Origin of the sequence: Arthrobacter sp. ISL-30 (assembly GCF_018613855.1) — a bacterium.
Taxonomy (GTDB): domain Bacteria; phylum Actinomycetota; class Actinomycetes; order Actinomycetales; family Micrococcaceae; genus Arthrobacter.
Genome location: NZ_JAGGPK010000061.1, coordinates 1 through 55,686 on the forward strand (window position 1 = coordinate 1; position 55,686 = coordinate 55,686).

The following is a 55,686-nucleotide window of genomic DNA, read 5'->3' on the forward strand; positions in this document are numbered from 1 at the left end:
GCGCCTTGGGCCGACTTCACTTTTACGCCCTGGAAGAGCAAATGGAATGCTGGCTGCTCAACGCCGCACACATGAAGGCCGTCCCGGGGCGCGAGACCGACGTGAAAGACGCAGAGTGGATTCGCCCAACTGCTTGAGCACGGATTGGTTCGACCCTCGTTCATGCTGCCGCCTCCAGTCCGCCGCCTGCGCATGCTGACGCGTTACCGAGTGCTGCTGATGGGTGATCGGACCAGGGACACCGGCAGGTTGGAGACGATGCTCGAAGATGCCAGCATCAAGCTCTCCTCAGTCGCATCGTCGGTGACCACCGTCTCCGCACGAGCCATGCTCGCGGCATTGATAGCAGGCGAGGCCGACCCCGAGGTCCTGGCACAACTGGCCAAAGGAAAAATGCGGTCCAAGATCCCCGACCTGATCGAGGCATTGACAGGTCACTTCGACGCCGACCATGCCCGGCTGGCTGCCGCAATGCTGGGTCGCCTGGACCAGGTCGAGGTCTCCTTGGCGGCACTGGATAAGACCATCGAGACCGCCTCGCGGCCGTGGGCCCACCAGATCCAGCTACTGCAGACGATCCCCGGGGTAGGACTGAAAGTCGCGCAGGTCATCATCGCCGAAACAGGCGGTGACATGTCCCAGTTCCCCTCGGCGGCGCACCTGGCCGCCTGGGCCGGAGTCGCGCCGGCGATCCACGAATCCGCAGGACACCGCAGCCCGGCCGGTGCCAGACACGGAAACAAGTGGCTCACCTCAATGCTCGTCGAGGCGGCAGTGTCGGCGTCCCGTAGCAATAACACCTACCTGTCGGCGCAACAGTCCCGGATCGCCTCCCGGCGTGGTGCCAAACGAGCCCAGATCGCAGCCGCCCACTCAATCCTCGTCAGCGCCTACTACATGCTCCAGCGCAACGAGCCCTACCATGACCTCGGGCCCGAGTGGCTGCAGCAACGGCACGAGCAAACCCACACCCGCCGACTCGTAGCGCAACTCGAACGTCTAGGTCATACCGTCGTCATCGACCCAGCCGCCTGATTTCTAGACAGATAACTGACCGGAGAGACACTCCGGAGGGTCACCCATGGCCTGCTCGGGTTATTCACGGGTCTGTGGACACTGTCCACACCATTTTTTTGCCCGTTTTCCGGCACCATCACAGCTGCCGGCGGCCCTCAGGGTCGCGGAAGCTTTGTCTTGTGTGCCGTGGAGTTTCGGCGGGAACCGACGGACTGCAATGTCTGGACGGGGGCCAGGTCGACGGCCGCCACGAGCGGCCTGACCATCAAGCCAAAGCACGGGCATGGAGTCAATGAGGATGAAGGGAGTCACACCTCCTCATCTGAACATCTCAAGCACTGAAAGACGGGAACGCACATGACCAACTCCAAGCCAGCATGACCCGTGTACAAAAGCGCCGTCAGCCGACATTGTCAGGGCGAGCGGGTGAACCACGCATCACATGCCCAGATCTGCACGGCTACTGTCGTTCTGACGTGTCCATGATCGCTGGGCGGGCCCTCCGCGCAACCAGGGCGCTCCCGCGCCGGTCCCTTTGGTCAAAAACTTCGCTCGGCGCTCCCCCGTCGCTTCCCTCCTCGGCGAACTTTTTGACCCGGAACCGTCCCCCAAGTTGCACTCCGGCCCCTCAGCCCAGCGGCTGGTCCCCTATCCGAACGACGGCCAAAACCAACGACCGGAACGGCTGAGGGTGAACGGCGACAGGAGCGATGGCAACGCCGAGACGCCTCGCGCTGGTCAAAACTTGGAACTCTCGCCCGGTCACCAGATGCCCTAACCTCACCACTTCCCTAGGTGTCATGACACCCCTAGACTGGGTTGAAGGCCACCTATCCAGGAGTGCAGCATGTCAGCCGGCACCACACGCCACACCATCCGCATCGAAGACCAGCTCTGGAACAAAGCGCACGCCAAGGCAACCAGACACGGCACCACCGTCTCCGAACTCATACGGGAAGGACTGCGCAATTATGTGTCCGATACAGCCGCCGGCACACCTGTTTCCTCCAGGCACACCCTGGCCGATTCCCTGGTCTACCTGGTTCCCGACACCCTCGATGATCTGCACGGCCCGGCCTCGGGCATCGTGGAGCTTCCCATCCACCTGGATTGGGGTCCGAACAGCCGCTATCTCGTGGACGATGACGGCAGCTGCAGCGCCCTCTACCAGCTGACACTGCAGAACTCGGGATCCATCGAGGAAATCTGCGGAATCCTCAACGCCGACCGGCTGACAGAGCTCTGGCCTTCGCTGCGGCTTCCCGACCGATGCAGACAGGCATGGGAAGAAGCATTCCCCCAGCTACCCACCCACCGCGAAACCAAGGAACATCCTTCATGGACCACGCTCAACGGGTAGCGACCGAAATTGCCCTGTCAGTCTTGGCCGGCGACGGGTTCCTCCTTGCCGGGGGCCAGGCACTGGCCGAACACGGGGTCATCGACCGTCTATCGAAGGACGTCGACCTGTTCGCACTGCACCGCAAGCACACCCCCGAAACGTTTGCTGCCTCAGTGCAGAAAATGACCGAGGCCCTTGAATCAGCCGGATACACCGTCGCGATCACCCGTCAATACGAAGAGTTCGCCAGTCTCACCGTGGACAAGGACGGCGAAGCGGTTGTGATGGATCTGGGGCTGGACTGGTGGGAGAACCAGCCCGCGATCGTGGATTTTGGGCCCGTCCTGTCGCTCGAGGATTCCGTGGCGGCGAAGCTGATCGCGGTCTATTCACGCGGATACGCCCGCGATTACCTGGACGCCTATTCCATCCTCGCCAGCGGCCGATTCAGCCACCAGCAGCTGATTGGCCTGTGCCGACGCAGGGACCCGCACCTGGACCTTGGCATGTTCGCCGCATCAATGACCCGCTACAGGGAAATGCCAACCACCGAGTACACCAAATACGGCCTGCCCACCGCCGAGCTCTCCACACTGGCCGCAACCCTCGACAAATTCGCCCGCACGGTCCAACTCCACGCAACAACCGAAGGCATGGCAGCCCGTCCCGTCGATCTCGCCGGCCCCGGAAACCCCGACCCGGGAATCGGCCTGCGGTAAAACGGCATCACCAGCATGATCGCCTCACCGTGGAAAGCTGGAAGGCGTCTAAGCGACGGTGTCTGGCGCAGCCAAGAAAAGTGGCGCAGCTAAATGGCGAAGCTAAAATAAGGGCACGCATGCAGTGGGCGGTGCCGTCCGCCGGGCACTACGGCTGACTTGTTGGCGCCCAGCCCTTTCCTTCCGCCCAGGCAGAACAGAGCTTGAAGGCGACGTCCGCGGCCCCGATAGTGGCCCCGGTGGGCGACCCGTCGGAATCTGGGTCTTCTTTCCCGGTTTCGTGGCCTGCCGCGCTACCGACCATGAATGCCGTAATCGGTGCTGCCGCATGAATCACGGCGGCCATGCTGCGGTCCGTGAATAGGTCCCGACGGCTTTCCAGGCCGGGTCTCTTCGGTCACGCCAGTGGACGAGGGTGCGGAGCATGTGTACGAACATCCCCGTCCAGAGGGCGGCCGCGGCCAGACGGAGTGCGGTGATCGGGATACCGAGGGCGGGGTCAGCTTGCTGGGGGTGGGCACGCAGTGCTTCGGCGACGATGACAGCCGCCAGCGCCAGCCAAAGCCATCGGCTCCAGTCCAAACGGGCATGCAAGTCGTCGCTGCCGGCGTAGACCTGGAGGGTCATCTCGGTTCGAGATGCATTCATGATTTGCCCCGATCTGCTCCTTTCTCCACACCGGGGTGCACTCTGACCCGCGAACTGCACTCGGTCAGGCGAGGGCTGCGTCGATACGTGGGCCGAGCACCTGGGCGCCGTCGGCTACCTCATTGGGCTGCCCGGTGCCAGTGGCGATCAGGTCGCGCAGGCTGTGCCCGACATAGAAGCGCCAGCTCTTGTGGCAGATCTCGTAGCACTCAAATTCAGGGATCAGACCGACGTGGTTGAAGGCCAGCTCTGTTTTGCCGTCAGGGCCGGTGCTGATCTCGAAGTGGATCTCGGTGTCGATCCACTCCTCTTGGTCCCCGACGAACGAGAAGGTGTTGTCGAGAACGCGCCAATTCACGCGCTTCTTGGGTACCACCTCGGTCACCCGGACCCGGCAGCTGTGGACGTCGGGCACCTCGTATGCGAACTCGTCTCCTTCGACGACGGTGCCACCTTGGATGTTCTTCGACCACCAGCCTCGAACATTAGTCACCGCGTTGAAGACCTCTTCGGGCGACTGGTCGAACGCCAGGGTGATCGTCGTGCTCTGATCAGTCATTTGCTGCTCCTCTTTCATGTTGGAAGTGGCTCCGAGGACGCGTTGGCGTCCTACTCGAAGGGGTTGTTCATGTCGAAGGGCGACTGCGGCAGCACCTCGCCGGTCTCCAGGAGCGACTTGAGGTTGGCCAGGACTCCGGACCAGCCGTGGGAAATCCCGGCGAAGGTGCCCGGGTCCGGGACATTCTCGTGGGTGACGGTCAGCCGAACGATGTCTTCGTGGGGCTCGATCTGGAACGTGACTACTGACGGGTCGGTGGACTGGGGGTCGGTGTCGGTGAACTCGAAGGTGTACGACAGCCGTCGGGGCGGATCGGACTCCAGCACGCGGCCGTGGACCTTGTAATTGCCGGATCCGTCGAGTTCCCGGTGCTCCCATCGCGAGCCGGGCTGCCAGTCCGAGACGTTGGCGTGATGCCAGTACTGGGCGGTCAGGTCAGCGTCCGTGAGTGCCTCCCAGACTTGCTGAGCGGACGCGCGGATGTAGGTGACGTAGACGTACGTCGGGATGGTCTCGCTGGCGGTGGTCATGGCGTTCTCCTCTGCGGTGTTCTTGATGGCGGCGAGTGCGTCGAGTCGGGGCTGGTCGAAGCCGGCGATCCAGCGCTGCTGAATCTCGTGGATGGGTGTCGGGTTGAGGTAGTGCAGTCGCTGCCTGCCCCGGTGCACTACGGCGACGAGGTTGGCTTCCTGGAGCAGGTCCAGGTGCTGGGTGACGGACTGGCGGGCCATGTCGAGGTGCTCGCACAGTTCCCCCAGAGTCTGGCCGTTGCGCTCCCGGAGACGATCCAGCATCAGCCGGCGGGTGGGGTCGGCCAGCGCCTTAAAGACGGCATTGAGGCTCTCCCGTGTACTCACAAACCCATCATGCAGGTATTTACCTGCATTTGCAAGTGGCCGCCTGGTCCCCTCGATCGCGAGGAGCAACTGCGTCAGCGGGTCCTGTCACAACTTCTTCGGGTGACAGGACCGCCCCCCACTGGATGGGATGGCTACGCAGGCACCGTTCCCAGTTCCTTGGTTCTATGGGGGTCCGATCTCGTGTGGTCGACTGTGGCACAAGCTTGATCGCTTGGTTGGTGGACGACGGGTTCTCACTGCGTGTCGCTCAGGTGTTCGTCATATTGGCGGCCATTATTGGCATAGGAGATGACTGCGCATGTCGGGGTACACGCTGCTCGCGTTGTCGTGATCGACTGTACGGATCACCCGCGTGGAAACACCCTGCTTTTCCATGATCAGGCGGCTGACGCGGATCAGGCCCTCGGTATTGCTCACTTCCGGTGATCGTTTGAGAGTCCCGTTGAAGAACAGCGCCTTGAGGTCGCTGTAGTCCCCCGGTGCCTTGGCTTCATCCACGTGGCGCTCCCAGGGGTGTATCGGGCTGAGGCACCACGGAGCCCTCAGCGGAGATCCGTCCGGTCTCAAGGATGACGGTCCCGGGCAGGTACCTGCGGCGCCGGGCCGTGAGTCCCTGGAGAGTGAAGGACCAGTGGCCGGCATCCGGGTGCAGCAGGCGGCTGAACACGCTGTGCCCGTCGAACCGTTCCGGGCACCACCAATCAATCGAGCCGCTGGACGTGGCCGGAGCCCCACCCCGGCGGCCTCCGAGGAGGGCATGATCGGAGATCAGAGAGTCCCCTCCCCGAGTCGCTCGTGCTCCAGGCGCTGCGCTCATTCCTGAAGCGTGACCCCGTGCCAGAAGGCGATCCGGTTTTTCACCGCTTCCGCGCCTGGAATCGGCTCCGCGTAGTACCAGGCGGCATTCCGGTTCTCTCTGCCGTCCACCAGGAGCGTGTAGTAGCTCGCGACGCCCTTCCACCCGCAGAACGTGTGCTCGTCCGAAGGCTGGAGGAACTCGGACCGTATCGATTCCCGGGGGAAGTAGTGATTGCCCTCGACAACCACCGTGTCATCTGACTCGGCGACAATCGCCCCGTTCCAGATCGCCTTCACAGCCGAGACACTGCTTCCTGTGTCGAAAGCACCTCCGCGGCGAGATACCTGAAGTTGGTCAAGGCCGCGGCCATGCCGTCCCCGAGTTCAGGGTGTCGGGCGGCAGCGGTTGCATCGGCGACGACGGCGACCTCAAAGCCCTGTTCGAGCAGGTCCCGCAGGTGGCTTTCAACGCAAAGGTTCGCGGACATCCCGGCGAGCACCACCTTGCTGATACCCCGTTTGCGGAGCTGCAGCGCGACGTCGTTGTTCTGTGGGCCATAGACTTTGTGCGGGCTGCACACCACTGTCCGGGAGTCCTGCAGGTAGGGCTTGTACTCCGGCAGCCAGTCAGCTCCGGATCCTTCGAAATCCGTCATGTCCAGCGGATGCCGCCGTTCGAACATGCTGATCTCGTGCATCTTCTGCTCCAGCGTCCCGCCGAACTCCCAGCGTCGATCGTAGGGGTAGTAGTAATGGGGCGAGACGAAGATCCCGTAACCGGATTCCAAGGCCGTGGCCATCAACTGGCCGAGGTGCTCGACCGTGCCGTTCTCCTGCACATTTTCGCCTACCAACTCCCACGTGACGCCCTTGGGGCTGAGGAAGTCCACCTGTGGATCTGTGACCACGATGGCGGTGTCGGATGGGGTGAACTGCATGGTGACCTCCTGCTGTTCCCAATGGTTCTTCTTCTGCCTTACGGTACGAGGCCCCCAGCTGGCAGTCCGTGATGTAGGACACATAAGGCCGAAAGAACTTCGGCATCTAGGGATACAGCTGCCTTGTTGGGCCGGATACGGGTCAGAGGTAGCTGCAGATCCTCCCGGGATCGCAATCAGCGGGCTCGACCGTGGCGATGGCCTGGTAATGCTCCGCGACGGCAGTTCTGAGGGCCGTCAGTTCGGCGATCTGCTGGTCAAGGTGTGCCAGCTGCACCCCGAGCTCATCGCGCACATGCGAGCACGGTGAGTTGCCGGTGTCACGGATGCGCAGGATCTCCTGCGTCTGGGCGAGGCTGAACCCGGCGTTCTTGCTGCGCTGGATGAATTCGAGCCGGTTCACTGTTTCCGCGCTATATTCCCGGTACCCTGAGCGCGTACGCCGGACCGCCGGCAGGAGGCCGCGCTCTTCATAGAACCTCAACGCTTTCACTGTCATGCCGACCGCGGCGGCCGCTTCACCGATACGCATGGCCGTCTCCTTTATCCAGAACTTTGCCTTGCAGGTTGCAGGCCCCCGCTCTCTCCACCCCTGCTGAAAGCCCGGTTCTACGAGAGCCCGTGTCCTGCCACATGCATATCTTGACCCTCCCCTCCGGGGAAGGTCCACAGTGGTCTGCAACAAGCAAACGATGCCCTCCGAACCGCAGGCTTTCGAAGGCATGAACGGGAAGGTGCCCAATGCGCGTTACAGACGAATCGGACAACAACCCGGCGGACTTTGATTTGGCGGTGGTCGGCTCCGGAGGCGGGGCATTCGCCGCGGCCATCAGGGCCACGAGCCTGGGCAAACGCGTGCTCATGGTGGAACGCTCCGCTATTGGAGGCGCCTGCGTGAACACCGGTTGCGTGCCTTCCAAGGCGCTGCTTACGGCAGCAGACGCCAGGCACGTCGCCCTCAATACCGCACATTTCCCGGGTATCTCGACAGCAGCAGAAGGTGTGGACATGGCAGAGCTGATCGCGGGCAAACAGGCATTGGTGGAAGGGATACGGACGGATAAATACGTTGATCTGGCCGCACACTATGGATGGGACCTGCGTCAAGGCAACGCTGCGTTCGCCGGAACCCAGGAGGACCCGGTGCTGGACATTACCGCCGCGGACGGGTCCAAGAATTCCGTGCGCGCAGGGCACTATCTTGTTGCCACCGGATCTGCCCCATGGGTGCCGCCGATCCCGGGGCTGCCGGAGGTGGACTTCCTGACCTCAACCACTGCGATGGAACTGGAAGAAATTCCCGAATCACTGATAATCCTCGGCGGCGGGTACGTGGCGGTAGAGCAGGCGCAGCTGTTCGCCCGTTTGGGGTCAAACGTCACTGTGCTGGCACGTTCCCGCCTGCTGTCCCGGGAAGAGCCCGAAGCCTCCCGCGCACTGGCCGGGGTCTTCGCCGACGAGGGCATCACGGTGGTGCACCGCGCTGCCGTCAGCACCATCGGGACTGACGCTGCAACAGGGAAGGTGGTGCTCACGGCCACGACGCCGGGCGGCGGGGAGCAGAAATTCCGCGCCGTTCACATCCTGGTCGCCGCCGGGCGGCGGCCCGTCACGGAAGGATTGAACCTGGCCGCCGTCGGCGTCGAGACGGGCGACCTCGGACAAATCCTGGTCCAGGACACCCTCGCCAGCAGCAATCCGCGCATCTGGGCGGCCGGCGACGTTACCGGCCATCCAGAGTTCGTTTACGTCGCGGCAGCTCATGGATCCCAGATGGTGGAGAACGCGTTCAACAACGCCGCCCGGAAGGTCGACTACCGGCATCTGCCCCGTGTCGCCTTCACCAGCCCGGCCGTGGCCGCGACAGGCATGACGGACAAGGAAGCCAACCAAACAGGCATCCGGTGCGAGTGCAGGGTCCTGCCCCTGGAATACGTTCCGAGGGCACTGGTTAACCGCGACACCCGGGGCTTCATCAAGATCGTCGCCGACGCCGGCACACGGCGTATCGTCGGGATCACCGCCGTCGCCAAGGAGGCCGGAGACCTGGCCGCCGCCGCGGTATACATCCTCGAAGCAGGCATGACAGTAGAGCAGGTCGCGAACCTGTGGAGCCCCTACCTGACCATGGCCGAAGGGATCAGGATTGCCGCCCAGGCCTACACCACCGATGTTTCCCGGCTCTCCTGCTGCGCGGCCTGACAACAACCGGCGGAAGCTGCGAGGTGGGCACCGGCGGCTTTGTACCGGCAGCTTGTACCGTGCCCCGCTCTTCTCCAAGGCAAACGGTGCCACTGATTCGCCGGGGAGATGGCTGCCTTCGAGGTGGACGTGTCCGCGGACCTGGGCGATGGGTGACCTTGGTATATGGCGGTGATCATTGCGCGCCCCGTGCCATGGTCCTGAACGCTGCGGTGTTTTGGACTGTGATCCGGTGCCGGCCCGGCTCTGCCGGATGACGCCGCGAGAGGCAAGGTCTGCGGGGAAGCCGCCGGACCTGTGGGATCTGTGGGTCTGCAGTAGAAGAAGAGGACCTTGGCCATGCCGGCTACCTTCCTTCACACCGAACGGGCCCATGAGCCACACGCCGGTCTCGACCTCAACGGTCAGGGCGAGGCCCGTCGCCCGCCCCGATTTTGGCGCTGCCCCCTGCGCCAGACGAGGGGATCGCGGAGAGTCGCATCGTTTGCTTCCTTGACCTCCCCTTACGGGAGGGTCTTAGCGTGGCAAACGTCAGCCATAGGGCTGAAAAGAGTTGAAGGGAGGGCAGCGATGGCGCTGCAAGAAGGAGAGGTTTACCGCTGTCCTGACGCGGACTGCGGTTGCGAGGTGACGGTCACGAAGGGCGCAAATCCGGGCCCGGGGAGGGACAAAAATCCAAGCTGCTGCTGTGGACGGACGATGGAGAAGGTCACCTGACCCGCGCTCTCTGAACCCGCCAGCCTTGAAGGGCATTCCCGGTCTTCCTGGTTCGGGTCCGAGGGTACCCGTCCGAATCTGGATGTGCCCACTGCGCATTGCGTCCGTCACGGCCTGCTACGGGACCACACGCAATGCCGGCGCAGGACTCCAGAGCGGGATAAGGCTCGTGGTGGACGGGCGTTATGGGCGGGCTGAGCGGCATCCTCTGCTGCTTGAGCCCGACCGTCCTTGCTCCGCTGGGCGGGATGCTCCGTCACGGAGTACGCGGTCACAACCGACCTCTAGCCGCTGGAACGGGCCTTCCGGCTCGCGGGGACCTTCCTCTCCAGATCCGGACTCATGGTCGAACGATCCGAGGACCACAGCCACACGCTCGTGCGGTTGCTCAACCGCGTCGAGGCCCGTCTCACTGTCCTGCAGGGGCTGTTGTGCCTCCTGGCCTCCCGAGCTGCGGTAGCCGCCCGTTCCGGCCGGTGGCCGGCTCCTTCTTGCTCTTCAGGGCGGGCAGGAGCCCGGTCAGGGTGGTGAGGGTGTGATCCGGTGCGGCAAAGTAGCCCGGGTAAGGACCTCCGAATCGGTTCAGCCAGGCCTTGCCCAGCCCAGCAACGGAGGCACCGTGAATGTCCCACGAGTGTACTGCCACCAGCAGCATCTGCTGCGGAGTGACTCCGCATATCCAGGCGGCATATTCGTAGGAGCTCGGTGCTGGTTTCCAGGCAGGGGCATTGTCGACGCTGAGCAGATAGTCGAAGTAAGCGCGGATCCCTGTCGGAGCCAGGAGCTCTTCGGCAACCTGGACGGAGCCGTTGCCCGACGTAATCAGCCGGTAGCCGCCCTCTTTCAGCGCCTTGACCCCGGTAGCCACGTCCGGATGGAGTCCAAGCCCGGCCATTCCCGCCATCACGTGCTCCACGGCATCATCCAGGCCCATGGTCAGGGGCGCCTCGTTCAGCAGGCCCCGGAGGGCTTCCCCCCGATCTCAGCAAAGCTGCCGTTGCCGCCAGCGGCAGTGAGTGCGAAACCATCGCGCAGCAGCGCGGCGAACCATAGTTTCGCGAGATGGTCCGGGGCGCCGACCTCAGTGAAACGCGCAGCCATGGGCGACATGTCTGAAAGGGTCTCGTTCACATCGAAAACGATCACCGACGGTTCATCGCTCAATGGTTTACCCCCTAACTTATGAAGGGCGTGTCTTTCCTGCTGCCTTTAGGCACGCTCCAAGATGCCCGGATAGCCCGGGGATCTTATCGTGGGGTTTCTCCGGCTCCAAAAACGTCCTTGACCTTCTCCATCTTTTGCTCAAGCATGTCCGTGGCGATGGTTGCCTCATCAGGGTCGGCGGTATCTGTACCGGGAGTGAAGAGCAGGCTCTCGGCGTAGGGTGCGTCACGTCCCATCACAAAGGCCGCCGCTGTCTTGGCATACAGGTCCCGGGCGTCCTGAACCGTCCGCCGGCCTTCGATGATTTCGACTGCCAGGTTCAGGGTCAGGGTGTTATAGGCCTCGTGGTCGCAACGGGAGCCGATCTCTCCGGCGGTCCGGTCCAGTAGCACGCTTCCGTCGAACTCAACTATGTCGCTACCGCTCCTGGCCGGAATCCGGTAAGAGACGTATTGGGTGAAGTAATCGACATGGGGCGTGGGGAAGTTATGCACCACCTCATCGGACGTGAGTTCCATTCGGCTCCATGGTCCGGTCCGATACCAAAGCAGCTTGGTAACGGTGGCTTCATTGGGCGGCCCGTACTTCTCCAGCACTCCTGCGGCCGTCATTTTGGGTGCCTCCGGCCACTGCTCGATGATGTCCTGGACCTTTTCCATCGCCACGGAATGCTCTTGACCGTAGGCGGACATGGACTTCCCTTCGGCCTTCAGCCGCTCTGCTGCCGTTTTGGCCGCGGCCAGTGCTTTGACCCGCTCCGGGATGGACGTTTCAAGATTGTCGTCTTTGGATCCCATCATTTCCTCCTCGTGTATGGGTGATCGCTGGTGGAGTCATGCGGACGGCCACGGGCTTTAGGATTGTTCCCGCACGATGATGCCGGCTGCGGTTTCGAAGGCGATCCTGTTCCTGATACGGCGAGCCAACGGTGACGGCCTGGGGTAGGACCACGCGGCGTTGGGCAGACGGCTGCCATTGATCCGGATGTGGTAGTAGCGGGCGATTCCTTTCCAGAAGCACAAGGTGCGTACCCAGCTCTCTTCCAGGGCGCCTGGTTCCACTGCTTTGCGGGGGAAATAATGGTTGCCTTCGAGGTAGACGGTGTCCGCAGAGCTAGCGATTGTATGCCCCTGGAAAGTGGCGGTGATCATTGCGTGGCCCTCGCCATGGTCCTGAGCGCCGTGGTGTTCTGGATGGTGATCCGGCCCCGGCCCTGCCGGATGATGCCCCGTGAGGCAAGGTCGGAGAGGATTCTGCTGGTCGCTTCACGGGTGGCGCCGAGCAGCCCCGCGATCTGTTCGTGGGTAAGCCTTACCGGGGCGGTCTGCCCGAACCGGCCGGGCGGGGCGCCGGCTGAGAGGGTGAGCAGGGTTGAAGCGACCCGGGCCGTGAGGGGCCGGAGGGCAAGGTCGGTGAGGCGTTCCTCGAGAAGGGCGACCTGCTCGCCCAGCATCCGGGAGATGCGGATGGCGATCCGGGGGTCCGAGAGCAGGAACCGTTCGACTTCTTCGACGTCGAGCTGGCATACGGCGGAGTCTTCGATTGCCTCGGCGTAGTTGTCGTACATGCGCTGGCCGACCAGGACCATTTCTCCGAATACCGCGCCGGGTTCCAGGATGCCCATGGTCAGGGCCTTGCCGTCCTCCGCTACCCGGAAGACGCGTACCCTGCCGGACTTGAGGATGAACAGGGCCGTGACCGGCTGCGCCTGGCTGAAGAGCAGTTCCCCGCGGCGCACCATCCGGGCCGGGGCCATCAGGTCCATCGCGTGCATCTCCTCCGGGCTCAGATCAGCGAACAGGTCCACCTCATCCAGGCAGGTGAACGGGTCCGGCGGAATGATAGTCAAAGGATCAGCCTCTCGTTGCTCTGGAGACCAGGGCTGTGCGCTGCTGGGAACTGCCTCGAGGCAGTTCCCGCAGTTATCGTTCATGCCCGGCCCTTCAGCACGCGGACGGCCACCAGTGCGAGCACAACCCCGTAAATCAAGTGCCCCATGAGGGACATCAGTGCGGTCAAGTCAAGCATAAACAGGGGCATGCCAAGCATGCTCGGCATGATCAGCAATGGACCCAAGATCCACCAAAGGACCCCGTAGGCGAGCCCAGCCAAGGCGCCGCGGGCGTAGGAGGTTAGAACCAGATGCGCGAACGGAACGGTCAGGCCAAGGCCGATCAGAACCGAGATGACCAGGTGCACCCCGAAACCAACCCACGCGGAATCCGATCCGACCATAGAGGCCACCATGGGGAGCATGCCCATCATGGCCATCAGAATTCCGAAGAGCAGGCCTCCCGCGAGGCCGCCGATGACACCGGCCGCTATGCGGCGACTGGCTGGAAAAGCGGAAAAACGGTGCGGATGGGCGATTGCATTTGAAGCAGACATCGGAACATCCCTTTCCTTGTATCAGTCATCCTTACCCTCGCTACAGTAGGCCCGGCACGGGCGACTGTTCTGTGTTCAAGGACACACAACAAAGGCAAAATCTACCCCGCTCATAAATAGACATGACGACGACTGTGACAGGCCCCAGGGAGCCGGCCACCGCCGTCGACGTCAGGGAAATACGGCTACTTCTACCTCACGATGCCCTTGTCCTTCAGCCAGGCCGCAGCCGCGTCCTTCGCGTTCTGCTTCTGGCTCCCACTGACGGCACGGTTCAGGTCCAGCAGGTCCCTAGTGGTGAGAATCCTTGAGACTGAGTTCAGAGCCTCCCTGGCCTTGTCCGTCATCCTGGCCTCGTTATAGAGCGGGAGAACCTGCTGGGCGATGAAGTTGTTCTTCGGGTCCTCCAGCACCACAAGGTCGTTATCAACGATCGAGGGAGTGGTCGTATAGATGTTGGCCACCTGGACCTGGTCCGAAAGCAGCGCCTTGAGCGTCACGGGACCGCCGCCGTCGCTGAACGGCTCAAGCTTCCTGGGTACACAGCCATAGTTTCCCTTCAGGCCCGGCAGGCCATAGGCGCGTTCCGCGAAAGTTGCCGGAGCACCGATCGAGAACTCACTGCAGACCTTGGCCATGTCCTCGATGGACTTCAACTGGTACTTTTCCGCCGTCGCCCTCGTGACCACCATCGCATCCTTGTTCTCCGCTGTGGAAGCTTCGAGTACGGCCAGGCCGTCAGGGAGTCTGTCCGGCAGCGCCCTGTAAACGTCTTCGGCCGAAACCTCAGTGGCCTCCCTGTCCACATGGAGCAGGAGGTTACCGCCGTACTCCGGAACAACGTCCACCGAACCGTCCTGCACTGCCCTGAAATAGACCTCACGCGAGCCGATGTTCGGCTTCGTGCCGGCCCTCACTCCGGCAGCATTCAGGGCACCGGCATACACTTCTCCAAGGACCTGGCTCTCCGGGAAATCCGCTGAACCAACCACCAGGGCAACCCCGCCGGTGCCGGCACCGGTGGTGGAGTCACCGGTGTCAAGCGGACCGGAGCCTCCGCAGGCCGAAAGGACCAGTGCCAGGCCAGCGGCAAGGGCTCCAAACGCCCGCCGTCCCGTCGTGCCGGGGTGCGTCTCATTCATCGGGTACCTCCTTGGACGGCAGCTCCGACTCTTGCGGATCTCTAAGGTGGCCAGCAGGCGAAAGCGGAAGCAGTGCTTTTGCATGATCGTGCGCGAAGCAGACTTTGGAACGTCCTTTACCGTTTTGCGGTCATCCTTACCTTCGTCAGGCTAAACCTGGCTACCCGCAATGTTCTGTGTGCAGGAACACACAACAGCAAAACCTTCAGTGGCATCGCTCTTCGGCATCATTTTGTCGGGGGTGGATGCTGTACCAGTTGAAGGTGGCTCAGGAGCGAGGTGTTCGGCCATTGCATGCCGGCGAATGGCAGAACGCCGCCCGCGCATGTCGGATATGAAAATGGCGATACCAGCGGGGACGTGATTTGGCATCACACCTCGACGCTAACCATGCGCACCGGGTCCTCGGCTTCTCGCGCCTTTTCCAGTCCTTCAGCCTTCACTTTCCTTTGTGTTCTGGTTTACAGAACCAGAGCTGATGAGAGGCCTACATTTCAAGATAGACAGGGAAATAGAGACACGGGGAACCCGGCTGGAAGGACCAGCCGGAGCATCACCGGCTGCACGTCATTGCAGGTGTCCCGTCGCCCTCGGCCCATCATGAAAGGAATGAATCATGGGAAAGATTAGAGACATCACCGACGCTTCGTTCGGGACCGAAGTCCTCACGTCGCTGAAGCCGGTGATCGTGGATTTCTGGGCCGTCTGGTGTGCTCCCTGCATCAGGCTCTCGCCAGAGCTGGAGCAGCTCGCGGAGGATTACAACGACAAGGTCGAGGTGGTGAAAGTGAACGTCGATGAAAATCCGAAAACAGCCGCCGAATTCGGCATCAGCTCCATCCCGGCCGTCTATCTGTTCAAGGATGGACAGCCGAAAATTTCTGTGGTTGGAGCCCGGCCAAAACAGTTCTTTGAGAAGGAATTCGCCGATTATCTCCAGTAGAGCTACCTCGCTGCACCACCATGGCATTGGAAGTTCAGGGCATCGTAAGGGAGCTGATGTTGCCCTGTTTTCCTCACCGCCGCCTTCCCGGCCACCTCCTCGGGAATGCACCGTGCGATCACCTGGATCCGGCGCCGTACCGGCGGGGAAAGGGTATTCGCGGCCGTCGAGGGCACTTCCTCCTACGGCGCCCGGCTCACCCAGGTCTTGCTTGCCGCGGGCATCGAGGTGGGCGAAGTCAGACCACCGACACGCTCGTCGCGATCACTTACCGGCAAATCTGATCCCATTGATGCCGAAGCCGCTGCCCGCTCCGTCCTGGGACGCCCGCGCGATCAAGTGATGGAGCCACGCGCCTCAGGAACCAGGGCCGCGATCAGGATTCTGCTCGCATCCCGGTCCCTGCTGGACCACCAACGCACAGCGAACCGCAACGCCCTCACTGCGCTGCTCCGAGGAACCGACCTCGGGATCGATGCACGGTCATCCCTGCGGGACGCGCAGATCACCACCATCGCAGCCAGGCGGAGCTCAAACGGCACCGACCCGGTGATCCGAATCGCCCGCGCCGAAGCCAAGCGCCTGGCGCAGGCCGTCAAAGACCCCACCGGCCAACTCACCGAAAACCACAAAGCCTTGGCCCACCTCACCGAAGAACTGGCACCCGGACTGCAAACCACTCCCGGAGTCGGGCCGGTGACAGCGGCCATCATCATCTGCGCGTACTCCCACCACGGCCGGATCCGGTCAGAGGCAGCCTTCGCCGCCATCGGTGGCGTTGCGCCACGCCCTGCGTCCTCCGGCAACACCACCAGACGCCGGCTCAACCGAACCGGCGACCGCCAACTCAACCGGGCCTTCGACGTCATCGTCCGCACCCGCATGAGCTTCGACACCGCCACGAAGGACTACGTCACGCGCAGTCGGGCTACAGGAAAATCAAACCGCGAGATCCGCCGCAACCTCAAACGCTACGTCTGCCGCTCCATCTTCCGCCAACTCCAAACCATTATGGCTTGACACAACCCATAGAAGAGTCATTTTGGGTTGATGTCCCTGGCCAGATAAGCAGCGGCCCGACGCAGGATCTCGTTCTCCTGCTTCAGCAGCCGATTGCGCTTCCTCAACTCACGCACCTCAGCGGACTCGGACGGGGCAGTTCCGGTCCCGGCTTCCTTGCGCTCGGCGATCGCAATCCATCGCTTGAGAGTCGTCACGGAAATCCCGAAATCCTTCGCGATCTGCGTCACCGGCGCCTCACCCTTGCGGGCCACATCAATCACGTCATGTCGGAACTCCGCCCCATAAGCCGTTGGCATGGTCAACATCCTTCCACGAGCCAAAGCTCGCTAGGTCAAGGAGTCAACAAAACCGGGGGCAGTCCCAGGCTAGGTGGTGTCCGCCAGGAAGGACATATGCATGTCGGCAGGTGCTTATCGAGCAGGAACCGGTAAGTCCAGCTAGTTGATCCTGTAGCGGGTCCCCGCGACACAGCCACCCAAACTGCTGTGGGTGGCAACCCATGACTTCTCTACGGAACTGTCATGCCAGAGGATTTGACCTGGTCGTGCGCAGTACACGTAACCGCCTGCGACGCCGCGGTATTCGGTGACGATGTAGCGATTGCTTCCCCATGCGTTTTTCAATCCAGCAAACTGCCTTCCTGAAGGCCAGCTGGGCATGCTGTTCTCGTACACGGGGCTGCGAACTCCGGCGTAATAGGTGTAGTAGACGTAGAGCGGTGCGGCACCTTTGCCCACCTTGAAGTAAGGGTCGTAAACGACCGCGGACGCCGGCAGCGACGTTGAGATGAGACTAGCTACGGCTAGAAAAGCCGCAGCCAGGACGCGCGGTTTTAGTGACTTGAAGCTCAACAAATCCCCCTGATTGATTTTATCTATCACTTGGATGAACTAGCGCGCTGGGTTCAATGTAGACCTCGCCATTTCGCTCGTCAATGACACATATTTGGTTAGTACCGTGGAACCGGCCCAGCCTGCTGCCCGCCGTTGTGAAGGCCACCACCTTCTACGATGACCCGGACATGATCGCCGACGTCGCCGGCGGCCTCGCGAAGCCATCAATGTGGACGAAATCCCGCGGCCGCACTGCCTCGCACAGCGCGGCTGGTAAGCCAGCATCTCCTGCAACCGGCCGAAAGAAGTACGCCCAAGACGTCGAGAATTACAGCGTCCGTAGCTGGGAGCGGTGAAGCGACCCGGCACTTCAAATCCGGGACGCTTCAGATCCCGCTTCGGGTCAGCTGCGGAACGTGAACAGTACCTCGTGACTGCTAGCATCGTTCCGCTTCACCCGGAAACCTGACAGGGGCCGCCCCACGTCTCGCTGGTCTTCCACACGCAGGTATAAATCCCATCACCGTCACTGAATGAAAGGCTGCTGCCCCGGGTGTTGAGCTTGACTCCGCTTCGCCCAGGGTCGCTTTTGTATCGCACGGAGTCCCTCTTGACATCCCCGGGTCATTCCCATCGACGGCTGACTACCCCAGCGTGTCGCGCTTGCTGCGGAGGTGAGGCAAACCAAGATAATGACAACGGCAGGTTGCCTTTGAGAGAGTGAGCATCTATTTGGATCGGAATCCGTTTAAGCGCCTCGTGAACAAAGTACCGGCTTGGACTCGCGACCCTGAAGGCGGTCCATCTACCAGGGCCATCGCGATTGGCAGCTTAGTGCTTGCTCTCGTTTTCCCTACCGTGACTCTAGTTCAGGGCATAAGCTCTTCCCTTTCATCGGTTAACACCGCCGCCGAGCAATTAGCGGAGCAGAAGAGATCTAACGATATGACGCATAAGCTGCTCGAGCAGGTTGCAGAGCAATCGTTGGGGGGAGCGAATCCCAGCCCAGCCCCTCAAGCCGATTCAAACCTTGGGATGTGCACTAATGACGAGAAAGCACTCTCAGTAGGATGGGGCCCTGAGAGGCCCATCTACAACGAAGAGGCGACTCCAAATTACCCGGTCTTCAATTCTGTGAGAGATAATCCTGACCTGGGTGATGAAAGGAGTTTCTACGCCATAAAAGATGCAGCCGACCTTAACGTGGGCCCCTGGCGTAAGTCGATTGTCATGCAACCCGGGCACACATACATCCTGCGGATCTACGTTCGCAACGATTCGTCTTTTCCGAAGGCGCTTGCAAGCGGAACGAAAATCATGGTGAATCTTCCAACCTGCACTGGAACTGCTATTGGTACGTCCGCCTTCGTTGTCAGTCAGGACGCCTACCCGCATGAGATATACGACGGAGTCCGTTTACTGTCCGACAAGCCTTTCAACCTCGCATATGTTAATGATTCAGCAATGATTTACAGCAACGCTCCGAACAGCCCGATCCACCTCAGATCAACGAGTTTTCTCACTTCATTGGGACAAGAATTAGGATACGAAAAATTGAATGGGAACGTCGCACCCGGTCATGGTGCCAGCCTCTACATCTCATTTGAAGTAAGGCCACAATTTGCTCCAGAAGGTTGAGAAGAGCGTTCAACTCCAACACATAACTAGTCCGGAACGAAAGGCTCCGAAAGCTCTGCTGCATCAGACGCAAACGCTGTTCGACTAGTCAAATGGCCGGACATCGGCAGGCGGAGAGTATCACTTCGTTCGCCCCTCATCACCAACCCTGCGGACCGCTCCCGCTAACCCGTCTTCACCTGATTCAGCAAAGCATCCCGCACGGCAGGATTGCCTTGCCAGAGGCCAAGCGATGCCGTGATCGCGTTGCCGATTCGCTCCATGGCGTTCCGGGCGGAAAGCATGTGCACGCCATGAGATGAAATGCCGCAGGGACCAACGGACGTGCTGCGACCGTGGACCATCACAATCGGGATCACCTCAACCTGGGGCCCGAGAAGAGCACGGTACAGAAAACCGCAGCTAGCAGCGCACGACCCCGGTCCTCCTTGCGGATCAGGTCATGTCGCTCCGGCCACTCAGGACCATGAAGAAGTGAAAAACGAGAACATAGCCCAAGCCGACAGAAGGGAAGCATCGGCCACAGGAACGGCCACCCACAACTGAACACGCTGATGGAGTCAGGTCCGAGCACCCTCGCGCAGCGTGTGGACAGTGTCCACACGCCAAACAGTCCACAAACCGCCCCTGGCTTGGGGGAATACGCGTGCCCGAGGTGGGACTCGAACCAGATTTCAGCCCCTGCAAACACAGGGAACTCTTGAAAACATCGCGAATCCGAGCCTGTCCGGCCCATATACGACCCAGTCCGGCGCCCAAGGTGTGGACATTGTCCACACCGTTTTTTTGCCCATTCTCCTGTGCCATCGCACGCACCGTCGCTCACTGCCTCGGCGAGGACACAAAGGCCACCGACGTCCTCTTCGCCTACACCTCAACCCTGGGAACCAGGGCAGACAAGGCCGGACGCAGCGACCATCGCCGCTCTCACTGGCGTTCTTGCAGAACGGGGCCTGACCAGCCCCAGCCGCCGTGAGATCGTGAACAGGTTAGCGCCGTCCTGAAGCAGTCAGGATGCGTGACTTTCCCTCAGATCATGAATACGGAGGTTTATCGTAAGGACATTCGCCTGTGCCGTGCGGGCCCAGGGCACATGCCCGCGCAGAGAAGGGCATGAACCCAGTGGCTGCAGGGCATCCTGGGTCCGCTCGCCCGATTCGGCCCATACGAAGGCGGCCACGACTTGTCCAGCGGTCAACGCTGCTCTCCTCTTATCGACGCCCGGAACCCACGCAATCATGCCGCCTCCGCATGAGGGACCAATGAACGGATAGACCGGTAGAAAGACTGCCCAGCATAAGGATCCGGCCACAGAAAACGGCCGGCGATAACTTCCTACAGCACGGCGAGGACAACCGTCCGAGCCACCTCCAACAGGTGTATGTACACCCCAGGCTGGAGGCCCTTAAATGGCCTCCAGCCTGGGGGAACACACGTGCCCAAAGTGGGATTCGAACCGCATTGCAGCCCTTGTAAACAACACTGGGAACTCCTGAAAACATCTCCAATCCCCTGTGTGTCAGTCCGAACTGGCATCTCTACCGGCTCACGGCAGACGTCCAGGGCCTTCGACGACCCCTGGGACGAGTACTTTTAGCCCAACCAAGGGAACACCCCAATGGGTCCCGCATCGACTAGGTCACCAGCTGCTGATTCGTGCTGAATGCAGTGGACGACCACCAGGATTGCATCCTCTTCCAAATGGCATTCGGGCGATACATCGCACGTGCCGGTTACCTTCAGTACCGATGTGCGTGCGAGGAGGTGCTGCGCTTATTCTCCGTACATCAGGCTGTCCAGGAAGGCTTCCAATTCATCATTGAGGGCCGTGGTAGCGTCCTTATCGGCCGGGGCGAGACTCTCGTAGTCTTCAACGTAGAGGCCCTCCCAAGGCGAACACGTCAGCCGGCCGGCATTGCGGAGGACACCGGACTCCGATTCAAGGTCTCTGGGTGAAGCAGCGGTGGACGAGACATTTCTGTTCTGGGCGCTCAAGCTCATTGAAGTCGCCCAGTTGGTGATAGACATGCTGTCATCCTTCCTGTCTGCGGCCGTTCGGAACATCTGCGTACCGATGGCCTTAGTTTCAGTTCTGCAAGAAAAGTGAACGTGCCGTTCATTTCTTGAACGTTGGTTAATTGTGGCACGTCTCACCTGTAGAAGCAATGTTTGGCCGCGAATAAGTAGGAGGGTTCGGATTTGGGATTTTTGGTGGAAGTCTGACTGGCCCGGCCGTCCCCGCCTGCTGGGTGACCCAGTCATTCCTGGCCTCGGATTCCCGGGAGGCAAGGAACTGATGAACATCGCCGCCCTCCCCGCTCGGAGAAGATCTCCTTGTAATGCGGGCAGGGCAGCAACAGCTCACGTGGGGATGCGCATGCGCCTATGGCAGCGGCTGCCGTTTACAAGGGGCACCGCGCTCTCTGCTGGTAGCGAAGCCGGTAGTCCTGGCGGCAACTGCTAGCAATGCCAGACAGCGTTCGTTGTCGACCAGCACTTGCGTCCCCCTTTTCGCCTTCATGCTCCTAACAGCGCCCCACCGCGCTTTTCGCCTCGCAGGAGGATTGGGGAGATGCTGCGCGAAACAGCGGGATCGAACGGACAAGACGGAACTCGCCGCGATGGTCGCAAGCGGCGTCAGTCCGGCGATCACCAGCCGCGTCCGGGAACGCTATTGGCACGGTTTTGGACCTCTGCCCGTCCCTGCGGCGTGACGGCGGACATGGACTTCGACGCCTACTTTATGAGGCTCACGAGCGGCGGGACGATTACCCCGTCGGCTAGATGTCACGGGGCTGGAAGCCGTCTGGGACCGGAAAGTTGATAGTACCGGGCGACGTGCCAATGGCCCGGACTTCATTGCAAGCAAGTCCGGGCCATGCACCCCTCGTTGAACCAGTGGTGGGCTAGCCGCGCAGCCGGGTCATTTTCGGGTCGTAAAGGGCCTCGGCCGAGACGGTCGCCTGGATCCGCCTGCCGAAGTATCCAATCTCGACGGCGCCTCCTTGGGAGACGTTGCCTGGGAGATACGCGTAAGCGATGAGCTTGGACATGCTGTAACCGTAAGCGGCGCTGGTTACATACCCGACGACCTCGTCCTTGTAACAGACGGGTTCCTTGGCTAGTTTCATTGACCTGCCGTCGTCGATAGTCAAGCAGCGTAGCCGACGGGCAGAGCCTTCTTCGGTCCGGCCTTCGAGCGTGGCCTTGCTGACGAAGGAGTCCTGGGACATCTTCACGGCGAAGCCCAATCCTGTTTCGTACGGCTCATGTTCAGTTGTCGTGTCCGCGTCCCACGACCGATAGCCCTTTTCGAGACGAAGCGAGCTGAACGTCGCGCTTGCGCCACCGTCGCAGTCGCCACCTGCGCCCGGCCCCTGCTTGCAAGGCTTTGAAGTGAAGGCGTCAGTGGCGGCAGACGGCGGGCGTGCGCGGTCTACCGTGCCTTGTTGTGCATTACGTGCTTGGTGCGCGAGTAGTCGTCAAGGGCGTAGGCGGACAGATCGCGCCCATAACCGGAGCTCTTGAAGCCACCCCATGGCATCTCGGTGGCCAGCACCAGGTGGGAGTTGACCCATACGGTGCCTGCCTCCAGCCGCGAGGCCACGTCGTGGCCCAGTTGCGGATTGAGCGTCCAAACCGAGGCGGCGAGCCCATACGGCACCTGGTTGGCCCGGGTTACTGCCTCGTTCTCGGTGGAGAACGTCTCGACGGTGACGACGGGGCCGAAGATCTCCTCAAGGGTGCAGGCGGCGTCCTCAGGCACGTCCGCCAGTACGGTCGGAGCGACGAAGTACCCAGATCCCTCAAGTGCACCGCCACCAAGGACGGCCTTTGCCCCGGAGGCCTGGGCGCGCTCGAGGTGTCCCAGGACACGTTCGAAATGGGCCTTGGAGATCATCGGGCCGATTTCGACGTCGGCTCCGGCTGTAGGCTCTCCAACCACCAGCGTGCTGACCTGCTCGACGAGCAATTGGGTGAAACGGTCTGCAACAGACTCATGCACCAGCACGCGGCAGCCGGCACCACACTCCTGCCCTGAGTTCCAGTATCCAGCCACGCGCAGGGATTCGGCTGCAGCAGCCAGGTCCGCGTCGGCGAAAATGACTACCGGGGCCTTGCCGCCCAGCTCCAGATGTACGCGCTTGACGGTTTCCGAGGCCACACGGGCGACGGCGCGTCCGCTGTTGACGGAGCCGGTCAGCGCGATCATGTCCACGTCGGGGTGTTCGGCGAGGCGCGCGCCGATCACTGGGCCGAGGCCGGTGACGATGTTCAATACTCCCGGCGGCAGCAGGTCAGCTGTCAACTCCGCGAACTTCAGGGTGGTCAGCGGGGTCTGCTCGGAGGGCTTAAGCACGATCGTATTGCCTGCGGCCAGGATGGGCGCAATTTTCCAGACCGCCATCAGCAGGGGGTAGTTCCACGGGGTAACAACCCCGACAACTCCCAGCGGCTCCCGCAGGATGACGGACAGATGGTCCTCGGCGTACTCACCCGCGGCCAGGGAAGTCGTGACCCGGGCGGCCCCCGCCATGAAGCGAAACGAATCGATGGAAGAGGCGACATCGTCCTCGGCCACCATCAGGGGCTTGCCGGTGTTAAGAGCCTCCAGTCGGGACAGCAGGTCCGCGTTGTCCGCCAGTCGGTCGGCGATGGCCAGCAGGATCTCTGCCCGCTGCTTCGGCAGAGTGCGGCTCCACGACTCCTTAGCCTCGAGGGCGGCCCCGACGGCCGCGTCAGCATCGGCGGCGGTGCCTTGGGCAACCTCACAGATCACGGCCTCGGTGCACGGATCTACAATGGCTTGGGACTCATTGCCGGCTCCCGCCCTGAATTCTCCTGAGATGAAGTGCTGGCCCGGGGGCAGCTTGTCGATGGCGAGAATCGGCGTCGGCTCCGTGGCCCGCCGAACGGTACCTGAGGTGGTTGTTGCCGTAGATGTCATTGTCACTCCTGACGGTTGATGGGATGGGAATGCGGAAAGCTTGGTTTGGTATGGATCGGCGGCTGCCGGCGGGACTCGTGCCGCCGACTAGGCGTATGCCGCCTCCAGCTGCAGTTCGGTGATGAGCTTCTCGATGCGGACCAGGAACGCGGGATCAAGGTCTGCGGTGGGGCGGCGCGGAGTGCCGATAGGATGGCCGAGCGCTGCCAGGGCGCCCTTGACCGCGGGCACGAAGGGCGCTGAGAGGATGGCGTCGATCAGCGGGTAGATCCGGTTCCACTCGGCTTGGGCTGTGGTGAAGTCACCGGCGGCGACGGCCTTGTAGACGGATACGATTTCGCGCGGCAGGATGTTGGCGGTGCCGGCCATGACACCGGCCGCACCCTCGGTCAGGGCGGCCAGGATCAGGCTGTCCCACCCAATGATGGTGGAGATGTGCTCTCGGTGGTGGTGGATCAGCTGGGTGGCCTGTCCCATGTCGCCGCTGGAGTCCTTGATGTAGCGGATATTCTCCACTTCGCGGGCCAGCTTCCCCACGGTCTCGGCGTCGAGGTTGACGCCGGTGGCAGACGGGATGTTGTAGAGCATCACCGGCCGGTCGACTGCCTCCGCCACGGTGCGCAGGTACCCGGCGGCCTCGGCCAGCGACAGCTTCTCGTAGTAGGGGGTGACCAGCATGAGTACGTCAGCACCGCACTCCTGTGCGTGGCGGGACAGACGGACGGCCTCGGCCGTGCTGGTCGCCCCGGTCTGGGCCACAACCGGCACCCGCCCTGCTGTATGCTCCACGACCGTCTCTACCACCCGACGTCGTTCGTCCACGCCGAGCGCAGAGAACTCACCCGTAGAGCCGCAGGCCACCACCCCGTCGACTCCGCCGTCAATCGAGCGGTCAACGAGGAAACGCAGCCTTGGTTCGTCGATCTGGCCGTCGGCAGTGAACGGGGTTGCAAGGGCGGTGAGCACACCGCTGAGCTGTGAGGACATGAGGTTTCCTGTCTGCTGAAAGAGGAAGGGGACGTGTTCGAGAGATGAGACAAAGGTGTTTCACTTGCAAATCGTGGCGCGCATCAGGCGGCTGCGTGCTCAGCAGGCCCGGCGGTGCAGCGCCTGTCGAGAAGCCTGCTGATTTGGACCAAGTCCAAGAACGTTCACTTTTTGAACGTTCTGCTCAATTATTGTCGACTCTGCCCGGTGACGCAAGAGGTTACAGCGGGAGTTCGGGTGCTTTCAGCGCTGGCCGTTGACCATTCTTGGCGCGCGCAAGGGATTGGCATCCTGCAGCTCCTCAGGCAGGAGGTGCTGCGGGAAGCCCTGGTAGGCGACAGGGCGGAGGAAGCGCTCGATCGCTGCCGTGCCAACTGAGGTTGTGTGTGGTGAAGTGGTGGCGGGGTACGGCCCTCCATGTTGTTGGGCGTAGGTCACCGAGACTCCTGTGGGCCATTGGTTCCACAGCACTCGTCCCGCTTTCTCGGCCAGCACCTCCACGAGCCCTGCCACGGGGTCGCTGTCTTCGCCATGGATGGTGGCTGTGAGCTGGCCTTCGAAGGTTTTGGCGAGGGGCACCAGCTGGGCGAGGTCGTCGTATTCGATCACGACCGCGGCGGGGCCGAAGCATTCGGCCTCCAGCTCGCGAGGGGCTGCGAGGACGTGCTCTGCGGTGGTGTATAGCAGCGTTGGGGACGGCGGGTCGCCCAACGGGTCCGGGCCTTGGACCAGCACTTCCATGCGTTCATGGGAGGACAGTTCCTGCAGGCGGCCGACGAAGCCTGACTGGATGCGGTCGTGTAGCAGTTTCACCGCGTCGGGGAGAACTGCAGCGCGGAGCTGCTCGACGATACCTGAACCTGTGGGTACGAATATGGTGCCCGGCTTGGTGCAGAACTGTCCGGCCCCGAGGGTGAACGAGCTGATGAATTCCTCGACGATGGCGTTTCCCCGGGCGGCTGCGGCGGCGGGGGTTATGAAGACTGGGTTGTTGCTGCCCAGCTCTCCATAGAAGGGGATGGGCTCCGGCCGGGAGACTGCGATGTCCATCAGTGCCCTGCCGCCAGGGATCGAGCCGGTGAAACTGGAGGCTTTGATCCGGGGATCCTTCAGGGCCTCTTTGCCGGCCTCCACGCCAGAGATGAGGGCGAACACTCCTTCAGGGGCTCCAGCTTCCTGAAGGGCCGCGAGCATGATCTCGGCCGTGCGTTCTGAGAGCTGGTGGTGGCCGGGATGTGCCTTGAGAACCACTGGATTGCCTGCGGCCAGGGCGGAAGCAGTGTCACCCCCGGCAACTGAGAAGGCGAACGGGAAGTTGCTGGCCGCGAAGACGAGGACGGGGCCGATCGGACGGTAGGACCGGCGAAGGTCCGGGCGCGGTGCACCCATGGGCCAGTGCGGGTCTGCGTGATCGATACGAGCGTCGAGGTATCCACCGTCTCGCAGCGTCTGACCGAACAGACGCAGTTGGAAGGTGGAGCGCTTGAGCTCCCCAGCGAGCCGGCCTGGGGCCAGGTGCGTCTCTTCGGCGGCCAGCGGGATCAGCTGCTCGGCCGCGGCATCGAGGGCAGCCGCAACCTTATCGAGGACGTCGGCTCGGGCCCCCGGGCGCAGGCTCCCCCAGGGACGGACGGCGGTGTGGGCCATGGCAAGGATCTGCTCCAGCTCTTCGTTGCTGGTCTCCGCGGAAGTGGCTGAGGACTTGGTGGACATGCCGTTCTCCATTCAGTGATCGCACATGGTCATATGGGTGTGGCTGCTTGGATGTAACCCGCCCGCCGCTAATCGGAGCGGTCAAGCGTTAGCGGGCATGGTGCTTGTCAGCTGGTGGGTAAGCTGCGCGGCACCGTCCAGCAGGATCTGTAAGTTGCGCTGCCTGATGTCGTCGGCTTCAATGCGGTGTCTGGGCGCAACCATGGCCACGGCTGCAAACATCTGGCCGACGTTGTCCCGTAGGGGGACAGACATCGAGAAGATTCCGTCTTCGAGTTCATCGTCGATGTGCGCCCACCCCTGGCGGCGGACCATATCGAGCTCTGCGCGTAATTGTTCCCGGCCGGTGATGGTTCTTGCGGCCAGCTTGGGCAGCTCCTCGCCTGTGGCCCGGAATACCTGTTCGGGGCTAAGCTCGGCCAGGAGCAGCTTTCCGGTTGCCGAGGCATGAAGGGGCCACCTCATGCCTCGCATATCCGAGACCGTGACGGCGATGGACCTGGGAGATTCCTGAAGGACCACGTCGAGTTCGAAAAGGCTCTGCCGCAGACTGAGAGTGACGGTCTCTCCGAGCTGTTCCGCCAGCTTATGGACTGAGTCCCTGACTCGGGCGACCATTCCCGCCGAGGGGTCGGCGGATCGGGCGACCCGTGCCAGGTCCCAGCCCAGCGAGTAGCGATTGTCTCTCCTGTCGACGAAACCTTCCTCTTCCAAGGTGAGCAGCAGCCGGAAAGTCGTTGCACGAGGCAGGCCGACTTTCTTTGCAATGTCTGAGGCCGTGGCGGCCTCAGAGTTGCCGGCCAGGGCCCGTAGCACGCTTATGGCGCGTGCCACGGACCTGTTGGCACTGATCGTGCTCTTGGAGCGGGAATCATTGTCAGTCACGAGAGAGCCTTTCGAGATCGTTTTTCCTTCAGACTAGCTGTCGCCACCGTACTCAAAGGAGACCGAGCCCCACCCCGCAAAGCTGCCGGTCACGCGGGTGTTGGGAATGAGGCTAACCGCGGCGAGACAGCTTCCGGGGAGGATGACATTGCCGGGCTGGAACTCGACGCCGAACTCAGCCACCCTCCGGCAGAGCCACGCGATGGCCGAAACGGGGTTGCCGAAAATGTCAGCGGTGTTGCCTTGCGCGACCACATTCCCATCGACGTGTATCTCACCGGAGATGTCGGCAAGGTCAACTTCGCTCAGCCGACGTGGCTTTGCCCCAAGGATGATGGCTCCCGTGGAACCGCAGTCCGCCAGCGTTTCGAAGATGCCTATGTTCCAGCCCTCAATACGCGAATCGATGATCTCCAGCGAAGGAAGGACATAGTCGGTGGCCGAAATGACATCGGCGACCGTCACATGCTCCCCGCCCAGGCCCCCTTTGAGCACAAAGGCCGGTTCGAGCTCGACGTAGGGGTCAATGAACGTCTCAGGCGACAGGCGCAGGTTCTCATAATGGAACTGGCTCGACAGCAGGTAGCCGAAGTCCGGCTGGTCCACGCCGAACTTGCTCTGCATCGCCTTGGCAATGTTGCCTAGCTTGAATCCAGCGACCTTGTCCCCCTGCCGGACCTGCTGCCTGACGACTTCCTGCTGTATACGGAAGGCGTCGCTGATGGTCGCCTTGGTGCCCGGTGGGGTCAACGAGCCCAGTGGCCTGCGGTCGCGGCGTGCGCGCAGAAGGTGGCCGGCGAGTTCGTCAATATCAACTGGCATCGTTGAACCATTCGTCTGTGGCCTTGCGGTTCTCGGGAGTCTCGAGCCACTTTCGGGCGCCTTCGACCGGCTCCTTGGCTTCGCTGACGGCCAGCATCAGGCTCGAGTACTGCTCATCCGTGAGCTTGCTGTTGGACATCCACTTTTGGACTTGTGGCTCCTTCTCCGCGAAGTTCTTGGAGAACACCACATAGGAGCCATCAGGCTTCGGCCAGCCCCCCTTGTCATCCTCGAGTACCTTGATGGGCATCGATGCGAAGGCCCAGTGCGGTGTCCACAGCGTGGCTACCAGGGGCTTGTTCTTCGCGGCGGCGTCCTTGAGGGCGGCCAGTGCTGCGGGGGTGCTTCCCTCCACGATCTTGAGCTTGTCCTGGGCGCCATAGGTCTTCAGCACGTCGGGGAGGATCTTCATTTCGCCTGAACCGGCTTCGATACCGACGATCTTTGACTCATACTTGTCGGCATTTTGGACGACTTCCGAGATGGTGTTCTCCGGAACGGATTTCGGAGCGACCAACACCAGGCGGTCATTGTCGTAGAAGGGCTTTTCCGGGACCACGAGATCGTTGCGATATTTCTCAATGTAGCTCGCGTGGGTGGTGGGTAGCCAGGCATTAAGGTAGCCGTCGAGGTCTCCGCGGGCGATGCCGGCGAAGCCAGCCGCCAAGTCAACACTCCGAGTCTCCAGCTTGTATCCTCGGCTATCGAGCAATTCGGTCCACAGTCCGGTGACGGCAACGGTGTCGTCAAAGCCGGGCACTGTGGCGACGGTAATGGTTTTCTTGTCGGCCCCGGTTCCGGTGTTGACTCCGGAGCATGCGCTCACGCCTGCGGTGAGGACGGCACAGGCCAGGATGGCGCTTATTTTCTTGATCAAGGTCTTTTTCTCCAATATGCAAAGGGTGGTGGGTGGTGGTTCTAGCTGACGGCCGCGACGGCGGGCGTCCCAGCCGCAGCACGCTGTTCTTTCCTGATGCGCCTGTTGCGCAGAACGTCGCCGAGGGAGCGCGCGCCGCTGGTGACCCTGTCCAGGTAAACGGCCAGGATGACGACGGCGAGTCCACCTTCGAAGCCGCGGGCCGTGTCCAACTGGGCAACTCCTTGGACCACGACGCCGCCCAATCCGCCTGCCCCTACCAGCCCTGCGACCACGACCATGGACAGGGCCAGCATGATGACCTGGTTGACTCCGGCCATGATCGAAGAGAAGGCCAGCGGCAGCTGAACGTCTTTCAGGATGAGGCTCTTCTTCGCGCCGAAAGCCATGGCGGCTTCGAGCAGCTCGGCATCGAGCTTGCGGATGCCCAGCTCGGTCAGGCGCACGGCGGGAGGGATGGAGAACACGATGGTGGCCGCGATCCCGGGAACCCTGCCGACGCCGAAGAAGAAGACCGCCGGAATGAGGTATACGAACACGGGCATGGCCTGCATGAGGTCAAGAATGGGACGCACGACCGCGCTCACCGAGGAATTGAGGGCGGCCCAGATTCCCAGCGGGATGCCGATGGCGAGCGAGAACAGTACGGACACGAGCACGACGGCCAGAGTGGACATGCTCTCGACCCATAGCCCCATCGAGACAATGAGCAGGAACGCCACCGCCGAGAATAGGGTCAGGCCAAGGCTGCGAGTCAGGGCAGCAGCCGCAGCGGCCAGCACTGCGATGAGCAGGAATGGGTGCAGGCCGATAAGAACGTATTCCACGCCCCCCACGATTTGGTTGACCAGCCAGGCAGCGCCGTCAAAGAACCACGCGAAGTTGACCAGCATCCAGTCGATGACCGACTCGAACCAGCCTCCAATATCAAGACGCATTGCTGTACCCCTTCGGTGAGAGCGCGGTAAAGACTTCCTCTGCGGTGACGTGCCCAACGGATGCGCCCTGCTGGTCGACGACCTCCACCCGTTCTGTCCCCGCGGCGAAGATCGGGAGCAGTTCATTCAGCACGGTGGCATCGGAGACGCGCACCGCCCCCGCGTCCGGATCTCCCGGTGGGGCGCCAGATGGATCCAGAGGCCTTACGATCATCCCGGCCGTGACCACCTTGCTCCGGTCGACTTCGGCAACGAATTCCTCGATGTATGGATCCGCGGGTGCTTCGAGCAGGTCCATCGCGGTCCCGCATTGGATGCTTTTGCCCTGTTTCATCACCATGATGCGGTCGCCGAGATACATTGCTTCATTCAAATCGTGAGTGACAAACACGATGGTCTTCTTGAAATTCCGCTGAAGCTTGATCAGCAGTTCCTGCATGTCCTTGCGGATGAGGGGGTCGAGCGCGCTGAACGGTTCGTCCATCAGCAGGATCTCAGCGTCGGTGGCCAGTGCGCGCGCCAATCCGACACGTTGCTTCATTCCGCCGCTGAGCTGGTCCGGCATCGCATGAATGCGGTCCCCGAGGCCAACGAGCGCGAGGGCTTCTGCTGCCTTGGCCTCCCGGGTTTCCCTGTCTACGCCACGCACCTTCAGGCCGAAGGCCACATTGTGCACTAGGGACTTGTGCGGAAAGAGCCCGAAGTGCTGGAAGACCATGTTGATGGTCTGGTTCCTGTAGGCGCGGAGCCCGGCGGGAGCCAGGGCGCGGACGTCTTTTCCATCAACTGTTATGGATCCGTCGCTGACGTCGATGAGCCGGTTCAGCATGCGGATGATGGTCGATTTCCCTGAGCCGGACAGTCCCATGATGACGAAAATCTGCCCCTGCTGCACCTGGAAGGAGACGTCGTCGACGGCAACGAAGCCTTGGTTGGCGGCCTTTTTGGGCAGCAGTCGCAGCGGCCGGGACTTGGCGGGGTGGAAGACCTTGGTGAGGTGCTCCACTTGGATGAAGGGGACTTCAGGGTTCATTGCTTCCTCGCGATGATCCGTTGTGAGTGCTTGTAGATGTGAGGCGTTCACGCGTTTCTCCTAACCTGGTCGCCGAGGTGCCAGATGTTCATGGAAGACAGGAGTTCCCGGGGGTCCCATACGACCGATTCTTCGATGATGAGGCCGTCCTTGTGGCGCAGGAATGAGGCGCCGTTCACGGTCACGGTGCGCTGGGTGGGCGGCACTCCCATGTAGTTCCCGGTGTGTGTGCCGACGCTCTTCCAGTGGATGGCGATGTGTTCAGAGTCTTCAACGGCCTGCAGGACGTGAACTTTGAAGTCTGAGAATGCGGCGTGTGACTCCTGGATTTGCCGGATGACCTCAGGAAGGCCTTCTTCTCCGGTTTTGGAGTGGCGCACGTAGCCCTTGCCGACGATGCTTTCGAAGGCACCTGTGTCCCCTTCCCCCCAGGCGCGGCTCCAGGCATCGACGATGCGAGTCAACATATTCATTGGTTTTCTGCTTTCTGGATGGGTGTCGGTGGGCCAGAGGCTATATTCCCCGAACTTGCCTCCGCGAAACATCAGCGCGTCTCCTGCCCCGGACTCCATCGCCGTCACTGAACCGACGATCATGTAGTGGTCCCCGGCGACCACTTCGGAGGCCACGTGGCAGTCGATCCAGGCTGTTGAATTGAGGATGCGGGGGGTACCGATGGGGCTTTCCGCATATTCAATCCCCTGGAACTTGTCTTCTCCCTTCCGAGCAAGCGCCCTGCAAACATCGAGCTGCTGAGTGGAAAGGATGTTGGCGGTGAAGCGACCCAAGGAACGGAGGGTCGGCCAGGTGCTGGAGGATTTATCCACGCAGAACGTGACCAGCGGCGGATCCAATGACAAGGACTGGAAAGTTCCCACGACGAAACCCATGGGCTTCCCCTCATCCGTTAGGCCCGTGATCGCCACAACTCCGGTGGGGAGCAGCCCGAAGACCTCCCGGTATTCAGTGGGGGTGATGGCTCCAACTGGAGCTGATGTGTCGGCGTTCATGATGTTGTCCTTAGTGGGCCTTTACTGACAGGGCGTCGCGGTAGGAGGTCCCGGGGTGATCCTCGGCCAGTCGTGCCTGACCTGCGCCGAAAAGGTTTTCCCGTAGGGTGGAGCCTTCATATTCGGTGCGCATCAGGCCGCGGTTCTGGAGTTCAGGGACGACGAAGTCGACGAAGTCCTTGATGTCCCGGTATTTGACGGCGTGGGAGACGTTGAAGCCGTCGATGCCTGTCTCTTCCATCCAGGCGGCGAGTTCGTCGGCGACCGTCTCCGGCCCGCCGACGATGACTGGCGAAGTGCCGCCGATGCCGATGTACTCCGCGATGTCGCGCGGAGTCCATTCCTTCTCCGGATCCATCTTGGAGAAGAGGTCGACCATGGTCTGGCCGGCGTTGGTTTTGACGTGCCGAAGGGGGACATCGGGATCGAACGTGGACATGTCCAGTCCCGACCAGCCGCTGTAGCGGGCCATGGCGCCGTCGTAGGAGACCAGGTTCCGGTACTCCTCGTACTTAGCCTGGGCCTCGGCATCGGTCCGGCCGCTGATGACGGTGATCATCTGCAGCACTGCGACGTGGCTTGGGTTGCGCCCGGCCTCTGCAGTCTGCTGGCGTAGCCGGTCGACCTGCTGCTTCAGTGCGGACTTGGACAAGGCGTTCATGAAGACGGCCTCTGCGGTAGCAGCTGCGAGGGCCACCCCGCGGCTGGAGCCTCCGGCCTGGAAGATCACGGGGGTGCGCTGCGGGGAGGGTTCGCAGAGGAAGATGCCCGGCACGGTGAAGTGCTTGCCGGAATGCTCAATGGGGTGGACCCGCTGCGGATCGACGTAGGTGGAGGATATCGGGTCGGCCACGACCGACTGCTCTTCCCACGAGCCTTCCCAGAGCTTGAGGGCAACGTCGATGAACTCCTCGGCCACCTCGTACCGATCGTCGTGGGCGCGCTGTTCGCCGCTGCCGAGATTCCTTGCGGCGCTGTCGGCATAGGACGTCACCACGTTCCAGCCAATGCGCCCGTCAGTGAGGTGATCCAGGGTGGCGAACTTCCGCGCCAGGGAGTACGGGTGGTCGTAGGCGGTGGTGGAAGTGACACCGAAGCCGAGATTCGTAGTCGCGGCAGCCATGGCGGGAATGATGTAGGCCGGATCGTTGGCCGGGATCTGCGCAGCATCCTTCAGTGCGGCGTCCACGGTGCCGCGGTAGACGTCGTGGTATCCGACATTGTCCGCGAAGAAAATCCCGTCGAAGCAGGCGCTCTCCAGCAACCGGGCGTAGTCAACCCAGTACTGCACGGACGTGTACTGGGTCCCCCGGTCATCGCGATGCTTCCACAGACCTGCCGACAGGTGAGCAGGGCCGTTGAAGTCAAAGGCGAAGATCCTCATTTGGTTCATTGAAGAGACTTTCTCTCGTTCACTAGGTGAACATGTTGTTTACTTGATGATCAAAATAGTAGAGTGGTGGAAGTCACAACGTCAATAGCCGATTCTTAATTGCGCCACTGCCAGCGGGAACGGCTCTGGCCCAAAATGGCAAGACGGATTTGGGTAGGCGCGCCGTGCTTCCAGTGACTTAAACGATGTGCATCCGCCAGGGATCGGGATTGGAAGAGGAGTCAGCAATGGCGTTATTGGCTGAATTGGGCGGCTGGCTTGGGGCGCTGGTAGTGCTGGCGGGATACGCAGCCTTGTCGCTTGGCTGGATCAGCAATGGTCGACTCTTCCAAGGGTGCAACCTAACAGGATCAGTTGCCCTGATGGTCAACGGCTACTACCACGGTGCTTGGCCCTTTGTAGCCCTTAATGTCGCTTGGGGCACCATTTCCGCCGTGGCTCTTATCCGCGCCCTAAAAGCAAATCGTCCAAGGTCCTCCCATCCGTCTCAAGCCCAGGACAGCCCGGTGAACTCCCAGGTTTGCGAGGACTGATCTTCACACGAATGGACCTCGCTACAGCCATGTCACAGACCTCAAATCGCTCGCGCCGTCGAGGAAGCGAAAGGAAGGAACAATGCAGCTGGAAGGCAAGATCGCCTTGATTACCGGAGGGGGACAAGGAATAGGCCGCGGAATCGTCGACCGCTACTTGAAGGAAGGAGCGCAGCTGGCGATAGTCCAACAGCGACCCCTGGAGCCTGCACTGGAGAAGCATCCAAGCGTTCTCGGCATCCTGGCCGACATGAGCGTCGTGTCAGCAGCCTCCGAGGTTATCGGGCGCACGTCCGAGCAGTTTGGTGGCATCGACATCGTTGTCAACAACGCCGGCATCATGTTTGAACGCAGCGTCTCTGAGATCCGGCCAGACGAATGGGACCAGATGATGGCTCTTAATTTGCGGGCACCACTGTTCCTGACGCAGGCGGCAGTGCCGCACCTCCGGCAGCGTGGCGGGGGAACCATCATCAACATAGGCTCCATCGAAGGGCTCGCAGCCAATCCCAACCATGCCGTCTACTGCGCCTCCAAAGCGGGTATCCACGGCATGACGCGCGCCATGGCGGTCGACCTCGGCGAGGACAACATCCGATGCAATGCCATTGCTCCCGGATGGATCGCATCCGAACTGAGCGAGAACTATCTGGCTTCCCGGCCTGATGCGACCGGTGCCCGCGAGGCCCTGGACCGCCTGCACCCTGTCGGACGTGTAGGACGGCCGGCCGACGTCGGCGATCTTGCCGTCTTTCTGGCAAGTGACAGATCAGGCTTCCTTACCGGGGAGATCATAGTGCTCGACGGCGGCAGAACAGCAAGGCTGCCCCTGCCCTTCTGATGGACCTTTACCCTCCAAGGGAGCGTACAACGTGCAGCTTGGGGCAATTCTCGACGGCCTTGCCAAGCTAACGCAGACAGGCACTCCAGCTTCAATCTCCACTGCCGGCAGTCTTGATGACAAAGGGTTTGTCGGCCCTGCAGACCATGACTCGTCCAAGCCCTTCATCCTGCATCACCCAGAAGACGCTACGGTCTACGGCAATCATGTCTATTCGCCCGGAGATTGCGCTACCGTCGCTGCGAATCACTCGGACGGCGTCGCGGCGGGAGAGCCTGGACCAGTCCGGGACCGGCATCGCAGGTAATGAAGGAAACCTTCGGGTTGTGGATTTGGAGTTGTGTGAGCATTCTCTTTGGCTCCGGGGATATTTGGCTGACCAGCTTGATGCTGGACATTGTACGTTCACCTCATGGACGTCACGTTCAATTTATGGGCATGCGTCAAGGCCTCCGCAACGTAAGACCCTGGCGCGAAGAGGCAATGGAACTTGCAAATAAGAGTGAGTCGCGCCACAATGGAGTCACGTTCAAAGAGCGAACGCCGCGTTCATATCGTGACTTCCCAATGTTGGCGAACCAACGTCGGCTCCCCGACACCAAGAAGCTTCCACCCCCGGACCCCGTCCACGCCCAGTTAGTGAGGGACCCCATGATCACCGTAAAGCGCATGCTCGCCAGCGTCTTCGAACGCTTCCCCCAACCTGCTCCTGCCAACCATCATGAGCTGAATGCCGCCGCTCATCAGGTCTCCAGCTCCGGCGTCATGACCTGCATCCCGTGGGCCGGGCTGTACTTCGAAAGCCCAGGCGCCTAGGGCCTGCCCGCCTGGGAGCACTGGAAATCCAGGCCGCCGCTGGAAGGGCCTGCCCTGCGGCAGTTGAGAAACCTCAAAGGTGAAAGATATGACGCACTGGCGCCAAAAGCCCAAGCCAAAACCCTCAAGACCAGTCGCTGACATCCTCCGCGAACGAAATGAACGAAGGACAAAGGTCCTGATTGCCTGCATCACCGAGATGAGCAACAAGCAGGGCCCAGACGCTGTAACCCATAGCCTGATCGCCGAACGAACCGGACTCCCCGTGCAATACGTGCGCTGGAAATACCCTTCCCGGGAAAACCTCATCGCCATGGCTGATGCCTAACCTTCGGCGACACCGGCTCACACGATTTCCGCTCCGGACAAAGGCCCGGCTGCCGGAGCCTAGGCTAGGCCAGAGCTTTCGCGACCTCGTCTGCAGCCTGGCGCAGCTGATCGATCGTACTGGGCAACCGCTCTGACTTGAGCCGCTGGACGGGTCCTTGGACTGCCAGAACCCCGACCAGAACGCCCGCGCCGTCGCGGACCGGACACGCAACCGCGTAGAGGCCCTCTTCCAGTTCATCGTCAAGGATTGCGTAGCCCTGCTCCCGGATCTGGCGCAGCTCCTTCAGGAGGGCGTCCCTGCTGGTGATGGTCTGAGCGGTGTACGACTCCAGCTTCTTAGGCAGCAGTTCAGAGATCTTGTCATCGCTCAACTCGGAGAGAAGGAGCTTTCCGGTGGCGCTGGCATGCACCGGATAGGTTCCACCGACGTAGAGGTGGGAAGCATTCAGGTAACGCGAGGCCGAGGCTTCGGCGATCACGTCGTAGGACGTTTCGCCTCGCATGATGGCGAAGCTAAGCGTCTCGTTGAGCTTGCCCGCATATTCGTCCAGGACCGGCTGGATCCTGGCAACGGCCCCGGTAAAGGGGTCAGCCAGCCGGCCCAGTCGCGCCATCTGCCATCCGAGCATGTAGCGGTTGTCCACGCGGTCTACAAAGCCCGTCTGTTCCAAACTGAGGAGCAGGCGAAAGGCTGTGGGACGCGTCATCTTCACGGCTTGGGCTATTTCGGTGACCGTGATTCCGTGCCGATGACGGCCAAGTTCGCGGAGCAACACTGTGGCCTTGACGACCGACTTGTTTGTCAGGTCAATGGACTCTTCGGAAGCTGACGCATCGCCCTCTGATAGATCCACCGCTACTGCGTTTTGTCCCTCTGCCATTTCCGCCGCTCCCGGTTCGCGTCCGTCCGCTCAAGGCTGGGGTGGCCTTGACTTTGATGTCGACTTCCATCCTAGGCCCTTTCAAGTACCGAACGAGGCGTTCACCCTCGTCTTGCGCGAAACGGAAAGGCACCCTCCCCGGCGCAAGCCTGGGAAGGTGCCCTTCCGTCCCACTGGCCGAATCAGGCCTTGTGGGAATGATGAGCCTCCTTGGCCCCGAGCAGCGCTGATGTTTCGCCCAGGCTGAGTCCCTTGGTTTCGGGGGCGAGGTAGTGGGAGACGACAGCGCCGACGACGCAGATGCCGGCGGCGATCAGCATGGTGGCACCTATGCCCAGACCACTGACGGACAGCGGGAGGATGAAGGTTCCTGCTGCGGCACCGATGCGCGACATGGCCGTTGCGAAGCCAACGCCGGCGCCGCGGATTTCGGTGGGGAAGACTTCACCGGGATAGACGCCGGTCAGTGACGTGGAGAGGGCGTTCGCGAACGAGAAGATCACGAAGCAAGCCAGGATGATGATCGGCGAGACGTGGGAGAACAGGCCAATGATGATCAGGGCGGCCGCCCCGGTCCACATCGGAGGGATGGCTAGCTTGCGGCGTCCAACGCTATCTATGAGGTACATGGCGGCAATCGCCCCGGCCACGACCACGCCGTTGAGCAGCAGCGCGCCGCTCAGGCCGTCTTCAACACCCAGGCTTTCGAGCACGATCGGAGCGAAGGTGGCGATGGCGAAGTACGGGGTGACGTTGCAAACCCAATACACGGAGACAAAGATCGTCGCGTTGCGGTACCTGGGCGAGAACAGCCGGAGGAAACTGGTTGATTCGCGCTTTTCCTCCGCCATATCCCGGACGTCGGCATCCTCCATGTACTCATTGGCGATGGCCAGGCCTTCCTCTAGTCGTCCCTTGCTGATAAGCCAGCGCGGCGACTCGGGGGTACCCAGGCGAAGCAGGAAGACGATGAGGGACGGGATGGTGCTCATGCCCAGGATGATGCGCCAGTCAGCGTCAATTGCCGACGACATGAAGTATCCAAGCGCATAGGCGCCAAGGTAGCCGACATACCAGGCGACTTCCTGGAAGGCCAGGAGCTTGCCCCGGAGGCGGGCCGGTGAGAATTCGGCCAGAAGGGGCCAGCCGATCGCGTAATCGGCACCGATGGCCATGCCCATGACCAGGCGGATCACGAACAGCTGCCACGCATCAGCGACGAAGAACTGGGCTGCCGAGCCGAGCAGGAAGATGGCAAGGTCGACGATGAACATCGGCTTGCGTCCGATCTTGTCGGCCAGGTAGCCACCGATTGGCCCGCCAAAGAAAATACCGATCAACGCCGAGGCACCAATCAATCCCTGCCAGGTCAAGGACAGGTCAAGGTCAGCGGTCAGAGCCGGCATGACCAGGCCGATGCCCCCAAGGATAAAGCCGTCAATAAACATTCCTCCGGCGATAACTGCGCTGAGCTTCATGAGGAACCGGTGCTTGCGCGGATCCTGCCCGGCAGGCGACTTCAATGACGGTGCGGAGACCGGCGTTAAGGATGAATTCACGATGGACTTCCTTGTTCTCGTGCTTTTTGAACGATGGAGAGGGGCCGGCGGTTAGTCGCACGGCAGGGATACAGGGCCGCAGTTTCTACGCCCAACGTTCATAAATCGAACGTCGTGATCAGAAATATGGCACGCATCACAAGAAGGTGTCAATACGGCCAAGCAACATTTCCCTCAATGCAGTCCCTCTTGACAGTGAGGTATGCAACAAACTAAATTGAACGCAGTGTTCAGAAGCTGAACGTTTGAAGCAGATGTTGTCGCACTGTCCGGCACGAGTTCAAGGAAGCACCGCCGCCATGAAAAATGCACCGCTGAGCCTTTTCGCCTTCGATGTCTTTGCCCCCGCGCACCTGACATCCGGGTCCTGGCGCAACGAAAGGGACCAAGGCCACCGCTACACGGATCTCCAATACTGGACCGGCGTCGCACAGATGCTCGAGAGGGCCGGATTCGACGGCATCTTCTTTGCGGACAACCTGGGTTACCACGATGTGTTCCGCGGGAACGGGGATGCTGCGCTGCGCGATGCGGCGCAGTTCCCGATCAACGATCCGACGGTGCTGATCAGCGGCATGGCCGCCGTGACGAAGCACCTCACCTTCGGCGTAACCTGCTCCGCAACCTACGAGCCGCCCTATCTGTTGGCCCGCAAGTTCAGCTCCCTGGACCACCTCACCTCCGGCCGCGTCGGCTGGAACATCGTGACATCCTATTCCGAGGCCGCCGCCCGGAACCTCGGCAAGGAGCAGCAGCTCACCCCCGCAGAGCGCTACGACATGGCCGACGAGTACATGGACGTCGTCTACAAGCTCTGGGAAGGCTCCTTCGAAGAGGACGCCGTGGTCCGGAACGCTGAATCGGCAACGTACATCGACCCCCAAAAGGTGCATCCGATCAACCATTCCGGCCAGCACTTCAGCGTGCCCGGCTTCCACCTGTGCGAGCCCTCCCCGCAGCGCACCCCCGTGCTGTTCCAGGCAGGCTCCTCCTCCAGGGGCATGGAATTCGGCGGCAAGCATGCTGAGGCCGTCTTCATCCAGAGCACCTCCGTGGAGGGTGCCAAGCGCACAGTGGGCAAGCTCCGCCAAGCAGTAGCAGATGCCGGCCGAGATCCCCGGGACGTCAAGGTGGTCATCCTGCTCACCGTGGTGGTTGCACCCACCGATGAAGAAGCCCAGGCAAAGTATCGGAAGGCCGTGGAGAACGCGCCGATCAATGGAATCCTGGCACGCTTCAGCGGCTGGACCGGCATCGATATGTCGGAGTACGACCTGGATACCCCGTTGCGGTCCGTCGGAACGAAGGCGGGACAATCCATGGTTGACATGTTCTCCAAGGCCGACCCGGACCGGGATTGGACACCGCGACAGATCGCGGTATTCCTTGCCGTCGGCGGCACCGGCTCCACGATCGTAGGTTCCCCGGCAACGGTCGCGGCTGAACTGCGCCGCTGGCGCGACGAGGCCGACATCGACGGCATCAACCTCAGCTACACCACCAAGCCGGGTGGCTGGGAAGACTTCATCGAACTTGCGCTGCCGCAACTGCGCGCCCAGGGCCTGGTCTCCCCGGCCCGCACCGAGGATCAGGAACCGGTGACCTTGCGCGAAAAGCTCTTCCCCGGCCACAGGTACACCCTGGACGGCCACCCCGCCACCGGACACCGCGCCAGGCATCTCACTGAAGCCACCCGCTAAGCGTCCTGGCCACAACAGATACATCACGGAGACAAACATGACTGAACAGACCGACGTAGTTGTCATCGGTGCCGGTCTTGCCGGCCTCATCACCGCGCGTGAGCTGGGCAACCGCGGCCACAATGTGGTTGTCCTGGAAGCCCGCGATCGTCTTGGCGGCCGCTTGTGGACCGATCGCCGCCTGGGCCAGAACCTGGAGATCGGCGGCAACTGGCTGCACTGGACCCAGCCTCATGTGTGGGCCGAGGTCACCCGCTACGGTCTTGAGGTCTCCCGCGGTCCCCGCTCGGAGGAAACGTTCTGGCTCGCCGGCGATGAAGTGCGCCGCGGAACGCTGGAAGACTTCATGGGGCTGATCGATCCCGGCATGACCCGGCTGTTGGAAGACACGATGAAGTGGCTTCCCCGGCCGGATGCCCCGCTGAGGGTGGAGAACCTGGCCGAGGTCGATCAGTATAACTTGCAGGAAATGCTGGACAAGCTGGACCTCTCCGAGGACGAGCGGAACGCGAACGAGGCCGCCTGGGTGGGCCACTTCAACGCGCCCCTGGACCAGTGCGCCTATGTCAACGCCCTGCGCTGGACCGCCGGGGCATCCGGCCACTGGCACCTGATGCACGAGGCCTCGGCGATCTTCCGTCTAAAGAACGGCAACGACACACTGCCCAAGGCGATCGCCGAGGACACCGACGCTGACATCCGCCTCAACGCCCCGGTGACCGCAGTCCGCCACAACAGCGACGGCGCCACCATCCGCTACGGCGACGGCCAGGAAATCCACGCCAAGAAGGTCGTCATCACCCTGCCGCAGAACATTCTGCGCAAGCTCGATGTCCAGCCCGCCCTGTCTGACGGCAAGCTCGCCGCCAGCCGGGAAAAGACCGCGTCCCAGGGCGTGAAGGCCTGGATCCGGGTCCAGGGACCCATCAAGCCGTTCTTCGCCTATTCCGCCCAGGACAAGCCGCTGTCCGTGATCCGCACCGAATTCATCGGAGAAGATGACGCCGTACTGGTCGGCTTCGGTGCCGACGCGAACCGCATCGACGTCACCGACATCGAACAGGTCCAGGAAGCCATCAAGGTATGGCGCGACGACCTGGAAGTCCTCGAAGTCGCCGGCCACCACTGGATGTCCGATCCATACGCCGAGGAAACCTGGCAGATCCAGCGTCCCGGCCAGCTCACCAAGTACCACCGGGACCAGCAGGCCAGCGAAGGCGCGCTGCATTTCGCCAGCAGCGACATCGCTAACATCTGGGCCGGCTTCTTCGACGGCGCCATCGAAAGCGGCCTGCGCGCCGGCCGCAACGTCCATTCGGAACTGAACAACCTTACAGAACTGAAGGAACAGCCATGAGCGCCCCCGCCATTGCAGCCCGGCACATCAGCCCGGAAACATACCGTGCCGTCATGCGGCACCTACCCACCGGCGTCGCGGCCGTCTGCTCCACCGACCCAGTCAGCGGTACCCAGAACGGCATGATCGTAGGAACGTTCGCCTCGCTGTCCATGGAGCCTGCACTGGTGACCTTCAGCGTGATGCACTCGTCCACAAGCTGGCCGAGAATCGCGGAGGCAGGCGTGTTCAGCATCAGCCTCCTCGCCCAAGAGCAGCAACCAGTCTGCCGCGCACTCTCGGCGAAGGGTGAGGACAAACTCGACGCAGTGAACTGGTCCGAATCGGTCTGGGGCACCCCGCACATTCACGGATCACTGGCCTGGTTCGATTGCCGTGTTGAACAGCAGTTCACGGCCGGGGACCACATCGTCGTCATTGCCAGCGTGCTGGACATGACATCCGGTGAGGGCACTCCCCTCATCTTCCACGGCGGCCGCTTCGGAAGCTTCCGCGAAGCCGCCTGAGCCGAAGCTCCTGACCTAAACCTCCTGATCAAGGAAGATCGATATGGATATCACCCCCGCCACCTCTCCCGTGGCCGAGATTACACCTGCCTACTACCGCCAGATCCTGGGCAAGCTGCCCACTGGCGTTACCGCCATAACCGGCGTCAACGACGACGACGAGAAACTCGGACTGATCGTCGGGACCTTCCAGTCCCTGTCACTGGAGCCGCCCCTGGTGATGTTCTGCGTCGATAAGTCATCCTCCACCTGGCCGAAACTGCGCAAGCTCCAGAACTTCACGGCGAACATCCTCTCCGACGACCAGCTCAACGTTTGCCGCTCCCTGTCCCGGAAGGGACCCAGGAAATTCGATGACCTGCCCTGCACCATCGGCCCCCTCGGCACACCGCACCTGGACAGCGCGACCGCCTACATCGACTGCGTGGTCACCGCCGAAGTTGTGGTGGGCGATCACTACATGGTGGTCGGAGCCGTGACAAACATGGAAGAAGGCACCGGCGACGCCCTGCTCTTCAGGGGCGGCAAGTTCGGCCAGTACCAGCCCATCGAAATCCCCGCCCCCACCGAAACAGCAGCAGCAAGGAGCGCATCATGAGCCGACGGGAAACAATTCTCAACGCCTGGAACCGGGCCTGGGGCGACGGAGACCTGGCCGCGTTCGAGCAGCTGCTCGCACCGGAGTACGTCCGCCGTTCCAAATCAGGTATTGAAGACTACGCCAGCCTGAAGAAGACCATCGAAGCCACCCACGCTGCTTTTCCGGATACAAGCACCGAAATCCTGCACATCATCGAAGACGGAGCCACCGCCGCGATCCATTGGCAGACCCAGGGCACCCATAAGGGCGAGTTCATGGATGTGCCGGCGACTGGCCGGGCCGTGACTGTCACAGGCGCATCCTTCCTCCGCTTCAAAAACGACAAAGTCGCTGAGGAATGGGTCGTCTGGGATCCACGGGAACTGCTTTCCGCACTCGGCATCTGGCACTTGGGAGCCGGCAACGCCTAAGCGGAACTGCCCGGCCCAGCAAAACACAACAGGCAGCAGCTCCATCCCGCCGAGCGCTGCCCCAACATGCTTTCATCCGCGCAGGAGGCGCGACCATGACTTTAAACGGACACTCCCTCATCGCCGGGGAAACCGCTGCCGGAACCAACGGCACAACCTACGGGATCAACCCGGCCACCAACGAACAGCTGGAACCGGCCTACACCCTGATCAGCGAAGAGCAGCTCAAAACGGCCACCGACGCGGCTGCCGATGCCTTCGACTCCTTCAGCACCCTTGAGCCCGAGGAGCATGCACGGTTCCTGGAAGCCATCGCGGACAACATCGACGCCATCGGTGATGAACTCGTCGAGCGGGCCTCCATCGAAACCGGGCTCGGCATCGAACGTCTCCTTGGCGAACGTGCCCGCACCACCGGGCAGCTGCGGCTCTTCGCCGACGTCGTGCGTCAGGGTGACTTCCGCGGCGTCCGCATTGACCCCGCCCTGCCCGAGCGCAAGCCCCTCCCCCGGGCCGACATCAGGCAGCGCCAGATTCCGCTCGGCCCGGTAGCAGTCTTCGGCGCCAGCAACTTCCCGCTGGCCTTCTCCGTCGCGGGCGGCGACACGGCCTCTGCCTTCGCTGCCGGCTGCCCGGTGATCGTCAAGGCGCACAACGCCCACCCCGGAACCGCGGAGCTCGTGGGCCAGGCCATCGTCCAGGCCGTCCGCGATCTTGGCCTGCACCCCGGTGTCTTCTCGCTCATTTATGGTTCAGGCGCGAGCATCGGCCAGGCCCTCGTTGCAGACGCGGCGATTAAGGCTGTCGGTTTCACCGGATCCCGCGCCGGAGGCACCGCCCTGATGCGGACCGCCGCGGCCCGGCCAGAACCGATCCCGGTCTACGCCGAAATGTCCTCCATCAACCCGGTCTACGTCTTCCCCGGCGCCCTGAACGAGGACATTGAAACGCTCGCTCACCAGTACGTCGCCTCGGTCACTGGCAGCTCCGGGCAACTCTGCACCTCCCCCGGGCTTGTCTTCGTTCCGGACGGTGAGGCCGGAAACCGTTTCACGGGAGCCGTCACAGAGGCAGTAACCCAGCTTTCCGGACAGACCATGCTCAGCGGGGGCATCGCCTCTGCCTGGGAACACGGCTACAACACCCTGGAGTCCGTGCCCGAAGTCGAGCTGATCGGCCGGGGCAAGAGCGGCCCGACGGCGAACGCGCCCGCCCCCGCAGTTTTCGGTGCCGACCTGAACGTGTTCACCAGCAACCCGGTCCTGCACGAGGAAATCTTCGGTGCCGCCAGCCTCGTGGTCCGTTACAAGGGGGTGGAGGACTTGATCGAAGCCACATCCAAGCTGGATGGGCAGCTGACTGCCTCGTTGCACGTGACCGAAGAGGACTATCCCGTCGCCTCGGCCCTCATCCCGGCCCTGGAACGCAGAGTCGGCAGGATCATCGTCAACGGATGGCCCACAGGGGTCGAAGTCGGCCACGCCGTGGTCCACGGCGGCCCGTATCCGGCCACCTCCGACTCAAAAACAACGTCTGTCGGCACCCTGGCGATCTACCGGTTCCTGCGCCCCGTCGCATACCAGAACTTCCCCGAACAGTTGCGCCCCGCACCCCTGCAGGATGCGAACCCATGGCATATCAACCGGCTCATCGATGGCAGGCCAGAACAGCCTCGTTAAAGAAGCTGCTGCAAACTTCCGGCCCCGGACAGGCCTCTCTCAACACAAAGAAACGTCCGGGGCCGGAGATCCACATACACTCCAGAAGGAAAATAGCCCATGTCCACCATCACGCTCGAAGACGTCGCGGGCAATCTCCGCACTGCCCGGCTTCAAGGCACTCCCATCGCGGCACCCACAGAGACGTGCCCGGCCCTGGATGTAGATGCCGCATTCGAGGTGCAGAAGATCAACGTCAGCCATGCAGTTGCCAACGGCGACTGCCTCGTGGGCTACAAGCTCGGGAACATCGCCAAAGTCATGCAGGACGCCTTCGGCCTTGACCAGCCGGACTACGGGCACCTGGTGGCCAGCACCTTCGAATATGAAGGCACCACCCTGAAGAGGGACAAGTTCATCGAGCCGTTCGTGGAACTCGAGCCGGCTTTCGTGCTGCGAAAGCATTTGCGCGGGCCGAACACCACCATCGCTGACGTCATCAGCGCCATCGACTATGCGCTGCCGGCCATAGAAATCATCGACTCCCGGGTCAAGGACTGGGCGATCAGCCTTCCGGACACGCTCGCAGACAACGGTTCCACCGGTGCCATCATTCTCGGTGGCACACCCCGCCGTGTCACTGAACTGAACCTCCGCGATACCCGCGGGGTGCTGCGATTCAACGACCGCGAAGTAATCGCCGGAACCACTAAAAACATTCTCGGCAACCCCCTCGCGGCCGTCGCTTGGCTCGTCAACCGCCTTGCCGAGTACGACGTCGAGTTCGAACCGGGACAGGTCATCCTCCCTGGCAGCTGCCTTAAAGCAGTGCCCATGAACGAAGCCGGCCGCTGGTCAGGGACCTTCGAAGGCTGGGGCATCATAGAGTTCGACGTATCGGTCTGAGCCGGAAAATGAGCCAATCAATATCCAGCCCCCTCAGCCAAAGGACTACATATGCGCCTGGCCAACATCTCCAATAGGCTGAAGCTCGTCACCGCAGACAGCGAAGTCATCGACATCTCACAGGAAACCGGCGGGCGTTTCAGTCCCCGAATCCAGGAATGCTACGAACGCTGGGACGAACTTCTCGACGTCGCCGCAACACTGCAGAACACATCCGGAAAGCCCCTGTCCCAAGTGCCCCGCCAGGAATTCGGCATCCCGGCACCACAACCGCGGCAAGTGTTCGCGATCGGGCTCAATTACGCCGCCCATGCAGCGGAAGCTTCGCTCGCGGTGCCCGAGAATCTCACGGTATTCACGAAGTTTGCCAGCTCTCTGGCCGGCCCCTACGGAAGCATCACGCTCCCGCAGGGAACTGTCGACTGGGAGGTCGAGCTCGTGGCGGTCATCGGTCGGGGCGGGCGGCACATTCCCGTCGAAGAGGCCTGGAACCGTGTTGCCGGGCTTTCGATAGGACAGGACCTGTCAGAACGCACCATGCAGTCAGCGGGACCAGCACCGCAGTACAGCCTTGCGAAGTCGTTCCCCGGCTTCGGGCCGATCGGCCCGCTACTGGTCACACCCGACGAATTCGAAGACCCTGACAGCATCGAACTCGGCTGTTCCATCAACGGCGAACTGGTTCAAAAAGGCAACACGTCCGACATGGTCTTCCCGGTTCCCGAAATCATCGCTCGCCTGTCCAGGATCACCCCGCTGCTGCCCGGAGACGTCATCTTCACCGGCACCCCGCCCGGAGTAGGGGTCGGACGCGTGCCCCAGCGATTCCTCACAGCGGGAGACGAACTTGTCACCTATATGCGAGGCGTAGGCGAAATGCGTCACAGGATGCAGGCTCGACAGGAGAGCGGAACAGGCCCCGGGAGGGGGCGGTTCAGGGGCATGAACAAAGGAGTTCAGTGAGCACTAACGAAGAAGCAGGCGGGCAAGGCCTCAAACTGAGGAGCGAGGATTCGTTGCCCGCGACCATGGCCGCAGTCATACTTACAGGCCACGGCGGCTTGGAGAAGCTGGAATACCGCACCGACGTTGCCCTTCCCAGCCCGCAGCAGGGAGAGGTACTCATCCAAGTCGCTGCCGCCGCCATCAACAACACCGATATCAACACGCGGATCGGCTGGTACTCGAAGAGCGTATCCTCGGGGACCAACGCCGGCGGATCAGATGGGTTTACGACTATCACTACGTCCGACGCAACCTGGTCCGGTGAGGCATTGACCTTTCCCCGGATCCAGGGCGCGGACGTTTGCGGGCGCATCGTGGCAGTTGGCGAGGGAGTCTCCCGGATGCGGATCGGAGAGCGGGTCCTCGTTCGGAACATGCTCCGCACCTACGTCGGTTACCGTCCTTACGAATGCTGGACACTTGGCAGTGAATGCGACGGCGGATTCGCACAGTTCACGGTGGCACCAGCGCGGGAGACCCATGTCGTGGACTGCGACTGGAGCGATGCCGAACTGGCCGCGATACCGTGCGCGTATTCGACGGCGGAAAACATGCTGCACCGTGCCGGCGTCGGGGCCGAAAGGGTCCTCGTGACAGGGGCGTCCGGCGGGGTCGGCCTCGCCGCCGTCCAGCTTGCCAAGCGCCGCGGCGCATCGGTACTCTCCGTCTGCTCACCGGCGAAGGCGGCCCAAGTCCTGGCTCAAGGAGCCGATCAAACGATTGACCGGGGAGCTGATCTCGTCGCTGCACTCGGCCGAAACTCTCTCGACGTCGTGATTGACATCGTGGGCGGACCCCAGACCGCTGATCTCCTGGAACTGCTGCGCCCCGGGGGCCGATACGCGATCGCCGGCGCCATCGACGGCCCCCTCGTCGAGATCGACCTGCGCACGGTCTACCTCAAGGATCTGCAGCTTCTAGGGTGCACTTTCCAGGACAACGAAGTGTTTGAAAACCTCATCGGGTACATCGAGCGAAATGAAATCCGCGCTGTCGTCTCCAAAACCTATCCATTGAGCGGGATCGCACAGGCCCAGCAAGACTTCCTCGCCAAGAAACACACGGGCAAGCTGGTCCTCGTCCCACCGTCCGTCACCCCCCATGACCCGACACTCGATCCCAATGAAACGGAGGCCGAGCAGTGAAGATCACGCGCATCGATCGTGAGGATCACCTGCGACGACGGGATGCAGGGGCGGGGTGAAAGCACCCCCTTCGGATCCACGTACATCGCCTCACACGCCCGTGGTGCCAGGGCCGGCATCGCGGAACTGGCCCCCGCGCTCCTCGTCCGCGACCCACGCCAAGTGGACCGCATCAACGAGGTCATGGACACCGCACTTGTCGGACACAACCATGCCAAAACGCCACTCGACGTGGCTTGCTGGGACTCTCTGGCAAGTCGGTTGGTTTGCCCGTCTGCGAGCTGCTGGGCGGCTCCACTGGAACCCCCATGCCCATGATCTCCTCGATTTATGCAGGAGATCCTGAAGACATGCGCCAGCGCGTCGCTGAACACCGTGCCTGTGGCTACCGCGGCCACTCGATAAAAATCGGAGCCCTGGACAGCGAAGGCGAGCCAGCCCTCGATGCCGAGCGAATCGCCGCCTGCCTGGCCGACAAACGCCATGGTGAATTCTTCCTTGTCGAGGCCAACGGAGGGCTAGTGCCCGAAACGGCCCTGAGGATGCTGCGCATGCTGCCACCAGGCCTGGACTTCGTCCTCGAGGCCCCATGCTCCACCTGGCGCGAAACCATATCGCTCAGGCAGCGCTGCCCCTACCCCATCATGATCGACGAGCTCGCCCAACAAGATGACGACATCGCATTTGCCACCGCCTACGACGCGGCTGATGGGGTTGGGCTAAAAATCTCCAAAGCGGGCGGACTGACCCCCGGCCGGCGCCAACGCGACATCTGCCGTGCCGCTGGCCTGACCCTCGCAGTGCAGGACACCGTCGGATCAGCGATCGCCTTCGCTGCAATCGCCCACCTCGGGGAGACCGTACCAGCACGGCTGCTCCGTTGCGTCCTCGACTGCGAAGACATGGATGGTGACCATCGAGACTGCGAAATTCAACGCCGTCCGCAGCGACAGCGGAATACTTCCCCCAGAGGCCGCGGGACTGGGCATCGACGTCAACGAGGACGTACTCGGCGAGCCAGTAGCCATCTGGGGCGAATAGCCGGACGGCTTTCCCCTCCCTGAAGGCGGGGGGAGAAACACGCGGTCAGTGGGACTGGATCGCAGATTGACCAGCTACGTTGATCCTAGCTTCAGCGAGTTCCTCCGCGGGGCCTTCATGTCCCGACTGGACATACCTCATGGTTACTGGGCGGCTGCGATAGGACCTGCCCCGGCCAGGGCCGGGACATCAAATTCGGCACAGTTGGCCGGCGCCTCAAGGAACGGTTCCGGCCGGGTCTTCGCATCGGCGGCCAGATGCGGCTGCAGCGGAGATGTCCAACCGGCGTTGCGTCCAGATCAGCTTCTATCTAGTCACCGGCGTCGGTGGGCGCGGGGAGCAGGATGACCTTGCCTTGTGGTTGCCGGGATCCCAAGGCGGCGTGCGCTTCGCAGGCCCCTGCTCCAAGTGGAAATGCGCCGATATGGACCTTCAGCGTCCGTCGGCGACCAGATCGAACACTTCGTGAGAGCGCCAGCGCCGTTCCTACGCGTCGAGCACGAAGTCGGCTATCTCAGGGCGGGTGACTATCAGGAAACCGTGGGCATTGAGCTGCTGCAGTTCGACCGGCGGCACCTGCCCCGCGGCTCCGCGGAAGAGCACGAGTGTCCCACGTACAGTCAGCGGTCCAAGGATCCCTCAAAGGTGTCCCTGCAGACGCCATCGTAGACGACGACGCCACGACCACCGATCAGCTCACGCACGTGTTCGGGGACGTGCGCGTACTCCAGAACATCATCGGCGCCGGCCTTCCGGGACAAGTCGGCCTTTTCCGGGGTCAACGTCGTGGTGGTCACCGTGGCGCCGCGGAGCTTGAGCAACAGCCGACCGACGCAAAGCCCACTCTCCAGGGCACATCGCTCGCAGAATCCTCCATCGTCATGTCGTGTCGGTCTGAGCAGAGCAGGAACCTGTAGAGCAGCAAAGTCCGGCCAAGAATACGAAGGGAAGGAACTGGCGGCAGACAAGGCTGGCGAAAACTACACACGCGGAAACGCGTTCGAGCCATCTCCGAGCAAGGTGCGGACACTGTACACAGGTCACAAGCCCAAAAGGGCCGTTGAACTATGGAAACACTGTGCCGAGGTAGTGTTACGCCCTCGGTGATGACTGGAGCATTGGTTCTGTGGTCCCCGTAACGGTGGCCTACCTGTTTCCAATGGTGCCGTCGTCGCCATTTGCCCGCTGCCGCGCGGCAGGGCCGGCACTAACGATAGGTCAGCGGGCGTTGACGCTCTCAGACGCCGTCGGCACGGGCGTGAGCAACATGGCCGTCGTGTCGATGCGCTCGTCAGTGTCCTGTCCCTTCACTAGCGTCGCTGCCTCGTCGCGGCTGGACACCACCGGCACCGAACCCGGGAGCGGCCGCGAAGCCGACTCGCGCATCTTCAGCAGCGCAATGAGCGCGACGGCGGAGAAGAACATAACGTAGAACGCCGGTGCGTAGGAGTTTCCGGTGACCTCGACGAGGATCTGGCTGACCAGCGGCGTGGTGCCGCCAAAGATTGAAATGGACAGATTGTGCGTGACGCCCACACACCCAAAGCGTGAGGCCGTGGGAAACAGTTCGGACATCACTGCGCCCGTCAGCGCCAGGAAGAAGGCGCTAGGCACCGACACCAGGAACAGTGCCAGGTGCAGCGACCACAGGGTCCCAACGTGCATCAACGAGAACGCTGGCACCAGCAGGATGAGGTTGCCGATGGTGGCCATTGCATAGATGGGGCGGCGACCTATGCGATCTGACCAGCGCGCCACGAGTGGAATCATGATACCTAGCAGCACCAGCACAACAACTGCGGCCACGGCGGTGTGCACCGCGTGCGACCCGACCTGTGTTTCCAGGTAAGTGGGCATATAGCTCGTGAGCATGTAGGCCGAGGTTCCGTCGGCGGCGACGAGCGCACAACCGATGAGGATCTGGGGCCAATAATACTTCAGGATGTTCGACAGGTTGTGCCGGACGAAAATGGGGTCGACATCCTCATTCTCGGTCTTCTCATGAGCAACCTCGAAACTGGGGGATTCCGGGATACGACGGCGGAGCGAGATGGCCAGGATACCTAGAGGCAGGGCGATCAGGAACGGAATGCGCCAGCCGCCATCCAGCATTGCCGAGTCGCCCCACAGCGAAGCCGTAATGGTGGTCGTTACAGCCACCACGCCGGCACCTGCCGCGAAACCGAGCATCGAACCGGAATTCAGCAGCGAGGTCATGAATCCGCGACTTTGGTCCGGGGAGAATTCCGCGATGTAAGTAGCCGCGCCGGAATACTCGCCGCCGGTCGAAAATCCCTGCAGCATCTTCAACAGGTAGAGAGGAATGATGACCCACAGGCCGACCTGCCCGGCGGTGGGCAGCAGGCCGATGATGGTAGTGGCCGCGGCCATGATAGCCATCGTGAAGAAGAGCACCTTGCGGCGCCCGATCTTGTCACCCAGCGGGCCGAGGATCATTCCGCCAAGGGGACGCACGACGAAGGAGACAGCGAATCCCAAAAGCGTGACCAGCAGGCCCATTCGTTCATCCATGCCCTCTGTGAAAACAGACGTCATAGTAACCGCGAGGTATCCGTAAATCCCGATGTCGTACCACTCGATGAAGTTGCCCACTCCGGCGCCGACATGCGCCTTTCGCAGTTCGCGCTTGTCGACGATGATGCAGTCGTCCATCTGCAGTCGACGTGTCGTCTTGGGCAACACCGAGCGTTGTGATCTGGACTGATGGAACATCTTTGTCCTTCTTTCCTAAAAATGAGAAACGCAGTTCGTCACGGCGCAAGACCGTCCAAAGTGCGGGCCCGACGATGGCAGCACCAGCCCGGGCCCGGCGAAACAGGTGGATTCGCTATGGACTTGCTCGTACATCGTGCAAGTTCCAACGGGACGAAAGGATCGTCTGCGATGTCAGCGCGGCCGACGCCAGGAGCCCAAGCATCAAACCAACTTGTTCATTTTCCGAACGTCATGTTCAAAACTATGGCATGTGCCACATCAAAGTCAATCCGGCTCAGCCTGCTCGCCAAAAAAGAACTCTTAGCAGTTCCAACAGAGCACTGCGGCCATAGACCGGAGAACTAGAGAGAGACCTGATCACCAGAGGAAACGGGCCGAACGGGGAAGGGTGGGTAGGGGAAGTAGACGCGCGTGAACTCATCTTGAGCACCTTCGCGGACGGGCGAACGCCTGGACATCCGAAAAGATGGCACCCGTGCAGAGCACACTCTGGCCAGCGGAACGTCTCACGGTCAAGCAGGCGGCCGCGCTCGTAGTAGGCTACGAATCCGGGTGGGCCATCGGAACCGGCGAGGTAGCAGGGCCGGAAGATGCATAGGAAATGAGCGCTGCAATCCGCACTGAACTACCTCAACTGTTCTCCTCGAATATCGCCGCCACGACCCGGATTCTGTACGGCGGCCCTGTCAAGGCCAACAATGCCTTTGAGCTACTGCAACAGGAAGATGTGGACAGCACCTCGCTCAGCGGGGCCAGCCTGGACGCTGCAGAACTTGACAGCATCGTCACCGCTGCCACCTGACCCCTACTTACGCCACCAACTGTGTCCGCAGTCCTCAAGCCTATGCAACGTTGGGCTGCTGGAGAAGCAACGGCACCGTGCGAAGGATGGCCGAAGACTCGTGCGCTTGCTACTCGAGGCATGTAACGACGTAAGGGCTGATATCGGCCTATCGGCGCTGGCGACTTGGGGTTCGGCTGCTGGCGTGCAGCAGTACTCGTGATGCTGCCCTCGGTGGGGGGATCATGGGCCGGTCGTCACGCAGTTACCTGTTGTTGGTTAGCGGCTTTCCGGGGAACAGTACCGTCACAGGCTGCGAGTACACGATCGTGAATAACGTCACCGAGCAGTCCCCCGCCCCCGAAAGCAGGTCATAGACAGCATTCCAAGCGAGATCCATCAGGTCGTTCATCACCGCTTCCACCGTTGGATCCGTCATAACGCCTGTCGTCCGCATGCCGAGCCGGACATCGGCCGTGATGAAGTGGGTTGGCCAGAGGCCGCTCCCCCATCCGGAAAGATCTTGCCCTCCGCCCCGTGGCGTAACCAGGCCGCTCAGGCACTCCCATGTGCCCATGTCGCAAATGATCAGCACCAGCCATGTAGCTCCCACCCCGGTCACACCATGAACGTTGGACCGAGGAACCCGGAATCCTTGCCAAGGAACCGGCCACAAAAAAAGATTCAGAAACTTCTTCTGAGTCATGCAGTAGCCCGCGAAAGTCACCATGAACAGATATGGAATTCAGAAACCCGCAACTCACGGCATACGACCCCTGGTTCCGATCGCGAACTCGGTCATGTCGCTCCGGACAGTCAGGACCATGAAGAAGTGAAAAGCGAGAACATCGCCCAACCCGGCAGAACGGAGGCATCGGCCACAGGAACGGCCAGCTACAACTGAATACGCCTACGGAGTCAGGTCCGAGCACCCCCCGCAGCGTGTGTACAGTGTACACACGCCAAACACCCCAAAAACCGCGCCCGGCTTGGGGGAAAACGCGTGCCCGAGGTGGGACTCGAACCGCATTCCGGCCCCTGCGAACACTGGGAACTCCAGAAAACATAAGCAATCCGAGCCAATCCGGCCGATGTACGACCCAGTCCGACGCCAAAGCCGTTGACATTGTCAACACCGCCCTTCTGACAGATTCCGAACAATTCCGAACAGCCGCCGCGCTCCTTAACCAAGGGGCGCGGCGGCTCTGTCCTGTGGCCAACGCGACTCTAACCGGAAGCACCGCCCATGAGGTTCTGGACCTGGGCATTGCCGACGGCGGCAACGCAGCGCGGACGGAACAGGCTAGTGTCCTGCGCCTGAAATTCGGTTCCTAATTGTAGAATGGGGTATGGCGACTGTTGGGCGGCCGAAGGTGCCGTTGGAATTGTCCGAGGACGAGCGTGAGACGTTGGTGCGGTGGGCCCGGCGGGCGAAGTCGTCCCAGGCATTGGCGGTCCGGTCGAAGATCGTGTTGGCCAGCGCTGACGGTCTGACCAACGTGGAGGTGGCGGCACGGACGGGGGTGGAGCCTCATACGGTGGCGAAGTGGCGGAAGCGGTTCGTGGCGGAGCGGCTGGATGGGCTCGTGGATGAGCCCCGCCCTGGCCGGCCCGCGAGGCTTTCGGTGGATCAGGTTGAGGACGTCATCGTTGCGACGCTGGAGCAGTTGCCGCAGAACGCGACACACTGGTCCCGGGCCTCGATGGCGTCCCGGACGGGGTTGTCGAAATCGACCGTCGGGCGGATCTGGAAGACCTTCGATCTGAAGCCCCACCGGGTGGAGGAAGGCTTCAAATTCTCCAAGGACCCACTGTTCATTGAGAAGGTCTACGACGTCATCGGCCTGTATCTGAACCCGCCCGAAACCGCGGTGGTGCTGTGCGTGGATGAAAAAACACAGGTCCAAGCCCTGGACCGCTCCCAACCCGTACTGCCCATGATGCCCGGCATGCCCGAGAAGCGCTCCAGCGACTACTTCCGCCATGGCACGACCAGCCTCTTCGCCGCCTTCAACATCAACGACGGCACTGTCATCTCCTCCATCCACCGCCGGCACCGGGCGATCGAATTCAAGAAGTTCCTGGCCAAAATCGATCACGAAGTCCCTGCCGGGCTGGACGTCCACCTCGTCTGCGACAACTACGCGACCCACAAGAGCCCCGCGATCAGGAACTGGCTGGCCGGCCACCCGAGGTTCCACGTCCATTTCATCCCGACCGGCTCCTCCTGGATGAACCAGGTCGAGCGCTGGTTCGCCTACCTGACCACACAGTTGCTCCAACGCAGCGTCCACAAAAACATCCAGACCCTCGAACGCGACATCCGCGCCTGGGCCACAGGATGGAACGAGAACCCACAGCCGTTCATCTGGACCAAACCGCAGACGAAATCCTTGCCAGCATGGCCAGATTAATGAAGCGAATTTCAGGCGCAGGACACTAGATCCCTTGGGGCGCCGCGTTCATGACATGACCAGACAACTGCGAAGCCGACCGTTCGAAAGACGAGCACCCTCATCGGAAGTTGCCACAAGCGGTGGGACCTACCAATGAATAATCAGGTGAACATGGCTGCAAGTCGTTCTGATATCCCTATGATCGCTGGGCGGGCCCTCCCCGCAACCAGGGGCGCTACGCGCCGGCCCTCTTTGGTCAAAAACTTCGCTCGGCGCGACTAACGTCGCTTTCTTCCTCACAAACTTCTTGACCGGGACCGGTCCCCCAGGTTGCACTCCGTCCCCTCAACCCAGCGGCTGGTCCCCTACCCAGAACGACACACGAAACCAACGGCCACAAAAGGACCAGAAACTAGCCCAAGGAAAGAACCAAATGGGACGGCTATCGGCGGTGAAACCGTCTTCGGCAACGACAGAAATCGACCAGCCTACTCTCACTCGTCCCTGCTGTGTCAATGGCCACCATTCCCAAAACGTTCAACAGCAGCCGGCCTACCGGATTAGTTGGAACGCGGGTGCTGCCGCCGAGACAGAGCACTACTCCCTTGGCCGTCTGGGCTGCCTGGAGATTTCGGACAGTGGTACCCCATGAAATGATGGGGACTACCGGAATGAGGAATCACCAGAATGTCATCAACCCGTCGCAGGTTCAGCCAGGAATTCAAGGATGAACTGTGCCGCGAAGTCATCGACTCGTCCAAGCCCATCAAGACGGTTGCCGCCGAATACGGTGTGGGTGCCGAGACGCTGCGTAATTGGCTGAAGAAGTACAAGGAAACGCATGGCGGCGCCGAGGCGGAGCCGGAGCTGAACGTCTCCGAACGTGCCCGGCTCAAGGAACTGGAACGTGAAAATCAGGAACTGAAGGCGGAGGCCGCGTTCCTAAA

General features: G+C 61.8%; 58 protein-coding genes and 7 pseudogenes (1 of these 65 only partly in view). 29 read left to right on the forward strand and 36 right to left on the reverse strand.

Annotated features, from left to right (window positions below; translation table 11 throughout):
- Positions 1 to 129: 129 nt before the first annotated feature.
- The 3 genes from J7E82_RS19535 (at position 130) to J7E82_RS19545 (ending at position 3,078) form a co-directional block, all read left to right on the forward strand.
- Positions 130 to 1,035, forward strand: coding sequence for an IS110 family transposase (locus J7E82_RS19535; protein ID WP_285289771.1), 906 nt, complete (start codon positions 130 to 132; stop codon positions 1,033 to 1,035).
- 829 nt (positions 1,036 to 1,864) lie between these two features.
- On the forward strand, positions 1,865 to 2,377 hold the full coding sequence (locus J7E82_RS19540) for a hypothetical protein (RefSeq protein ID WP_214865687.1): 513 nt from the start codon (positions 1,865 to 1,867) through the stop codon (positions 2,375 to 2,377).
- A complete protein-coding gene (locus J7E82_RS19545) occupies positions 2,356 to 3,078 on the forward strand; it encodes a nucleotidyl transferase AbiEii/AbiGii toxin family protein (RefSeq protein WP_214865689.1) in 723 nt (240 codons plus the stop codon). Before J7E82_RS19540 ends, J7E82_RS19545 begins: the two co-directional genes overlap by 22 nt.
- A gap of 148 nt (positions 3,079 to 3,226) precedes the next feature.
- Here J7E82_RS19545 and J7E82_RS20900 read toward each other — a convergent pair whose 3' ends face one another.
- The 9 genes and pseudogenes from J7E82_RS20900 to J7E82_RS19585 form a co-directional block, all read right to left on the reverse strand.
- A complete protein-coding gene (locus tag J7E82_RS20900) occupies positions 3,227 to 3,424 on the reverse strand; it encodes a DUF6457 domain-containing protein (protein WP_308113966.1) in 198 nt (65 codons plus the stop codon).
- A complete protein-coding gene (locus J7E82_RS19550; protein ID WP_214865691.1) occupies positions 3,412 to 3,726 on the reverse strand; it encodes a hypothetical protein in 315 nt (104 codons plus the stop codon). The genes J7E82_RS20900 and J7E82_RS19550 overlap by 13 nt, the downstream gene beginning before the upstream one ends.
- Before the next feature lie 64 nt (positions 3,727 to 3,790).
- The gene (locus J7E82_RS19555; RefSeq protein WP_214865693.1) at positions 3,791 to 4,285 is read right to left on the reverse strand and encodes an SRPBCC domain-containing protein; all 495 of its coding nucleotides are present in this window, start codon (positions 4,283 to 4,285) and stop codon (positions 3,791 to 3,793) included.
- 50 nt (positions 4,286 to 4,335) lie between these two features.
- Positions 4,336 to 5,142: a metalloregulator ArsR/SmtB family transcription factor gene (locus tag J7E82_RS19560; protein WP_214865695.1), complete on the reverse strand. Its 807-nt coding sequence runs from the start codon at positions 5,140 to 5,142 to the stop codon at positions 4,336 to 4,338.
- 291 nt (positions 5,143 to 5,433) lie between these two features.
- A pseudogene (locus tag J7E82_RS19565) lies at positions 5,434 to 5,643 on the reverse strand (flavodoxin family protein); the annotation flags it as partial.
- Entirely contained in the window at positions 5,636 to 5,962 is a 327-nt protein-coding gene (locus J7E82_RS19570) for a hypothetical protein (protein WP_214865696.1), read from the reverse strand. The gene J7E82_RS19570 and the pseudogene J7E82_RS19565, both read right to left, overlap by 8 nt.
- A complete protein-coding gene (locus J7E82_RS19575; RefSeq protein WP_214865698.1) occupies positions 5,959 to 6,240 on the reverse strand; it encodes a DUF427 domain-containing protein in 282 nt (93 codons plus the stop codon). Before J7E82_RS19575 ends, J7E82_RS19570 begins: the two co-directional genes overlap by 4 nt.
- On the reverse strand, positions 6,237 to 6,881 hold the full coding sequence (locus J7E82_RS19580; protein WP_214865700.1) for an isochorismatase family protein: 645 nt from the start codon (positions 6,879 to 6,881) through the stop codon (positions 6,237 to 6,239). The genes J7E82_RS19575 and J7E82_RS19580 overlap by 4 nt, the downstream gene beginning before the upstream one ends.
- A 142-nt stretch (positions 6,882 to 7,023) precedes the next feature.
- A complete protein-coding gene (locus J7E82_RS19585; RefSeq protein WP_214865702.1) occupies positions 7,024 to 7,413 on the reverse strand; it encodes a heavy metal-responsive transcriptional regulator in 390 nt (129 codons plus the stop codon).
- A gap of 209 nt (positions 7,414 to 7,622) precedes the next feature.
- Between J7E82_RS19585 and merA the strand changes: the two genes are divergently transcribed.
- On the forward strand, positions 7,623 to 9,083 hold the full coding sequence (merA, locus tag J7E82_RS19590) for a mercury(II) reductase (RefSeq protein WP_214865704.1): 1,461 nt from the start codon (positions 7,623 to 7,625) through the stop codon (positions 9,081 to 9,083).
- A 1,126-nt stretch (positions 9,084 to 10,209) separates the two neighbouring features.
- On the opposite strand, the gene J7E82_RS19595 is transcribed toward merA, so the two are convergent.
- The 7 genes from J7E82_RS19595 to J7E82_RS19620 form a co-directional block, all read right to left on the reverse strand.
- Positions 10,210 to 10,734: an HAD-IA family hydrolase gene (locus tag J7E82_RS19595; protein WP_251042170.1), complete on the reverse strand. Its 525-nt coding sequence runs from the start codon at positions 10,732 to 10,734 to the stop codon at positions 10,210 to 10,212.
- 17 nt (positions 10,735 to 10,751) lie between these two features.
- A complete protein-coding gene (locus tag J7E82_RS20905; RefSeq protein WP_251042171.1) occupies positions 10,752 to 10,964 on the reverse strand; it encodes a hypothetical protein in 213 nt (70 codons plus the stop codon).
- 83 nt (positions 10,965 to 11,047) lie between these two features.
- Positions 11,048 to 11,761, reverse strand: coding sequence for a hypothetical protein (locus J7E82_RS19600; protein WP_214865706.1), 714 nt, complete (start codon positions 11,759 to 11,761; stop codon positions 11,048 to 11,050).
- 57 nt (positions 11,762 to 11,818) lie between these two features.
- Positions 11,819 to 12,115: a DUF427 domain-containing protein gene (locus tag J7E82_RS19605; RefSeq protein WP_214865707.1), complete on the reverse strand. Its 297-nt coding sequence runs from the start codon at positions 12,113 to 12,115 to the stop codon at positions 11,819 to 11,821.
- Positions 12,112 to 12,813 carry a Crp/Fnr family transcriptional regulator gene (locus J7E82_RS19610; protein WP_251042172.1) on the reverse strand — a complete coding sequence of 234 codons (702 nt, stop codon included), beginning with the start codon at positions 12,811 to 12,813 and terminating at the stop codon, positions 12,112 to 12,114. The genes J7E82_RS19605 and J7E82_RS19610 overlap by 4 nt, the downstream gene beginning before the upstream one ends.
- Before the next feature lie 80 nt (positions 12,814 to 12,893).
- Complete coding sequence (locus tag J7E82_RS19615; protein WP_251042173.1) at positions 12,894 to 13,352, reverse strand: hypothetical protein; 459 nt, start codon at positions 13,350 to 13,352, stop codon at positions 12,894 to 12,896.
- A 191-nt stretch (positions 13,353 to 13,543) separates the two neighbouring features.
- Positions 13,544 to 14,494 (reverse strand): ABC transporter substrate-binding protein, encoded by a 951-nt coding sequence (locus J7E82_RS19620; protein ID WP_214865717.1) that lies wholly within the window; start codon positions 14,492 to 14,494, stop codon positions 13,544 to 13,546.
- Positions 14,495 to 15,110: 616 nt separating this feature from the next.
- Between J7E82_RS19620 and trxA the strand changes: the two genes are divergently transcribed.
- The 3 genes and pseudogenes from trxA (at position 15,111) to J7E82_RS21105 (ending at position 16,457) form a co-directional block, all read left to right on the forward strand.
- On the forward strand, positions 15,111 to 15,437 hold the full coding sequence (trxA, locus tag J7E82_RS19625) for a thioredoxin (RefSeq protein ID WP_214865719.1): 327 nt from the start codon (positions 15,111 to 15,113) through the stop codon (positions 15,435 to 15,437).
- Between the two features lie 87 nt (positions 15,438 to 15,524).
- A pseudogene (locus J7E82_RS21100) lies at positions 15,525 to 15,884 on the forward strand (transposase); the annotation flags it as partial.
- Between the two features lie 102 nt (positions 15,885 to 15,986).
- Positions 15,987 to 16,457 (forward strand): transposase, encoded by a 471-nt coding sequence (locus J7E82_RS21105; protein WP_308113973.1) that lies wholly within the window; start codon positions 15,987 to 15,989, stop codon positions 16,455 to 16,457.
- A gap of 20 nt (positions 16,458 to 16,477) precedes the next feature.
- On the opposite strand, the pseudogene J7E82_RS19635 reads toward J7E82_RS21105, so the two are convergent.
- Positions 16,478 to 16,756, reverse strand: a pseudogene (locus J7E82_RS19635) (transposase); the annotation flags it as partial.
- A gap of 141 nt (positions 16,757 to 16,897) precedes the next feature.
- Positions 16,898 to 17,311, reverse strand: a complete 414-nt coding sequence (locus J7E82_RS19640) for a hypothetical protein (RefSeq protein WP_214865724.1) — start codon at positions 17,309 to 17,311, stop codon at positions 16,898 to 16,900.
- Between the two features lie 131 nt (positions 17,312 to 17,442).
- Here J7E82_RS19640 and J7E82_RS19645 point away from each other — a divergent pair.
- Both J7E82_RS19645 and J7E82_RS19650 read left to right on the forward strand, forming a co-directional pair.
- Positions 17,443 to 17,570: pseudogene (locus tag J7E82_RS19645) on the forward strand (pyridoxal 5'-phosphate synthase lyase subunit PdxS); the annotation flags it as partial.
- 443 nt (positions 17,571 to 18,013) lie between these two features.
- On the forward strand, positions 18,014 to 18,931 hold the full coding sequence (locus tag J7E82_RS19650; RefSeq protein WP_214865726.1) for a hypothetical protein: 918 nt from the start codon (positions 18,014 to 18,016) through the stop codon (positions 18,929 to 18,931).
- Between the two features lie 1,773 nt (positions 18,932 to 20,704).
- On the opposite strand, the gene J7E82_RS19655 is transcribed toward J7E82_RS19650, so the two are convergent.
- The 12 genes and pseudogenes from J7E82_RS19655 to J7E82_RS19710 all read right to left on the reverse strand — a co-directional run bounded on the left by J7E82_RS19655 (position 20,705) and on the right by J7E82_RS19710 (position 33,537).
- Positions 20,705 to 20,959 carry a hypothetical protein gene (locus J7E82_RS19655; protein ID WP_214865728.1) on the reverse strand — a complete coding sequence of 85 codons (255 nt, stop codon included), beginning with the start codon at positions 20,957 to 20,959 and terminating at the stop codon, positions 20,705 to 20,707.
- Between the two features lie 878 nt (positions 20,960 to 21,837).
- Positions 21,838 to 22,269, reverse strand: a pseudogene (locus J7E82_RS19660) (glycine cleavage T C-terminal barrel domain-containing protein); the annotation flags it as partial.
- 98 nt (positions 22,270 to 22,367) lie between these two features.
- Positions 22,368 to 23,879, reverse strand: a complete 1,512-nt coding sequence (locus tag J7E82_RS19665; protein ID WP_214865732.1) for an aminobutyraldehyde dehydrogenase — start codon at positions 23,877 to 23,879, stop codon at positions 22,368 to 22,370.
- Positions 23,880 to 23,966: 87 nt separating this feature from the next.
- Positions 23,967 to 24,866, reverse strand: a complete 900-nt coding sequence (gene dapA, locus J7E82_RS19670) for a 4-hydroxy-tetrahydrodipicolinate synthase (RefSeq protein WP_214865734.1) — start codon at positions 24,864 to 24,866, stop codon at positions 23,967 to 23,969.
- Between the two features lie 243 nt (positions 24,867 to 25,109).
- Positions 25,110 to 26,579, reverse strand: coding sequence for an aldehyde dehydrogenase (NADP(+)) (locus tag J7E82_RS19675; RefSeq protein WP_214865736.1), 1,470 nt, complete (start codon positions 26,577 to 26,579; stop codon positions 25,110 to 25,112).
- Between the two features lie 81 nt (positions 26,580 to 26,660).
- Positions 26,661 to 27,464 carry an IclR family transcriptional regulator gene (locus J7E82_RS21270; protein WP_214865738.1) on the reverse strand — a complete coding sequence of 268 codons (804 nt, stop codon included), beginning with the start codon at positions 27,462 to 27,464 and terminating at the stop codon, positions 26,661 to 26,663.
- 33 nt (positions 27,465 to 27,497) lie between these two features.
- Positions 27,498 to 28,286 (reverse strand): 2-keto-4-pentenoate hydratase, encoded by a 789-nt coding sequence (locus J7E82_RS19685; RefSeq protein ID WP_214865740.1) that lies wholly within the window; start codon positions 28,284 to 28,286, stop codon positions 27,498 to 27,500.
- Entirely contained in the window at positions 28,276 to 29,163 is an 888-nt protein-coding gene (locus J7E82_RS19690) for a glycine betaine ABC transporter substrate-binding protein (RefSeq protein ID WP_214865742.1), read from the reverse strand. The genes J7E82_RS19685 and J7E82_RS19690 overlap by 11 nt, the downstream gene beginning before the upstream one ends.
- Positions 29,164 to 29,204: 41 nt before the next feature.
- Entirely contained in the window at positions 29,205 to 30,101 is an 897-nt protein-coding gene (locus J7E82_RS19695; RefSeq protein ID WP_214865743.1) for a proline/glycine betaine ABC transporter permease, read from the reverse strand.
- On the reverse strand, positions 30,091 to 31,185 hold the full coding sequence (locus J7E82_RS19700) for an ATP-binding cassette domain-containing protein (protein ID WP_308113968.1): 1,095 nt from the start codon (positions 31,183 to 31,185) through the stop codon (positions 30,091 to 30,093). The genes J7E82_RS19695 and J7E82_RS19700 overlap by 11 nt, the downstream gene beginning before the upstream one ends.
- The gene (locus J7E82_RS19705) at positions 31,182 to 32,144 is read right to left on the reverse strand and encodes a flavin reductase (RefSeq protein ID WP_214865745.1); all 963 of its coding nucleotides are present in this window, start codon (positions 32,142 to 32,144) and stop codon (positions 31,182 to 31,184) included. Before J7E82_RS19705 ends, J7E82_RS19700 begins: the two co-directional genes overlap by 4 nt.
- A 10-nt stretch (positions 32,145 to 32,154) precedes the next feature.
- A complete protein-coding gene (locus J7E82_RS19710) occupies positions 32,155 to 33,537 on the reverse strand; it encodes an LLM class flavin-dependent oxidoreductase (protein WP_214865747.1) in 1,383 nt (460 codons plus the stop codon).
- Positions 33,538 to 33,746: 209 nt separating this feature from the next.
- On the opposite strand from J7E82_RS19710, the gene J7E82_RS19715 reads away from it, so the two are divergent.
- A complete protein-coding gene (locus tag J7E82_RS19715) occupies positions 33,747 to 34,070 on the forward strand; it encodes a hypothetical protein (protein WP_214865749.1) in 324 nt (107 codons plus the stop codon).
- A gap of 82 nt (positions 34,071 to 34,152) precedes the next feature.
- Entirely contained in the window at positions 34,153 to 34,911 is a 759-nt protein-coding gene (locus J7E82_RS19720) for an SDR family NAD(P)-dependent oxidoreductase (RefSeq protein WP_214865751.1), read from the forward strand.
- 91 nt (positions 34,912 to 35,002) lie between these two features.
- Here J7E82_RS19720 and J7E82_RS19725 read toward each other — a convergent pair whose 3' ends face one another.
- On the reverse strand, positions 35,003 to 35,209 hold the full coding sequence (locus J7E82_RS19725) for a hypothetical protein (RefSeq protein ID WP_214865753.1): 207 nt from the start codon (positions 35,207 to 35,209) through the stop codon (positions 35,003 to 35,005).
- 269 nt (positions 35,210 to 35,478) lie between these two features.
- Here J7E82_RS19725 and J7E82_RS19730 point away from each other — a divergent pair, with 269 nt between their 5' ends.
- Complete coding sequence (locus tag J7E82_RS19730; protein WP_214865755.1) at positions 35,479 to 35,727, forward strand: hypothetical protein; 249 nt, start codon at positions 35,479 to 35,481, stop codon at positions 35,725 to 35,727.
- Positions 35,728 to 35,815: 88 nt separating this feature from the next.
- Positions 35,816 to 36,055 carry a hypothetical protein gene (locus J7E82_RS19735; protein ID WP_214865757.1) on the forward strand — a complete coding sequence of 80 codons (240 nt, stop codon included), beginning with the start codon at positions 35,816 to 35,818 and terminating at the stop codon, positions 36,053 to 36,055.
- Positions 36,056 to 36,119: 64 nt separating this feature from the next.
- Here J7E82_RS19735 and J7E82_RS19740 read toward each other — a convergent pair whose 3' ends face one another.
- Together J7E82_RS19740 and J7E82_RS19745 are read right to left on the reverse strand one after the other, a co-directional pair.
- A complete protein-coding gene (locus J7E82_RS19740) occupies positions 36,120 to 36,938 on the reverse strand; it encodes an IclR family transcriptional regulator (protein ID WP_214865758.1) in 819 nt (272 codons plus the stop codon).
- A gap of 182 nt (positions 36,939 to 37,120) precedes the next feature.
- The gene (locus J7E82_RS19745; protein ID WP_308113970.1) at positions 37,121 to 38,497 is read right to left on the reverse strand and encodes an MFS transporter; all 1,377 of its coding nucleotides are present in this window, start codon (positions 38,495 to 38,497) and stop codon (positions 37,121 to 37,123) included.
- Positions 38,498 to 38,796: 299 nt separating this feature from the next.
- Here J7E82_RS19745 and J7E82_RS19750 point away from each other — a divergent pair, with 299 nt between their 5' ends.
- From J7E82_RS19750 to J7E82_RS19800, 11 genes are all read left to right on the forward strand, one after another.
- Positions 38,797 to 40,197: an LLM class flavin-dependent oxidoreductase gene (locus J7E82_RS19750; protein ID WP_214865760.1), complete on the forward strand. Its 1,401-nt coding sequence runs from the start codon at positions 38,797 to 38,799 to the stop codon at positions 40,195 to 40,197.
- 22 nt (positions 40,198 to 40,219) lie between these two features.
- On the forward strand, positions 40,220 to 41,554 hold the full coding sequence (locus J7E82_RS19755; protein WP_308113974.1) for an NAD(P)/FAD-dependent oxidoreductase: 1,335 nt from the start codon (positions 40,220 to 40,222) through the stop codon (positions 41,552 to 41,554).
- Positions 41,551 to 42,060 carry a flavin reductase family protein gene (locus J7E82_RS19760; protein WP_214865764.1) on the forward strand — a complete coding sequence of 170 codons (510 nt, stop codon included), beginning with the start codon at positions 41,551 to 41,553 and terminating at the stop codon, positions 42,058 to 42,060. Before J7E82_RS19755 ends, J7E82_RS19760 begins: the two co-directional genes overlap by 4 nt.
- Before the next feature lie 43 nt (positions 42,061 to 42,103).
- Positions 42,104 to 42,658 (forward strand): flavin reductase family protein, encoded by a 555-nt coding sequence (locus tag J7E82_RS19765; protein ID WP_214865766.1) that lies wholly within the window; start codon positions 42,104 to 42,106, stop codon positions 42,656 to 42,658.
- Complete coding sequence (locus J7E82_RS19770) at positions 42,655 to 43,071, forward strand: ester cyclase (RefSeq protein ID WP_214865768.1); 417 nt, start codon at positions 42,655 to 42,657, stop codon at positions 43,069 to 43,071. The genes J7E82_RS19765 and J7E82_RS19770 overlap by 4 nt, the downstream gene beginning before the upstream one ends.
- A 95-nt stretch (positions 43,072 to 43,166) precedes the next feature.
- Positions 43,167 to 44,750, forward strand: coding sequence for an aldehyde dehydrogenase (NADP(+)) (locus J7E82_RS19775; RefSeq protein WP_214865770.1), 1,584 nt, complete (start codon positions 43,167 to 43,169; stop codon positions 44,748 to 44,750).
- Between the two features lie 99 nt (positions 44,751 to 44,849).
- On the forward strand, positions 44,850 to 45,635 hold the full coding sequence (locus J7E82_RS19780) for a 2-keto-4-pentenoate hydratase (RefSeq protein WP_214865772.1): 786 nt from the start codon (positions 44,850 to 44,852) through the stop codon (positions 45,633 to 45,635).
- Between the two features lie 51 nt (positions 45,636 to 45,686).
- Entirely contained in the window at positions 45,687 to 46,598 is a 912-nt protein-coding gene (locus tag J7E82_RS19785) for a fumarylacetoacetate hydrolase family protein (RefSeq protein WP_214865774.1), read from the forward strand.
- Positions 46,595 to 47,785 carry an alcohol dehydrogenase family protein gene (locus J7E82_RS19790; RefSeq protein WP_308113971.1) on the forward strand — a complete coding sequence of 397 codons (1,191 nt, stop codon included), beginning with the start codon at positions 46,595 to 46,597 and terminating at the stop codon, positions 47,783 to 47,785. Before J7E82_RS19785 ends, J7E82_RS19790 begins: the two co-directional genes overlap by 4 nt.
- Before the next feature lie 42 nt (positions 47,786 to 47,827).
- On the forward strand, positions 47,828 to 48,103 hold the full coding sequence (locus tag J7E82_RS21415; protein ID WP_374223646.1) for a hypothetical protein: 276 nt from the start codon (positions 47,828 to 47,830) through the stop codon (positions 48,101 to 48,103).
- A complete protein-coding gene (locus tag J7E82_RS19800) occupies positions 48,094 to 48,849 on the forward strand; it encodes an enolase C-terminal domain-like protein (protein ID WP_214865778.1) in 756 nt (251 codons plus the stop codon). Before J7E82_RS21415 ends, J7E82_RS19800 begins: the two co-directional genes overlap by 10 nt.
- Before the next feature lie 597 nt (positions 48,850 to 49,446).
- On the opposite strand, the gene J7E82_RS20910 is transcribed toward J7E82_RS19800, so the two are convergent.
- Both J7E82_RS20910 and J7E82_RS19810 read right to left on the reverse strand, forming a co-directional pair.
- On the reverse strand, positions 49,447 to 49,647 hold the full coding sequence (locus J7E82_RS20910) for a zinc-binding dehydrogenase (protein ID WP_251042174.1): 201 nt from the start codon (positions 49,645 to 49,647) through the stop codon (positions 49,447 to 49,449).
- A gap of 397 nt (positions 49,648 to 50,044) precedes the next feature.
- Positions 50,045 to 51,559 (reverse strand): MFS transporter, encoded by a 1,515-nt coding sequence (locus tag J7E82_RS19810; RefSeq protein ID WP_251042175.1) that lies wholly within the window; start codon positions 51,557 to 51,559, stop codon positions 50,045 to 50,047.
- 478 nt (positions 51,560 to 52,037) lie between these two features.
- Here J7E82_RS19810 and J7E82_RS20915 point away from each other — a divergent pair, with 478 nt between their 5' ends.
- Complete coding sequence (locus tag J7E82_RS20915; RefSeq protein ID WP_251042176.1) at positions 52,038 to 52,160, forward strand: triose-phosphate isomerase; 123 nt, start codon at positions 52,038 to 52,040, stop codon at positions 52,158 to 52,160.
- Positions 52,161 to 52,163: 3 nt separating this feature from the next.
- Positions 52,164 to 52,364: a triose-phosphate isomerase gene (locus J7E82_RS20920; RefSeq protein WP_251042177.1), complete on the forward strand. Its 201-nt coding sequence runs from the start codon at positions 52,164 to 52,166 to the stop codon at positions 52,362 to 52,364.
- Between the two features lie 244 nt (positions 52,365 to 52,608).
- On the opposite strand, the gene J7E82_RS19820 is transcribed toward J7E82_RS20920, so the two are convergent.
- Positions 52,609 to 53,049 carry a hypothetical protein gene (locus tag J7E82_RS19820; protein ID WP_214865780.1) on the reverse strand — a complete coding sequence of 147 codons (441 nt, stop codon included), beginning with the start codon at positions 53,047 to 53,049 and terminating at the stop codon, positions 52,609 to 52,611.
- A 506-nt stretch (positions 53,050 to 53,555) separates the two neighbouring features.
- Here J7E82_RS19820 and J7E82_RS21125 point away from each other — a divergent pair.
- The 3 genes and pseudogenes from J7E82_RS21125 to J7E82_RS19830 form a co-directional block, all read left to right on the forward strand.
- A complete protein-coding gene (locus J7E82_RS21125) occupies positions 53,556 to 53,678 on the forward strand; it encodes a hypothetical protein (RefSeq protein ID WP_285289770.1) in 123 nt (40 codons plus the stop codon).
- 14 nt (positions 53,679 to 53,692) lie between these two features.
- A pseudogene (locus J7E82_RS19825) lies at positions 53,693 to 54,786 on the forward strand (IS630 family transposase).
- Between the two features lie 640 nt (positions 54,787 to 55,426).
- Positions 55,427 to 55,686, forward strand: a pseudogene (locus tag J7E82_RS19830) (IS3 family transposase) (it continues 926 nt past the right edge of the window).

Bases quoted from the DNA above. Each gene is read 5' to 3' on its own strand.
- J7E82_RS19540 (WP_214865687.1), top strand. From the start codon at position 1,865: ATGTCAGCCGGCACCACACGCCACACCATCCGCATCGAAGACCAGCTC.
- J7E82_RS19545 (WP_214865689.1), top strand. From the start codon at position 2,356: ATGGACCACGCTCAACGGGTAGCGACCGAAATTGCCCTGTCAGTCTTG.
- J7E82_RS20900 (WP_308113966.1), bottom strand. From the start codon at position 3,424: ATGGCCGCCGTGATTCATGCGGCAGCACCGATTACGGCATTCATGGTC.
- J7E82_RS19550 (WP_214865691.1), bottom strand. From the start codon at position 3,726: ATGAATGCATCTCGAACCGAGATGACCCTCCAGGTCTACGCCGGCAGC.
- J7E82_RS19555 (WP_214865693.1), bottom strand. From the start codon at position 4,285: ATGACTGATCAGAGCACGACGATCACCCTGGCGTTCGACCAGTCGCCC.
- J7E82_RS19570 (WP_214865696.1), bottom strand. From the start codon at position 5,962: ATGAGCGCAGCGCCTGGAGCACGAGCGACTCGGGGAGGGGACTCTCTG.
- J7E82_RS19580 (WP_214865700.1), bottom strand. From the start codon at position 6,881: ATGCAGTTCACCCCATCCGACACCGCCATCGTGGTCACAGATCCACAG.
- J7E82_RS19585 (WP_214865702.1), bottom strand. From the start codon at position 7,413: ATGCGTATCGGTGAAGCGGCCGCCGCGGTCGGCATGACAGTGAAAGCG.
- merA (WP_214865704.1), top strand. From the start codon at position 7,623: ATGCGCGTTACAGACGAATCGGACAACAACCCGGCGGACTTTGATTTG.
- J7E82_RS19595 (WP_251042170.1), bottom strand. From the start codon at position 10,734: ATGGGCCTGGATGATGCCGTGGAGCACGTGATGGCGGGAATGGCCGGG.
- J7E82_RS19600 (WP_214865706.1), bottom strand. From the start codon at position 11,761: ATGGGATCCAAAGACGACAATCTTGAAACGTCCATCCCGGAGCGGGTC.
- J7E82_RS19605 (WP_214865707.1), bottom strand. From the start codon at position 12,115: ATGATCACCGCCACTTTCCAGGGGCATACAATCGCTAGCTCTGCGGAC.
- J7E82_RS19615 (WP_251042173.1), bottom strand. From the start codon at position 13,352: ATGTCTGCTTCAAATGCAATCGCCCATCCGCACCGTTTTTCCGCTTTT.
- J7E82_RS19620 (WP_214865717.1), bottom strand. From the start codon at position 14,494: ATGAATGAGACGCACCCCGGCACGACGGGACGGCGGGCGTTTGGAGCC.
- trxA (WP_214865719.1), top strand. From the start codon at position 15,111: ATGGGAAAGATTAGAGACATCACCGACGCTTCGTTCGGGACCGAAGTC.
- J7E82_RS19655 (WP_214865728.1), bottom strand. From the start codon at position 20,959: ATGTCTATCACCAACTGGGCGACTTCAATGAGCTTGAGCGCCCAGAAC.
- J7E82_RS19665 (WP_214865732.1), bottom strand. From the start codon at position 23,879: ATGACATCTACGGCAACAACCACCTCAGGTACCGTTCGGCGGGCCACG.
- dapA (WP_214865734.1), bottom strand. From the start codon at position 24,866: ATGTCCTCACAGCTCAGCGGTGTGCTCACCGCCCTTGCAACCCCGTTC.
- J7E82_RS19675 (WP_214865736.1), bottom strand. From the start codon at position 26,579: ATGTCCACCAAGTCCTCAGCCACTTCCGCGGAGACCAGCAACGAAGAG.
- J7E82_RS19685 (WP_214865740.1), bottom strand. From the start codon at position 28,286: ATGCCAGTTGATATTGACGAACTCGCCGGCCACCTTCTGCGCGCACGC.
- J7E82_RS19695 (WP_214865743.1), bottom strand. From the start codon at position 30,101: ATGCGTCTTGATATTGGAGGCTGGTTCGAGTCGGTCATCGACTGGATG.
- J7E82_RS19705 (WP_214865745.1), bottom strand. From the start codon at position 32,144: ATGAACGCCGACACATCAGCTCCAGTTGGAGCCATCACCCCCACTGAA.
- J7E82_RS19710 (WP_214865747.1), bottom strand. From the start codon at position 33,537: ATGAACCAAATGAGGATCTTCGCCTTTGACTTCAACGGCCCTGCTCAC.
- J7E82_RS19720 (WP_214865751.1), top strand. From the start codon at position 34,153: ATGCAGCTGGAAGGCAAGATCGCCTTGATTACCGGAGGGGGACAAGGA.
- J7E82_RS19725 (WP_214865753.1), bottom strand. From the start codon at position 35,209: ATGCCGGTCCCGGACTGGTCCAGGCTCTCCCGCCGCGACGCCGTCCGA.
- J7E82_RS19730 (WP_214865755.1), top strand. From the start codon at position 35,479: ATGTTGGCGAACCAACGTCGGCTCCCCGACACCAAGAAGCTTCCACCC.
- J7E82_RS19735 (WP_214865757.1), top strand. From the start codon at position 35,816: ATGACGCACTGGCGCCAAAAGCCCAAGCCAAAACCCTCAAGACCAGTC.
- J7E82_RS19740 (WP_214865758.1), bottom strand. From the start codon at position 36,938: ATGGCAGAGGGACAAAACGCAGTAGCGGTGGATCTATCAGAGGGCGAT.
- J7E82_RS19750 (WP_214865760.1), top strand. From the start codon at position 38,797: ATGAAAAATGCACCGCTGAGCCTTTTCGCCTTCGATGTCTTTGCCCCC.
- J7E82_RS19760 (WP_214865764.1), top strand. From the start codon at position 41,551: ATGAGCGCCCCCGCCATTGCAGCCCGGCACATCAGCCCGGAAACATAC.
- J7E82_RS19765 (WP_214865766.1), top strand. From the start codon at position 42,104: ATGGATATCACCCCCGCCACCTCTCCCGTGGCCGAGATTACACCTGCC.
- J7E82_RS19770 (WP_214865768.1), top strand. From the start codon at position 42,655: ATGAGCCGACGGGAAACAATTCTCAACGCCTGGAACCGGGCCTGGGGC.
- J7E82_RS19775 (WP_214865770.1), top strand. From the start codon at position 43,167: ATGACTTTAAACGGACACTCCCTCATCGCCGGGGAAACCGCTGCCGGA.
- J7E82_RS19780 (WP_214865772.1), top strand. From the start codon at position 44,850: ATGTCCACCATCACGCTCGAAGACGTCGCGGGCAATCTCCGCACTGCC.
- J7E82_RS19785 (WP_214865774.1), top strand. From the start codon at position 45,687: ATGCGCCTGGCCAACATCTCCAATAGGCTGAAGCTCGTCACCGCAGAC.
- J7E82_RS21415 (WP_374223646.1), top strand. From the start codon at position 47,828: ATGCAGGGGCGGGGTGAAAGCACCCCCTTCGGATCCACGTACATCGCC.
- J7E82_RS19800 (WP_214865778.1), top strand. From the start codon at position 48,094: ATGCCCATGATCTCCTCGATTTATGCAGGAGATCCTGAAGACATGCGC.
- J7E82_RS19810 (WP_251042175.1), bottom strand. From the start codon at position 51,559: ATGTTCCATCAGTCCAGATCACAACGCTCGGTGTTGCCCAAGACGACA.
- J7E82_RS20920 (WP_251042177.1), top strand. From the start codon at position 52,164: ATGAGCGCTGCAATCCGCACTGAACTACCTCAACTGTTCTCCTCGAAT.
- J7E82_RS19820 (WP_214865780.1), bottom strand. From the start codon at position 53,049: ATGACTCAGAAGAAGTTTCTGAATCTTTTTTTGTGGCCGGTTCCTTGG.